At 40.5% G+C, this 57,671-nt stretch carries 48 protein-coding genes (1 of these 48 running past the window's edge); 12 read left to right on the top strand and 36 right to left on the bottom strand.

Annotated features, from left to right (window positions below):
• The 7 genes from flgM to V514_RS0101750 form a co-directional block, all read right to left on the bottom strand.
• Window positions 1–263, bottom strand: partial view of a flagellar biosynthesis anti-sigma factor FlgM gene (flgM, locus tag V514_RS0101780; RefSeq protein WP_029497966.1) — the 5' portion only. 1 nt of this gene lie to the left of the window's left edge; only the first 263 of its 264 coding nucleotides appear in the window; it begins with the start codon at window positions 261–263; its stop codon straddles the left edge of the window (only 2 of its three bases are visible, at window positions 1–2).
• Between the two features lie 168 nt (window positions 264–431).
• Window positions 432–845, bottom strand: coding sequence for a TIGR03826 family flagellar region protein (locus V514_RS0101775; protein ID WP_029497965.1), 414 nt, complete (start codon window positions 843–845; stop codon window positions 432–434).
• Window positions 846–863: 18 nt separating this feature from the next.
• Window positions 864–1,463, bottom strand: coding sequence for an amidophosphoribosyltransferase (locus tag V514_RS0101770; RefSeq protein ID WP_029497964.1), 600 nt, complete (start codon window positions 1,461–1,463; stop codon window positions 864–866).
• On the bottom strand, window positions 1,464–2,807 hold the full coding sequence (locus V514_RS0101765) for a DEAD/DEAH box helicase (RefSeq protein WP_029497963.1): 1,344 nt from the start codon (window positions 2,805–2,807) through the stop codon (window positions 1,464–1,466).
• Between the two features lie 192 nt (window positions 2,808–2,999).
• Window positions 3,000–3,845, bottom strand: a complete 846-nt coding sequence (locus tag V514_RS0101760; RefSeq protein WP_029497961.1) for a DegV family protein — start codon at window positions 3,843–3,845, stop codon at window positions 3,000–3,002.
• A gap of 185 nt (window positions 3,846–4,030) precedes the next feature.
• Window positions 4,031–4,705: a response regulator gene (locus tag V514_RS0101755; protein ID WP_029497960.1), complete on the bottom strand. Its 675-nt coding sequence runs from the start codon at window positions 4,703–4,705 to the stop codon at window positions 4,031–4,033.
• 40 nt (window positions 4,706–4,745) lie between these two features.
• On the bottom strand, window positions 4,746–5,891 hold the full coding sequence (locus tag V514_RS0101750; RefSeq protein WP_029497959.1) for a sensor histidine kinase: 1,146 nt from the start codon (window positions 5,889–5,891) through the stop codon (window positions 4,746–4,748).
• A 179-nt stretch (window positions 5,892–6,070) separates the two neighbouring features.
• On the opposite strand from V514_RS0101750, the gene V514_RS0101745 reads away from it, so the two are divergent.
• Entirely contained in the window at window positions 6,071–6,706 is a 636-nt protein-coding gene (locus V514_RS0101745; RefSeq protein ID WP_029497957.1) for a YigZ family protein, read from the top strand.
• 108 nt (window positions 6,707–6,814) lie between these two features.
• Window positions 6,815–8,014, top strand: a complete 1,200-nt coding sequence (locus V514_RS0101740; RefSeq protein ID WP_029497956.1) for an LCP family protein — start codon at window positions 6,815–6,817, stop codon at window positions 8,012–8,014.
• A 714-nt stretch (window positions 8,015–8,728) separates the two neighbouring features.
• Here V514_RS0101740 and V514_RS0101735 read toward each other — a convergent pair.
• Window positions 8,729–9,766 carry a glycosyltransferase family 4 protein gene (locus tag V514_RS0101735; RefSeq protein WP_029497954.1) on the bottom strand — a complete coding sequence of 346 codons (1,038 nt, stop codon included), beginning with the start codon at window positions 9,764–9,766 and terminating at the stop codon, window positions 8,729–8,731.
• 207 nt (window positions 9,767–9,973) lie between these two features.
• Window positions 9,974–11,713, bottom strand: a complete 1,740-nt coding sequence (locus tag V514_RS0101730) for a methyl-accepting chemotaxis protein (protein WP_029497953.1) — start codon at window positions 11,711–11,713, stop codon at window positions 9,974–9,976.
• Between the two features lie 341 nt (window positions 11,714–12,054).
• Here V514_RS0101730 and brnQ point away from each other — a divergent pair, with 341 nt between their 5' ends.
• Together brnQ and V514_RS0101720 are read left to right on the top strand one after the other, a co-directional pair.
• Window positions 12,055–13,368 carry a branched-chain amino acid transport system II carrier protein gene (gene brnQ / locus V514_RS0101725; RefSeq protein WP_029497952.1) on the top strand — a complete coding sequence of 438 codons (1,314 nt, stop codon included), beginning with the start codon at window positions 12,055–12,057 and terminating at the stop codon, window positions 13,366–13,368.
• Between the two features lie 296 nt (window positions 13,369–13,664).
• The gene (locus V514_RS0101720) at window positions 13,665–15,239 is read left to right on the top strand and encodes an FMN-binding glutamate synthase family protein (RefSeq protein ID WP_029497951.1); all 1,575 of its coding nucleotides are present in this window, start codon (window positions 13,665–13,667) and stop codon (window positions 15,237–15,239) included.
• A gap of 41 nt (window positions 15,240–15,280) precedes the next feature.
• Here the strand turns inward: V514_RS0101720 and V514_RS0101715 are convergent, their stop codons facing one another.
• Window positions 15,281–16,606 carry an NAD-dependent malic enzyme gene (locus V514_RS0101715; protein WP_029497950.1) on the bottom strand — a complete coding sequence of 442 codons (1,326 nt, stop codon included), beginning with the start codon at window positions 16,604–16,606 and terminating at the stop codon, window positions 15,281–15,283.
• A gap of 657 nt (window positions 16,607–17,263) precedes the next feature.
• Here V514_RS0101715 and V514_RS0101710 point away from each other — a divergent pair.
• Together V514_RS0101710 and V514_RS20825 are read left to right on the top strand one after the other, a co-directional pair.
• The gene (locus V514_RS0101710; protein WP_029497949.1) at window positions 17,264–18,331 is read left to right on the top strand and encodes a C40 family peptidase; all 1,068 of its coding nucleotides are present in this window, start codon (window positions 17,264–17,266) and stop codon (window positions 18,329–18,331) included.
• A 301-nt stretch (window positions 18,332–18,632) separates the two neighbouring features.
• Entirely contained in the window at window positions 18,633–19,340 is a 708-nt protein-coding gene (locus tag V514_RS20825) for a C40 family peptidase (RefSeq protein WP_029497948.1), read from the top strand.
• 138 nt (window positions 19,341–19,478) lie between these two features.
• Here V514_RS20825 and V514_RS0101700 read toward each other — a convergent pair whose 3' ends face one another.
• Window positions 19,479–21,125 (bottom strand): S1C family serine protease, encoded by a 1,647-nt coding sequence (locus tag V514_RS0101700; protein ID WP_029497947.1) that lies wholly within the window; start codon window positions 21,123–21,125, stop codon window positions 19,479–19,481.
• A 223-nt stretch (window positions 21,126–21,348) separates the two neighbouring features.
• Between V514_RS0101700 and V514_RS0101695 the strand changes: the two genes are divergently transcribed.
• Window positions 21,349–22,437 (top strand): CapA family protein, encoded by a 1,089-nt coding sequence (locus V514_RS0101695; RefSeq protein ID WP_235073018.1) that lies wholly within the window; start codon window positions 21,349–21,351, stop codon window positions 22,435–22,437.
• Window positions 22,438–22,491: 54 nt separating this feature from the next.
• Window positions 22,492–23,223: a WecB/TagA/CpsF family glycosyltransferase gene (locus V514_RS0101690; RefSeq protein ID WP_029497945.1), complete on the top strand. Its 732-nt coding sequence runs from the start codon at window positions 22,492–22,494 to the stop codon at window positions 23,221–23,223.
• Window positions 23,224–23,319: 96 nt separating this feature from the next.
• Here the strand turns inward: V514_RS0101690 and V514_RS0101685 are convergent, their stop codons facing one another.
• From V514_RS0101685 to V514_RS0101675, 3 genes are all read right to left on the bottom strand, one after another.
• The gene (locus V514_RS0101685; RefSeq protein ID WP_029497944.1) at window positions 23,320–26,352 is read right to left on the bottom strand and encodes a hypothetical protein; all 3,033 of its coding nucleotides are present in this window, start codon (window positions 26,350–26,352) and stop codon (window positions 23,320–23,322) included.
• A 618-nt stretch (window positions 26,353–26,970) separates the two neighbouring features.
• Window positions 26,971–27,276, bottom strand: coding sequence for a DUF2653 family protein (locus tag V514_RS0101680; protein ID WP_029497943.1), 306 nt, complete (start codon window positions 27,274–27,276; stop codon window positions 26,971–26,973).
• A complete protein-coding gene (locus tag V514_RS0101675) occupies window positions 27,264–27,725 on the bottom strand; it encodes a hypothetical protein (protein WP_029497942.1) in 462 nt (153 codons plus the stop codon). The genes V514_RS0101680 and V514_RS0101675 overlap by 13 nt, the downstream gene beginning before the upstream one ends.
• Window positions 27,726–28,070: 345 nt before the next feature.
• On the opposite strand from V514_RS0101675, the gene V514_RS0101665 reads away from it, so the two are divergent.
• Both V514_RS0101665 and V514_RS20305 read left to right on the top strand, forming a co-directional pair.
• A complete protein-coding gene (locus V514_RS0101665) occupies window positions 28,071–29,777 on the top strand; it encodes a methyl-accepting chemotaxis protein (protein WP_029497940.1) in 1,707 nt (568 codons plus the stop codon).
• 176 nt (window positions 29,778–29,953) lie between these two features.
• Window positions 29,954–30,094 (top strand): hypothetical protein, encoded by a 141-nt coding sequence (locus V514_RS20305; RefSeq protein WP_161630160.1) that lies wholly within the window; start codon window positions 29,954–29,956, stop codon window positions 30,092–30,094.
• A gap of 144 nt (window positions 30,095–30,238) precedes the next feature.
• On the opposite strand, the gene V514_RS0101655 is transcribed toward V514_RS20305, so the two are convergent.
• Window positions 30,239–31,603 (bottom strand): S41 family peptidase, encoded by a 1,365-nt coding sequence (locus V514_RS0101655; RefSeq protein ID WP_029497939.1) that lies wholly within the window; start codon window positions 31,601–31,603, stop codon window positions 30,239–30,241.
• A 145-nt stretch (window positions 31,604–31,748) separates the two neighbouring features.
• Here V514_RS0101655 and V514_RS0101650 point away from each other — a divergent pair, with 145 nt between their 5' ends.
• Entirely contained in the window at window positions 31,749–32,573 is an 825-nt protein-coding gene (locus tag V514_RS0101650; RefSeq protein ID WP_029497938.1) for an SH3 domain-containing protein, read from the top strand.
• Window positions 32,574–32,701: 128 nt separating this feature from the next.
• Here V514_RS0101650 and V514_RS0101645 read toward each other — a convergent pair whose 3' ends face one another.
• The 14 genes from V514_RS0101645 to V514_RS0101580 all read right to left on the bottom strand — a co-directional run bounded on the left by V514_RS0101645 (window position 32,702) and on the right by V514_RS0101580 (window position 49,134).
• The gene (locus tag V514_RS0101645; protein ID WP_029497937.1) at window positions 32,702–33,799 is read right to left on the bottom strand and encodes an Ig-like domain-containing protein; all 1,098 of its coding nucleotides are present in this window, start codon (window positions 33,797–33,799) and stop codon (window positions 32,702–32,704) included.
• Between the two features lie 12 nt (window positions 33,800–33,811).
• Entirely contained in the window at window positions 33,812–34,792 is a 981-nt protein-coding gene (locus tag V514_RS0101640; protein ID WP_029497936.1) for a CZB domain-containing protein, read from the bottom strand.
• An 88-nt stretch (window positions 34,793–34,880) separates the two neighbouring features.
• Window positions 34,881–36,119, bottom strand: coding sequence for an ICP22 family protein (locus tag V514_RS0101635; RefSeq protein ID WP_029497935.1), 1,239 nt, complete (start codon window positions 36,117–36,119; stop codon window positions 34,881–34,883).
• A gap of 87 nt (window positions 36,120–36,206) precedes the next feature.
• On the bottom strand, window positions 36,207–36,830 hold the full coding sequence (locus V514_RS0101630) for a hypothetical protein (protein WP_029497934.1): 624 nt from the start codon (window positions 36,828–36,830) through the stop codon (window positions 36,207–36,209).
• Between the two features lie 97 nt (window positions 36,831–36,927).
• On the bottom strand, window positions 36,928–37,359 hold the full coding sequence (locus V514_RS0101625; protein ID WP_029497933.1) for a universal stress protein: 432 nt from the start codon (window positions 37,357–37,359) through the stop codon (window positions 36,928–36,930).
• Between the two features lie 63 nt (window positions 37,360–37,422).
• Entirely contained in the window at window positions 37,423–38,040 is a 618-nt protein-coding gene (locus tag V514_RS0101620; RefSeq protein WP_029497932.1) for a LysE family translocator, read from the bottom strand.
• A gap of 168 nt (window positions 38,041–38,208) precedes the next feature.
• Window positions 38,209–39,723: a glycosyltransferase gene (locus tag V514_RS0101615; protein WP_029497930.1), complete on the bottom strand. Its 1,515-nt coding sequence runs from the start codon at window positions 39,721–39,723 to the stop codon at window positions 38,209–38,211.
• 116 nt (window positions 39,724–39,839) lie between these two features.
• The gene (locus tag V514_RS0101610; protein ID WP_029497928.1) at window positions 39,840–41,786 is read right to left on the bottom strand and encodes a hypothetical protein; all 1,947 of its coding nucleotides are present in this window, start codon (window positions 41,784–41,786) and stop codon (window positions 39,840–39,842) included.
• A gap of 99 nt (window positions 41,787–41,885) precedes the next feature.
• The gene (locus V514_RS0101605; RefSeq protein WP_029497926.1) at window positions 41,886–43,049 is read right to left on the bottom strand and encodes an HlyD family secretion protein; all 1,164 of its coding nucleotides are present in this window, start codon (window positions 43,047–43,049) and stop codon (window positions 41,886–41,888) included.
• Between the two features lie 58 nt (window positions 43,050–43,107).
• Entirely contained in the window at window positions 43,108–43,485 is a 378-nt protein-coding gene (locus tag V514_RS0101600; protein WP_029497925.1) for a hypothetical protein, read from the bottom strand.
• Between the two features lie 176 nt (window positions 43,486–43,661).
• A complete protein-coding gene (locus tag V514_RS19590) occupies window positions 43,662–45,455 on the bottom strand; it encodes a transglutaminase domain-containing protein (RefSeq protein WP_029497924.1) in 1,794 nt (597 codons plus the stop codon).
• A 31-nt stretch (window positions 45,456–45,486) separates the two neighbouring features.
• Window positions 45,487–46,995: a hypothetical protein gene (locus V514_RS0101590; RefSeq protein WP_029497922.1), complete on the bottom strand. Its 1,509-nt coding sequence runs from the start codon at window positions 46,993–46,995 to the stop codon at window positions 45,487–45,489.
• A 93-nt stretch (window positions 46,996–47,088) separates the two neighbouring features.
• Window positions 47,089–47,556 (bottom strand): hypothetical protein, encoded by a 468-nt coding sequence (locus tag V514_RS0101585; protein WP_029497921.1) that lies wholly within the window; start codon window positions 47,554–47,556, stop codon window positions 47,089–47,091.
• A gap of 183 nt (window positions 47,557–47,739) precedes the next feature.
• On the bottom strand, window positions 47,740–49,134 hold the full coding sequence (locus tag V514_RS0101580; protein ID WP_029497920.1) for a S8 family serine peptidase: 1,395 nt from the start codon (window positions 49,132–49,134) through the stop codon (window positions 47,740–47,742).
• 272 nt (window positions 49,135–49,406) lie between these two features.
• Between V514_RS0101580 and V514_RS0101570 the strand changes: the two genes are divergently transcribed.
• The gene (locus tag V514_RS0101570) at window positions 49,407–50,936 is read left to right on the top strand and encodes an Ig-like domain-containing protein (protein ID WP_029497919.1); all 1,530 of its coding nucleotides are present in this window, start codon (window positions 49,407–49,409) and stop codon (window positions 50,934–50,936) included.
• Between the two features lie 31 nt (window positions 50,937–50,967).
• Here the strand turns inward: V514_RS0101570 and V514_RS0101565 are convergent, their stop codons facing one another.
• From V514_RS0101565 to V514_RS18685, 7 genes are all read right to left on the bottom strand, one after another.
• A complete protein-coding gene (locus V514_RS0101565) occupies window positions 50,968–51,645 on the bottom strand; it encodes a hypothetical protein (RefSeq protein ID WP_029497918.1) in 678 nt (225 codons plus the stop codon).
• A complete protein-coding gene (locus V514_RS0101560) occupies window positions 51,645–52,112 on the bottom strand; it encodes a protein-export chaperone SecB (protein WP_081714969.1) in 468 nt (155 codons plus the stop codon). Before V514_RS0101560 ends, V514_RS0101565 begins: the two co-directional genes overlap by 1 nt.
• On the bottom strand, window positions 52,088–52,645 hold the full coding sequence (locus V514_RS20180; RefSeq protein WP_029497916.1) for a hypothetical protein: 558 nt from the start codon (window positions 52,643–52,645) through the stop codon (window positions 52,088–52,090). The genes V514_RS0101560 and V514_RS20180 overlap by 25 nt, the downstream gene beginning before the upstream one ends.
• 146 nt (window positions 52,646–52,791) lie before the next feature.
• Window positions 52,792–53,859, bottom strand: coding sequence for a WG repeat-containing protein (locus tag V514_RS19585; protein ID WP_029497915.1), 1,068 nt, complete (start codon window positions 53,857–53,859; stop codon window positions 52,792–52,794).
• Window positions 53,860–53,962: 103 nt separating this feature from the next.
• Window positions 53,963–55,210, bottom strand: a complete 1,248-nt coding sequence (locus V514_RS0101545) for a flagellin (RefSeq protein WP_081714968.1) — start codon at window positions 55,208–55,210, stop codon at window positions 53,963–53,965.
• Between the two features lie 167 nt (window positions 55,211–55,377).
• Window positions 55,378–57,231, bottom strand: a complete 1,854-nt coding sequence (locus V514_RS0101540; protein WP_029497912.1) for an immunoglobulin-like domain-containing protein — start codon at window positions 57,229–57,231, stop codon at window positions 55,378–55,380.
• A gap of 160 nt (window positions 57,232–57,391) precedes the next feature.
• Window positions 57,392–57,671: RNA-guided endonuclease TnpB family protein (locus tag V514_RS18685; RefSeq protein WP_035944125.1), on the bottom strand; the 280-nt coding region annotated here is incomplete at its 5' end.

Raw genomic sequence — 57,671 nt, 5'->3', positions numbered from 1 at the left:
TATCTACGGAAGTAGTTTAATAGATCTTGCGCAAGTTTCGTTGAGTCAACTTGGTAAGTTCCATTTTGGATTTGTGCTTTTAACTCAGCCACTCGATCCGTGCGCTCTGTTTCATATGACTTCACACCTTGTAAATCTTTCGCCTGAGTCGAAATCTCAAGTTGGTCTTTAAAATTCAGACTATTTTTTTGCACTTCAGTTGTTTTTAATTGTTGATTTTTATATGGATTAATCGCATTAACACCATAACCTTGAATTTTCATACGTGGAACCTCCTTTTATCATAGTTGTTTATCTTTACCCCTTATTTCGGATGTTCGGGAATGATGTTAAGCAATTTTTGATAAAAGTGTCTGTTCTACTATGAAATGCATGATTAACTAGTACTATTTTCTGTTACAAATTTCAAAACTATTAAAATAGTGCTAGGCTTAACGTTTGCGGTCTGATAAATACGTGCCACGTTCATTTTTTGCGACAGCTTCACGGAACTCGCGCCCTGCCTCAAAAACGTCTAAATCGCGCTGTAAGTCATTCGTGCATTTATCACATAACTTGCCTGTTGTCGTTAAATGACCACAGTTATCGCATGGGTAGCCTAAGTTTGGGAAAAGTGCTGGTTGCAAGCGACCGCGACGCACCCAGCCGTACAATAATTCCTCGGTACAGCCTGTTGCTTCGACGATGCGCTCGACCGTTGCAGCACGATTTTCGCGACGGCGTAAAAAGCGATACACTTCCTCATATTTCTTTTCCTCATCCGCGGCGCAGTTTGCACATACTTCGCGGATACCGTTGTAATTATATAATTGTCCACATGTTGGACAGCCTTTAATTTCGCCCATGTTGTATAGGGCCCCCTTTCACAGCCTTGCTGAGATTAATACGACAACTTCTATATTTATAAAACCATCTTGCTCTAACACTTCTCGCGCATGGCGGATCGTCGTACCAGTCGTCACAATGTCATCGACAAGAACAAGTGGCGTGTCTTTCTTCAATTGTATAGCATTTCTTCTGAACAAAGTAGCGCTTTTTTGACGTTGTTGTTGCGACTTCTGACTTTGCGAATCGCTCGTCGTTTTTTCTAATAAATGCGTGTAGCGTACACCCGCCGCTTCAAGTAACACATCGATATGCGCAAACGTGCGCTCACGCTTCTTGTCAACGTGCATCGGAATCGGCACGACAACCGCACGTTTATAGCGTTTGAATGCTCTCTTTAATTCATCGGCAAAAATGTGCGCAACTACACTATCTTTCGCAAATTTGAAACGATGTAACCATTCTTTCATCGCTTCATTATAAATATATAGGGTATTTATTCCCTCATAGCTGTCCGCGCGTGCTCGCTCAAACTTCGCATAGCAGCGCGCACAAGCCACCCACTTTTTTCGCCTGCAAAATAACCCTTCCCACGTCAGCATCGGATGGATGTCACGCTCACAAAGCACACAGCGCATCTACATCACCACCGCATTCAAGCGCTTGATTTCGCGCCTCGCCACGTCCATGTCACGCGTCACACCATGATGAAAAAACACGATATCGCCCGTCGGCTCATGCTGTGCGCGTCCGACACGACCGCTAATTTGAATGAGCGCACTCGCCGTAAAAATTGCCGACTCAGCCCCAATGACCGCCACTTGCACACGCGGAATCGTAATGCCACGCTCTAAAATGGTCGTCGTCAGTAACCCAGCGACCTCGCCACTGCGCAGCGCCAAAACTTTTTCCTTCCGTTCCTTATCTTCCGCATGTACAGCCGGCACTGAAAAAAGTGCTGCAGCGTGCTCCATCAAGTCAATCGTGCTGAAAAAAATTAAATAAGGCTGTCCTCGCTCCTCACAGCCCATAAGCCAGCGCGCCAGTTTTTTTGGCATACGCCCCATGCGCAGTTGTTTGTCGTAAAACCATAACGACTCAAAACGCGGCACCGGCAAATCATAGCCATGAAAGCGCCGTGGAATAAAGGAATATGCCGCTTCTTTTTCGTATTGTAACTTCGTAGCCGTATCTGGCGTTGCCGTCACAAGTATCGTCACGCCGAGCTTTTTCCGCGCCTTTTGCACCGCTTGCTGTAGCGTCGCATCAAACGTATACGGAAAAGCATCTGCTTCATCGACAAACATCACATCAAACGCATCTTCAAAGCGCAGCAACTGATGCGTTGTCGCAACGATAAACGATGAATACGATAGCTTCTGTTCGGCACCACCATAAAGTGCCTGCACATCAATATTCGGAAACACTTGCTGAAAACGTGGCGCGAGCTCAAGCACGACATCGGTACGCGGCGTGGCGACACAAACGCGTAAGTTTTGCGTCAACGCTTCATAAATCGCCGCAAATAAAATTTCGGTCTTGCCCGCACCACATACCGCATGAATAAGCCGCGATTGGCGCTTTTTGACGCTATCGATCAATTCGCGTGACACGCGCGCCTGCGCTTCTGTAAACTGCCCGTCCCATGCAAACCTCGGCTCTACTACAGCGTCAACGGCCGGCCCAATCCAGCGCACAAGCCAATCACATGACGAAAGACGCCCCATGTTTAAGCAGTGGCGACAATAAACGCAGATTTTGTCGCATTTTGCACAATGATAGCGAATATATGCGTCTGATGACGGACAAAAACAACGCTGACATTGCGGTTTATTGTTCAGCCATTCCACTGCCAAAAACAATTCGAGGTAGCCTTGCCGTTGGACTTGCTCGATCATTTTTTGCTCAAATGGTAGCTGCTCTAGCGGCCAAATTCGCCCGCTTAAAAAGTGTTGTAACGCCTTGCTATCGCCTGTTATCATTGGACATTCTCCTTTTACCATTTTTTGTCCATTGTAGCGATTTTTGCATAAAAAAAAAGCATCTCTAGCAAAAACTAGAAACGCCCCTTTGAGATATTGTTTAGTATTATAACCATTTTAGCCGTTTATAATTACAATGTCACTCATTTTTTATTAATTTCGTTAAAAAATTTGTCGAAATTTAAGTTTCGCCTATTTTTTAGCAAACCAACCCATCGCCAATGCGCCTTCGCCAAGATGGGTACCGATGACTGCACCAAAATACGACGGATGGAACTCGACTGTCGGAAATTCTTCGCGCAGATGATTTAACCAAGCATCGCGCTCTTCTTCACAGTTGCCATGAATAACCGTCGCCTCTAATACGCCGTATTTTGCGACATCTTCAGCCAACATTTCTTCAATGCGTTTTAATGCTTTTTTCTTCGTGCGAATTTTTTCAAACGGCACGATGACTTTATTATCAAAATGAAGAATTGGTTTTACTTGCAGTAGGCTGCCGATCAACGCAGAAGCTGCCGATAAACGACCACCACGTTGAAGATGCGATAAATCATCTACTAAAATAAATTCTTTTTCGGTTTCCTTCATATCCTCTAAATGTGCTAAAATTTCTTTCGCAGACGCACCTGTTTTTGCTAAACGTGCCGCATGAATGGCATACATTCCTTGCATATAGCAAGCAACCTCAGTATCAAAACCATAGACGCTAACATCATCGACCATATCCGCTGCCGCTAGTGCCCCCTGGTATGTACCACTAATGCCACTTGAAAGATGGATTGTGACGATTTCATCATACTCTTTTGCAAGGCGCTCAAATAGCTCGACAAATTTACCGATCGGCGGCTGTGTAGATGTTGGTAATTTTTTGCCGCCACGAATTTTATCATAAAAGGCATCCGCCGTTAAGTTTACTTCTTCTTCATATGTATCGCCGTTAATTACAACGCTCAGCGGCACCATATGAATATTATATTTTTCAAGCTCGTCCTTTGGGATATAGGCCGTGCTGTCTGTTACGATTGCAGTTGCCATATTTTTCTTGTCACTCCTCTACATATACTCTACATTTTATTCAATTCTGTATGAAAAGGCAAATAACATATGACATTTAACACTTTTCAAATATGTATTAATTGGCATGTAAAAAGGAACCGCGCACAATGCACGATTCCTTTTTACTAGCAGGATAACGCCTATTACCTACTGATTACATGGTGCTAGCGTACTTCTACCCAACCGTTTTTAATGGCTGTTACAACGGCTTGTGTACGGTCATTTACATTCATTTTTTGTAGAATGCTTGATACGTGGTTTTTAACCGTTTTTTCAGAAATATATAACGTTTCACCGATTGCACGATTTGATTGGCCATCCGTTAACAGTTGTAGTACTTCGCATTCACGTTTTGTTAATAAGTGGAATGGACGACGAATTTCTGTTTGGTGGAATGAACCTTTATTTTCACGTTCGCTTAAGCGACGGTATTCAGCTACTAGATTTTTTGTAATTTTTGGATGTAAATACGAGCCGCCAGCTGCAACAATTTTAATTGCATCGACGATTTCATCCGCATCCATTTCTTTTAGCATATAGCCTAACGCACCAGATTTTAATGCGTGAGACACATATGATTCATCATCATGAATTGAAAGAATGATTACTTTCGCATCAGGATATTTTTCGATTAGCTCTGCAGTTGCTTCCACACCATTTTTTTGTGGCATGTTAATGTCCATTAACACAACATCTGGTTGGAATTCTTCATATAGAGGTAATGTATCGATTCCGTCATCACCTTCTGCTACTACTTCAAATGTATCTTCGAAATCTAAAATACGTTTTACGCCTTCACGGAATAATTGGTGATCGTCAATAATAATAATTTTTGTCATAATAAATTTCCTCCTCAAGTACATCTACAAAAGGTTATGTTCACTTTTTAATGGGGATTTTAAACATAATTCTCGTGCCTTGTCCGATTTCGGACTGTATATCCATAGTACCATCTAATAAATCTACGCGCTCTTTCATGCCGATAATTCCGAATGAATTTTTTTTAGCTAGCGCTGTATCAAAGCCTGTACCATTATCCTTTATAGAAATATTAACATTTTCTTTCAGCCATTCAAAGTTCACGCGGATTTCTTTTGAAGAACCGTGCTTAACTGCGTTATTTACGCACTCTTGTACGAGTCTGAAGATGGCTGTTTCGTAATTCATGGGCATGCGTCGATCTTCACCGCGCGAATTGAATTCAATATAGGTTCCTTCATTGTAATCTTGTACGGAATTCAAATATTTTTTCAATGTTGGCACGATTCCTAAATCGTCTAGTGCCATTGGGCGTAAGTCATAAATAATGCGACGAACCTCATGCAACGTGTCACGAACCATCCCTTTTAAATCGCGCAACTCTTGAATGGCGCGTTCTACGCCTTTTTCATCATAAGAGCGTGTAATCAAATCGGTGCGAAGTAGCACATTGGCTAACATCTGTGCAGGGCCATCATGCACTTCGCGTGAGATGCGTTTACGCTCTTCTTCTTGCGCTTCGATTACGCGAATCGCAAAATCTTCTTTCATTTTGGCATTTTCTAAGGCAGGACCGACATCTTTTAAATCTTCCGTTAAATAGTTCAGCACAACGTTGACTTGGTTGACAAGCTGATTGGCTTTATCAATCGTATCGAGAAGTCCCCTCATACGGCGCTCTAAGTCATCGCGACGTTCGCGCAATAATTTTTCTTCTGATTGAACAACTGAGTGTCGAATTTGGAACGTGTTCGCAGCATTGTACGCTTGATGCACTTGTTCCTCTGAGTAGACGTGAAAGTTTTGCGAAACCTCAGCCAGTCTAACTCTAGCTTGCTTTACTTGAACTTCTAGCATATCATTTTCTTGTATAATGTCTTGCAATTTAATACGTACAATACCTAGCTCTAACTTCATTTCTTCAAAAGATTGACGTGATTGTTCGCTAATTGTGAAAATATCATTTTTTGACGAATCAATCGTTTCGACCATACGATTAAAAATCTTGTCTAAAGCTTGAATGTCAATCTTATTTCCTTTAACCATACTTAATACTCCTCACAATGCATACTCTTTAGAATAGCATGTATTTTGTAGTACTGACATCAAAAATCTAAAATTCTTTACAATAATTATACCATTATTGTGATAAAAGCATATAAAAAACGGATGTTAAATAAATGACAAATGTATCAGTTATATTATTTTTTTACTAGGAGAATCAAATGAGAGCAAATTACCTAACATTAAAATCCCATGGAATTGGTGAAATCATTATTTCAAAGTCTCGTTTTATCGCCAATTGCGCGCGTGTTGAAACCGAGGAACAGGCGCAAGCATTTATTGAAACCATTAAAAAAGAACACCGTAGCGCGACCCATAACTGTTCCGCCTACCTTATTGGTGAGCATGACCAAATTCAAAAAGCGAACGATGACGGTGAGCCAAGTGGCACAGCTGGTGTCCCTATATTAGAAGTGTTAAAGAAACAGCATTTAAAAGACACTGTAGTAGTTGTTACCCGTTACTTTGGGGGTATTAAACTTGGTGCAGGTGGATTAGTCCGTGCCTACGGAAAATCAGCAACCGTCGGCATTGATGCCTCTGGTGTTGTTGAACGCAAACTACACAATAAGCTAAAAGTAAGCGCTGATTATACGTGGCTTGGGAAATTAGAAAATGAACTGCGCAATTCGAGCTATCTTTTAGACCACATCGATTATGCCGACGATGTGCAATTCACCGTACTTGTGCCTACAGAACACGATGCCACTTTCCATTCTTGGATGACGGATCTGTCAAATGGACAAACAGAAATCGTACAACTTGAGCAGCTATTTTTAGAGTTTGACCATGCTTAAAATTCGTTTTACGGATTTCTTATTGCATAGTATAATAATATCCGTTGTATAAATAGGAAGCATTTTTAGAATTTTTAAATATCTTCTCTACAAAAGGAGCTTGACTATATGCCAGAGAACAATAAGGGCACAAGGCAGCAAGCCCCAAGACGCCCCTCATCTTCAGAAGTGAGACCAAAATCTCATGCAAAGTCACGCGCGACAAAAAAACAAGAGCGCGTAGAGAAAAAACCGCAAAAAGAACCTGGTGGCTGTCTATGGAAAATCTTGCTTGTTGTCTTAATTTTGTTATTGGCGTTCGGTGGCTCATACATTTATTACCTCATGCATACAGGTAAAAAAGCAGCCGAAAACGCTTATGTCGCTGATTCTCGTACAAAATCCGAACTTCGCGATGAAAGCGTTCAACCATTAACAGACAATATTTCCATTATGATCGTCGGTATTGACGATAGTGAAAAACGTAACCAAGGCGAAGGCAATTCACGCTCGGATGCCTTGCTTGTCGCAACATTAAACAACAAAGAAAAATCGATTAAGTTGCTAAGTATTCCTCGCGATTCTTACGCTTATATTCCTGAGGTTGGCTACAAAGACAAAATTACACATGCCCATGCATACGGCGGCATTGATGCAACACGCGACACCGTTGAAGGTCTGCTGAATGTCCCAATCGATTACTACTTCCGCGTCAACTTTGATGCCTTTATCGAAATCGTTGATGCGCTAGGTGGCGTTACAGTCGATGTACCTTATGAAATCAATGAGCTTGATGAAAACGATAAACGTACAGTGCACTTAATGCCTGGTACACAAGAAGTAAACGGTCGTGAAGCTTTAGCGCTCGCTCGTACGCGCCATCAAGATAGCGACGTTGAACGTGGCAAACGTCAACAAATGATTTTAGAAGCTATTGCCGCTAAAGCAACGTCGGTGACATCGTTCACAAAATATGACAAAGTTTTAAAAGCTGTCGGCAACAATATGCAAACAGATATGACTTTCGATGAAATGAAATCATTATTTGCTTACTTACAAAACGGGATGCCGGATATCGAGTCCCTATCAATTAAAGGCTTTGATGATATGTCGACCGGTATTTATTATTATAAGTTGCAAGATGAGAACTTGTTAGCAACACGCCAAATCTTACAAAAACATCTCGGCTTATTAGTTGATACACAACTTGAGCTATCTGAAGACGAAAAAGAGTATATGAATGGTTCATCCGACACTACAGATACGAGTGAAGATAACACCGGATTCCAAAGTGATTATAATCGTTCAAGTTCTGGTAGTAGTTATTAGCAAATAGCGAAAGAATCGTGCACCGCGCGATTCTTTTTTTGTGGTTAGATCAGAGCTATTAGAAATCGCTCATCACGTCAAGGAGCGTGTTTTCGATACAACATATTATTGAATATGCGCCAACACTACGTGAATAGCCCTAGAAAAAAGCGAATCATTTGCGCATCATTGTCATTTTCTAAAATAATTACTACAACATTGGCGATAGTTACAACAACTTCACAACAAGCCCCTACAAAAACGGGACAAAAAATGCCCGTTAGAGGCGAAATATTGACCCTTTTTCACATATTAGCGGGCATTTTTACGCTGCCGCTCTACAATCTACTACCGCGCCGTGTCGCATTTTTGATTTTTTTGAATAAATGACAGCAAAGTCGTGCAAGCAATAATTTTTGTGTTGAAACTGCCCGTCAGAGACGCCAAACGGGGTGTTTTTGAACGTTTTTAGCCAAAAACAGTCCCATTTGATTGCTTAAAAATGATAATGATTTATGTTTTAATAGTAAATAAAAATTTACGTTGACAGCTTTTCGCACGATGCTTACTAAAACGGCGATTTTCTATGCGAGAATAGCCCCTATTTAGCACTTATTTTTAAATATGTCGTATCAAAAACACGCTCCTTGACGTGACGAGCCATTTCTGAGAGCTCTGACGTAACAGCATACAAAAAAGAAGGATGACTAACAAAAAATTAGTCATCCTTCTTTTTTACTTTTTTTTTACGAGTTTTAGTAATGGTTTGTAGCGATTACCAGCAAGCCCAATCACTTCAACGAAAATTTCAAGCGCCACCAGCAAGATGACAATTAATAAAATTGCGCCCCACAGCTTTGCCATTGAGAAGATGACTGCAGCTAAGCCAAACATTGCGGCAATGCCATAAATAATGACGACCGTTTGACGATGTGTAAAGCCGATGTTTAGTAAACGGTGATGTAAATGGGATTTATCTGGTTGAAACGGTGGCTGCTTATTCAATAAGCGGCGCACGATGGCGAAAAAAGTATCGGAGATTGGTACGCCAAGCATAACGATTGGAATAACGAGCGATACGAATGTAACGTTTTTAAAGCCAAGTAATGCGAGCACCGAAATCATAAAGCCGAGGAACAATGCCCCGGTATCGCCCATAAAAATTTTTGCAGGATTAAAATTGTAAAATAAAAAGCCGATGCAGCTTACAGCGAGCACTAAAGCCATCACGAGCACAAACGTGTTGCCCATAATGAAGGCCATCGCCGCGAGTGTCACAAGCGCGATTGTCGATACCCCTGCTGCTAAGCCATCTAACCCATCGATTAAATTGATGGCGTTTGTAATACCAACGATCCAAATAAGCGTTAATGGGATGCTTAAGTAGCCAAAGTCTAAGACCCCACCAAACGGCAAGTTAATAAAATCAATTTGAATACCGCCAAAGAAAATGACGATTGCCGCAGCTACTGTTTGGCCTAAAAATTTTGCCTTTGCAGATAGCTCGAGCATATCATCAACAACGCCGGTTATAATGACGATAAAAGCACCAATTAAAATCGGTACCATCGCTTCATTTGTCGGACGTAAAATCAAAACGGCAACAAGGAAGGCTAGGAAGATGGCTAAGCCACCTAAGCGCGGCATGATTTTCGCATGCACTTTACGATAGTTCGGCTTATCAACTGCGCCTACTCGAAAGGCCAGTTTTTTCACAAGAGGTGTGAGAATAATGGATGCGATAAATGCCGCCGCCAATGACAGGTAAAACATACCTTATCGTATCTCCTTTCCTTCTATTTAAATTAAGTTATTTACATTTCTTGAAAGGTTTCATCTATTATATCAATACTATGTGTACAATTTTTTCATAAACCATGTTGTATTATATCACGATTTACGTCTATAGAACACTTCTCAGCCAAACAGAAAAACGCCCTCAACATAGGTGAGAACGTTTCATCGAGCGTTTAGTTGCCACTAACTCGCCACTTTTTCAGTGTTTCGTATCATTTTTGTATCATTTTCGAGGCCGATATCAAAATGCCCAATCGATTGGCGCATCACGAGTGTTTGTTCATATGTTTGATGAACGAGTGCACTAAGCCGCGCTATGGTTGCTTTATGATGCTGCAGGTTATGTAACGTACTCGACAATTCGGCGCTGTTTTGTGTAATCGTATCATTGAGCTGCTCGATATGATGCACCGCCTTTTTCTTGCCTTCATCGACGTGTTGCATCGTGTGGAGCATTGCCGTAAAGTGCGCCGTATTTTCCTCAATATTCGCTTGTGCTGTCTGCAACTCTTCAGCCGTTTTATCAACATACAACACCGTTTCATCAGCCATCGCAACGCCATGCGTAAATGCGTTCGCAAGCGCCGTACTCTGCCCTTTAATTTGCGTCGAAATCAGCTGGATTTGCGTCGCCGCTTCATTCGTTTCATCAGCTAAATTGCGCACTTCGCTTGCGACAACCGCAAAGCCGCGCCCCTGCTCACCCGCACGCGCCGCTTCGATTTCTGCATTTAATGCCAGTAGCTGCGTCTGCTTTGAAATAGCACCGACAAGCGTTGTCACACGCGTAATGTGATCGATGCGCTCCTCTAATAGTGCGCGTTCGGCGTTCGCCGTCGCTAGCAGCTGCTGTAATTCATGCATCGCCGCTACGACTTGCTGCATCGAGCCTTCCCCTTGTAAAATCGCTTCCTCTGAGCGCCGCGCACCGCTTGAAGCATCATTCATCATCTGCATCATTTGTTGTAATTCAGACGAAAACTGCGTAATAAACGCGACGATAGCTTGCGACGCCTGTGCTTGTTCGGCAGAGTTGTCATGCGCCTGATGAACGCGGGCATCCATTTGCTGTGATAGCTCGACCGTTTCTAGCGTGCAGTCGCGTAAATCACGCGTATGATTCGAAATCTCCCGCGACGTCTCATCAATGAGTACAATCATGCCTTGCAACTGTTTTTTCATATTGTTCATCGCATCGCTCAACTCCCCGACTTCATCACTTGAATACGCCTGCAAATCGTTCTGTTCTAGGTTCCCATCTGCAATCGTTCGCGCAGCATCGGCCATATCCGTTAGTTGCGTTTTAATTTGACGATTTGTAAAAAGTAAAATAATAGAAGAAACACTAATGCCGATGAATAGTGCGGCAACGATAATCCACATCGTGCGCTGCTGCATCGCTTGCATTTTAGTAATTAACGTCGTATGCTCGATAGATTTTTTTGCACTTTGCTCATTCAAGATTTGTTCAATTGCTTCATTTGAAGCGTACACTGAATTCAATTGGCGGCGCTTGGCGATATTATCCTTTTTTGCAACAGACGTTTTTAAACGTTTTTCATATAATTCTTCAATTCGTGACAAGTGCTGTTCGATAAATTGGCGCTGTTGCTGCGGCAAAAAGGCTAATTGTTGTTGTCCTTTTTCAAGCGCTGCCTTTGCTTGTTTATAATCCTCATCATGCTGCGGTAGTGGATCTGCTGTATAATGAGAAATTGCTATGTACATCGATGACAGTTGTTTTGAAAACTGTTCTAAGTCCGTTATTTCAGTAGACAATGTAGCTAATTTTTCTGAACGTTGACCATTTGTTTGCAATTGAACGACTAACACGATGGTCATCAACGCAAATAGGATAAACGTTACACCTGTAGCTAATAAATATTTAGACCTAAGCGGCAAAGCTAGCCATTTCTGAGTCATGAGAGCGCCTCCTTCAGACCTAATTTAGCACAAAATGCAATATATAGGCTTGCTATTACAAACTCTTAACGCGATATTTACAAAAAACAGCGTTACTCATTTATACCTAAATATGCTATATAAACTTAAATATTCTAGTGAATAACACCTTTTTTCGATTTAATACACAATTCAACGTTTCATTATAGGTACATTCATGTTAGTATATTGAAGTACTTTTATTTACACTTTAATCTAAATTTTCAGACAAAATAATTTTTTTACGTTTTTCAATCTCACTAATTTTCGAACTTATTTGTCAGAACATTTAGAAGATTGAATTTCAAGAGGAGTTGTACATAATGACAAAACTTTCAACCGGGGAAAAACTCTCCGTAGGTTTCATGCTTTTTGCCCTGTTCCTTGGTGCAGGTAATATTATTTTCCCACCTCAACTTGGACAACAAGCAGGTGAACATTTCTGGGTAGCGATTATTGGCTTCCTTATTACAGGTGTCGGTCTTCCGCTACTAGGTGTTATTACCGTAGCAAAATCTGGCGGTGAACTTGAAGATATGGCTGGTAAAATTAGCCCAGCATTCGGTATCTTCTTTACAGCAGTTGTCTATTTAACAATCGGTCCACTATTCGCCCTTCCTCGTACAGGTACTGTATCGTACGAATTAGGCGTCAAACCGTTTCTTTCTGAATCAGCAGTAGATGCTGCATGGCCACTAGCTATTTTCACAGTCGTGTTCTTCTTAATCACAACGTTCTTCGCGTTGAATCCGACGAAACTAATCGACCGTGTTGGTAAAATTTTAACGCCAATCCTTCTATTAGTAATCGCGGCACTTGCGCTTAAAGCAATCGTGACACCAATGGACGGTCAGGGTACGGCAATCGGCTCTTATGTTGATAACGCATTCGGTGAAGGCTTCAAGCAAGGTTACTTAACAATGGACTTCCTTGCAGCATTAATTTTCGGTATCGTCATTATCCAAGCATTAAAAGGTAAAAATGTTACAGAAAAATCAGCCGTTGTGAAAACAACGGTGTTCGCGGCATTCGTTGCAGCAATCGGTTTAGCTCTTGTTTACTTATCACTTGGCTTCATCGGTTCTTCAAGCTTCCAAACAATTGGCGCATTTGAGCAAGGTTCAGATATTATTACACATTCTGCTTACGCACTATACGGTCAATTCGGTAATATTTTATTAACAGCCGTTATCATCCTAGCATGTTTAACAACATCAATCGGTTTATTAACAGCGGCTTCTGAGTACTTTAACAAAATCATCCCAGGTCTTTCTTATAAAACATGGGTATGGATTTTCGCAATCTTTACAGCATTTATCGCAAACATCGGTTTAGCGCAATTAATTACATTCTCATTGCCTGTACTATTCTTCATCTATCCACCAGCGATCATTTTAATGCTTCTTACATTAGCATCTAAAACGTTTGGCGATAGCAAGTACGTTTACTTATTCGGTATGCTATTCACAGCAGTTTGGTCATTATATGACGGTTTAGCTGCTGCAGGTATTGACTTAGCATGGTACAGATCATTCGTAAATGTAGCACCATTATTCGACATGGGTCTTGGCTGGTTAGTGCCTGGTATTATCGGTGCAATCATCGGATATGTCATTTCATTATTTGCAAAAAAATAACATGATTTATAAGCAAAACCGGAACCGCGTTATGGCGCGATTCCGGTTTTTTGTTATGAACGCTAAAAAAGGAAAAGGAACTATTTTGCCCCAGCCTCTTTTTTTAATAGCAAAAATAGCGCCAGTATAGCAAATCATCGTGCTAACTAGAGTTACTTGCAAACGCTTTCAATGTTCGTTGTTTCCAAACATTCCGTCTATTCTAAAACGCTTGAATTAATCTCATATTGTGATATATTTGATACCGATATGAGATTAATTTGCATTTTAGACACTATTCAAAGGACGTGACATCTATGAGTTGGACATCGATTTTAGCAATCGTACTGCTTGTTATTATCGCATTGGTCATCTTAATTCCGGTCGTCATCGTAGGAATGTTTTTCATTCGCGACCGCAAACAAAACCAACATGCAATCTTGCGTAACTTCCCTGTTTTAGGACGCGTACGCTACTTAACAGAAAAAATTGGCCCTGAGCTTCGTCAATATTTATTTGATGATGATAATAAAGGAAAGCCGTTCTCTCGTGAAGATTTCCTTCACATCGTGCTACCCGGTAAATATTTAGGTAGCGTCATTTCATTCGGTTCAAAACGTGATTTTGAAGATAAGGGCTTCTATATTCGCAATGCGATGTTTACGAAGCAAGTCGATGAAATGCGCGTTGATAACAGCAACGTCATCGAATCACAAAAATATGTCATGGACGAAGATACGCTTTTTGCACGTAAAGAACACGCGGAAACAGTAAAAGTAAAACCGTGGCTCTTACCGGCTGATGATGCGGTCATTTTAGGCCCTAACTGCCGCGAGCCATTCCACGTACGCTCAATGGTCGGCCAATCGGCGATGAGTTACGGTGCACTTGGTAAAAATGCCATCACAGCGCTTTCTAAAGGGATTGGTATGGCAGAAGGCTCATGGATGAATACGGGTGAAGGTGGCGTGTCTCCGCACCATTTAGCTGGTGGTGCTGACTTAATCGCACAAATCGGTTCGGGTTTATTCGGCTACCGTGATGCAGCGGGCGAATTTAGCTTTGAAAAATTAAAAGAAAAAGCAGCGATTCCGCAAGTAAAAGCATTTGAACTAAAACTTGCACAAGGAGCGAAAACACGCGGCGGTCACGTCGAAGGTGATAAAGTAACACCTGAAATCGCCGAAATTCGTGGCGTAGAAGTTGGAAAAACGATCAACTCGCCAAACCGTTTCCATCAATTTAATGACCTTCATACATTATTTGATTTTATCGAAAAAATGCGTAACGAAGCTGGTTTACCGGTCGGCATTAAAATCGTCTTAGGTGCGCCAGAAGACGCCGACGATTTAGCACGTTATATGAAAGAAACCGGCAAAGGCCCTGACTTTATCACCCTTGACGGTGGTGAAGGTGGTACCGGTGCAACATTCCAAGACTTAGCAGATTCAGTTGGTCTACCGCTTCATTCAGCAATCGTGTTATTAAACGATGCGCTTGAAAAACATGGCGTCCGCGACCGCGTGAAAATCATCGCCTCTGGTAAATTAATTACCGCCGACAAAGCAGCTGTCGTCCTTGCATTAGGCGCAGACTTAATTAATATCGCGCGTGGCTTTATGATTTCTGTCGGCTGTATTATGGCACAAAAATGTAGCTCGAATGAATGTCCTGCCGGTGTTGCAACAACGGATCCAAAGCGACAAAATGGCCTTGTTATTGAAGAGAAAAAATTCCGTGTAACAAACTATATTATCAACTTACGTGAAGGTCTATTCCGCGTAGCTGCTGCTGCAGGTATTGACTCACCAACGAAATTTAACGATGACCATATCGTCTTTAAAGATGGTGAAGGTCGCGTCTATTCTGTTGAAAATTTAAAAGCAAAATAAGCATGAAAAAAGAGGCTGGGATCATTCCAGCCTCTTTTTTATTATTCTTGAATCATTTCTTTTAATGCAATACGCTCTACTGCTTTTGCAACGATCTTGTGGACATTATGGTCAAGCGGTGGCGGTACAAGGTCTCCGTTGCGCGTACACTCAACAAGCGCCTCTGCAGCCGCAACGAGCATCGGATATGTAATGTCTGCTGCATTCGCATTTAAGGCGCCGCGGAAAATCCCTGGGAAACCTAAAATATTATTCACTAAACGTCCGTCTGCCGCATAGGCTGCACCTGCTGCAATCGCATCCTCTGGTGAAATTTCTGGGAACGGATTGGATAATGCTAAAATAATTTGGCCCTCACGTACAAACGACGGGTCAATCAAACCTTTCACACCGGTTGTTGCAATGACGATATCACAATGTGCCATGACATCCTCAACAGAACTAAGGACATTGCCGCCATATTGACGTAGGCGCATCACCGCACTTTCTTGCGGGTCCGTACCATATACTTCATCGACACCATACGCCATCAGCATACGGCAAATCGCTAGCCCAGCAGCTCCTAGCCCAATTTGGCCAACAACCGCATCTTTAATATCAACACCTGCATAGCGACAAGCAGATAGTGTGGCAGCTAGTGTGACAACAGCGGTGCCGTGTTGGTCATCATGCATGACCGGAATCGTTAATTCTTCCTTTAAACGCTCCTCAATTTCAAAACAATGCGGTGAGCCGATATCTTCTAATAAAATACCACCGTAGCCTTTCGAAATATGCTTAACCGTCTCGACTACTTCATCCGGATCACTCGTATCTAATAAAATCGGTACGCCACTAATGCCCGCTAGTTGGTCGAATAATACCGCTTTTCCTTCCATTACAGGCATACCTGCTACAGGGCCGATATTACCTAAACCTAAAATCGCCGTACCATCTGTAACGATTGCGACCGTATTCCCAATGCTCGTAAAATACGAAGCTTTTTCAGGTGCACGTTGAATTTCTTCACATACACTCGCTACACCCGGTGTATAGACGCGGCGTAAGTCTTCAATCGAACGCAAATCCATGCGGCTCGTCATATGAATTTTACCGCCCTCATGCGCCTTTAATACGTCGTCTGAAATCGCCCGTACTTCGATACCTTGTCCTAGCGCATTAATACTGTTGACGATTGTCTCAAGCACCGTTGCATCTTCGACTGTACACGTAATATCGCGAATCGTCGTAAGTGTGCCTACCTTTAATGTTTTAATATCTCCAATATCGCCGCCATGCGCCCCAATGACCGTGGTAACTTTTCCAAGATTCCCCGGTTTTGATGGTGTGTGAACGATTAAATTTCGCATAATATTCTGCCCAACCATATGTTGTCCCTCCAAAATTCAGCTTCCATAAGTATTCTTAGCTTTTCATTCTATTACGACTATTCTGAAAAGTAAACGCTTTTTGCAGTATTCCATCATTATTATTCATAATAATCAATATTTTCTGACATATAGTTTTAGTTGGATACGCATGAAAACTACATCAAAAATTTACTATAAAAAAATGGGTAATGTTACAATTATATGTCGTTTTTACTATACACGTAATGTTAATGTAAATATTTGATTATTTTTCATCTGAAAACACCGCCTATTCAACTATTAAAAAATACTATCTTTTTATACTGAAACGTCTAATTTTATATACAAAAATTTCAAAAAAATCATTTTATCATCATATATTATGATTTTTTTGCCTATTATATTATAAAATATAATAATTAAGAACTACTTTTTTTATCATTGTTTCAAAACACTACGAAAATAGTATTTTGTTCTTTTTTACCTATATCGTCATTAGGTAAAAAGACTATGAATTTTGAAGTTACATCTATGTTTAAAGTCTATCACGTACAAAATTCCTCTTTTACAGCTAACCCCTTGTCGCTGAAGGTTTTTTTCAATAGAATAGATTTAACTAAGAAAACAGTTACACTAAAATCCACTTATTACCAACTATCAAGGAGGACAGTCCCTATGAAACGAGGCTTATATTCCGCTTTCGCAATTGGTGCCGCAACGATGATGTTCGGCCAAGTTGCTGAAGCGACAAATACAACTACTTATACAGTAAAGAACGGTGATTCACTTGGACTAATTGCCCAAAAATACGACACATCGGCGAAAAAATTACAAAAGCTGAACCACTTAACGAGCGATCGCATTTACGTGAGTCAAAAATTAAAAGTACCAACATCCAATACTTCATCAAAAAAACCAGCTTCAGCGAAAAAAACAGCTTCATCTACGTCTACCTATACTGTAAAAAGTGGTGACTCACTTGGCTTAATTGCTGTAAAGTACAATATGAGCATTGCAAAGTTGAAAAAACTTAACAATCTGTCCTCTGATTTTATTTATGTAAGCCAAAAATTAAAAGTAACTGGCAAAGATGTGACATCTAAAAATCCGGCACCATCGAAGAAGCCTGCACCTACACCAGCACCACCTAAAAAACCAGCTTCATCTACGTCTACGAAAACATATAGCGTTGCAAGCGGTGATTCACTTGGCTTGATCGCAGCAAAATATAATATGACTGTTGCTTCATTAAAGTCATTAAATAATTTAAAATCCGATATGATTTTTGTTGGTCAAAAACTAAAAGTAAAAGGCTCAACAACGACTATCCCGGCTTCTAAAGGCGATAAAGACAATTCATCAACAGAAAAAGTGTCTTACTCAACACAACGCATTTTAAAAATCGCCGAAAAATATACCGGCGTTCCGTACGTCTTTGGTGGCTCTACACCAAACGGTTTCGATTGCTCTGGTTACATATATTATGTTTATAAAGAAGCTGGTCTTGATTTAGGTGGCCGTAAAACAGCGGCTGGTTATGCGAGCATGGCACGCTCTGTATCATCGCCAAAAATCGGCGATCTCGTATTCTTTGAAGGAACCTATGCAGGAATGGAAGGACGCATTAGTCACGTTGGTATTTACTTAGGAAATAACAAATTTATTTCTGCTTTAAGTAAAGGAATCGGCATTTCCGACTTGAAATATTGGCAAGATTCATTCGTTCGCTACGGTCGTTTTTAAAAAAAATGTCATATAACGGGGATAACTGATAATTTTCATCAGTTATCCTTTTCTTTTTACAGAAAATTAAATGTCATTTTTTTGATAATAATTGTTTGTAATGAAAAATAAATACTATTTTAATGTTATTTTATTAGTAAACAAACCTTTGTTACATAATTGTAATATAACTGTAACTGAAATGCGGTTGCACGCCATTGTCAAAATCTATAAAGTTAGTGTCAGGAAATTTAATTACAGAATTTAAACGAAACATATACATACAAAAAAAACATTGTTAACTATTTGGAGGAATTATCACATGAATTTTAAAGGACTAACGACAGCAGTGACAGCGAGCGCACTTGCTTTATCACTAGCATTCACATCAGTAAACCCAGTAAATGAACCAATTCAAGCACAAGCTTCTGAACAACAAGAAGACTACTCAGCGACAAAATACGTTTATTCTTATGATGGTTCACTAAACATGCGTAAATCTGCGAACGTGAAATCTGCAAAAGTTCAAACATTAAAGAACGGTAAAAAAGTAAATCTTACAGCGAAAAAAGTAGTCGGTAAAACAACTTGGGTATACGGTACTGCAAACGGTAAAAGCGGTTGGGTGAATGCTTCTTACTTAACAACAACGAAAAAAGTATCTGCAGACCTTTCTGAAGTAATCAGCTACGGCGAAAAATTCTTAGGCACTCCATACGTTTGGGGCGGCACAACACCATCAGGATTTGACTGCTCAGGTTATACAAGCTACGTTTACAAAAACGTATTAGGCAAATCACTCCCTCGTACTTCTGGTGCTCAATACGCAGCTTCTAAAAAGATTTCTAAAGACGCGGCTGAAGTTGGCGATTTAGTATTCTTCTCAGGCAATGGCCGTTCAATTACACACGTAGCAATCTACGCTGGTAACAACCGCCTATTACACGCAGCTGGCAAACAAGTAAAATACTCTAACCTATATGATGGTTACTGGAACAAACGTATCGTAGGCTTCGGTACTTTCCGCTAATCCATCTGTAAAATTTCTTAACAATACTTAACAATGTATAGAAAAGCGCTTATCCCTCAACGTATTGAAGGACAAGCGCTTTTCTTTGTTGTGTCGCATAACAAAAGCCGGAATCATACAATCCCGGCTTATTGTTTATTATTCGGTTATGTCAGACGTTTGAGACTCTGTTTCTGCGTCGTCTCCTGCAGGTTGCTCACCTGTTGTATCCTTTTGTTGCTCTGTTGCTGCAGGATCTTCTTCTATGTTATCTGAAGAATCTTCGTCCTCCACTTCACTTGGTGTAATCGGTTCTTCTTCATCCGTTGACGGCTCCTCGCCCGTTGAATCTTCAGGCGTTGTTGGCTCCTCGCCACTTGGCGTAATTGGCTCATCTGCTGTATCTTCTGAGCGATTGATAATAATGTCCGATACATAGTATTGGTCATATTCAAATACCCATTCATACGTGATGTTTTGTACTAATTGTTGTTCCTTGCCATCTTTTGTATAACGTAAAATAGAATTGACAGTCACATAAACTTTGTCGCCTTTTACTGTTGGCTTATCAACCATTTCATAATCTAATGTTTGTTTTGATTTATCATCGGTTGTATATTCACCAAAAATATCAATCGCTTTTTTATCAGCAGCACTATCAAGCTGTAGCGCCGTTAAATACGTGCGTTGATCTGGATAGTCAAATTCTTGTCGTACATATAAGTAAAGTGCGTCTAAATAGCTTTCGAGTACAGAGAAACCATTCGCTTCGTCTTCTGCAATCGAACCTTCCGGTGAAATTTCATCATCTGGATCATGTTGTCCAAAGACAATGTCATCGCTATATTCAGCCCATTTGTTTACTAAATCCATGACATTGGCCATCGGAATCGAAAACCCAATCTCCGGGTGGTCAGTTAAGATGATCGAGTTGATTCCGATAACATTCCCGGTCGCCTTATTAATTAATGGACCACCACTTGAACCGTGATCAAGTCGTGCTGTAATTTCATATAAGTTGCGGTATGAGTAGCCGTCTGTAAAGTTAGCACCCACACTCGTAATTTTACCTTCTGTAATCGTATTGCTATGCATTTCAGGACTACCAATGGCCACGACTTCTGTACCTACGACAGCCTGCGCTGTATCGATGACCATTGGGTTTTTCCCAGCTAACTCTGGTACGCGAATTAACGCAACATCGGTCGTATCATCAATGCCGATGACGCGTCCATTAAATTCTTGTTCCTGTGAGTTTACAACAACGACATCTGCCGTATTGCCCGTGCCTGTCGCCTCTACAACGTGCGCATTTGTCACAATGTCACCCTTTGTATTAATTAAGAAGCCCGAACCTTGCTCACCTGTCGCATAAATCGTATACGTTTTTGTCAACGCATTTGCAACGATTGTGTCTGTGTCTTCTTTTGGCATGACAACGTTTGTTTCATGTTCATTCGTTGTGTCAGGTGACGTTTCGGTTGTCGTCGGTCCTACTTCATCACTATCTGTCGTCACCGTACTACTCGCCCCGTCCTCACGATTCCCTTTATCGGTAATATCTTCAGCCGATACGGTGCCCGCGGACGGTTTGTCACCCTCACTGTCCGTCTCTTTTTCTTGTTCTGCTGCGTTATCCTTATCCGCTTTTTGTACATCATGAATACTTTGATTGTCTTCGTTGGCGGCTTTATCATTTGTCACTAAAGCGTAAATACCAGCGAATACGGCGAAAATCAAAATAAGAGAGATGACAATTCGCTTAATGGATGCTTTTTTCGGTTTATACCGTCGATTATTGGCCACGACACCCACACTCCCTATTTACTGCTAAAATTGATACTAAGTTCTATTGACGTATTGATTAATCTCTAAGTTTCATGAATAATAGTTTTTGAGTAAATGTTCCTAATGTATGCGGAAAACATTTTTATTTTAATGGAAATTTACAAGTACTATCATAGCATATTTTGTTAACAATATTTGATGAAAGGTTGAGATTTTTTTGAAAAAGTTTTTATCGATTCTATTGGCTAGTTCCCTTCTTGCAGCCTGTTCAAACAGCGCAGAAGAAACGCCACAAAAACCGACTACCGAAGAAACAACGACGACTGCAACTCCTGTAGAGAAAGAAACAAAACCAGAAGAACAACCAAAAACAACGATTCGCCTCGCAATGATTGGCGATGTTTTACTCCACACTCAAATTTTATACTACAAAGATTACAGCCCTGCACTACAACCTATGGAAAAAACATTACAAAACTATGACTATTTAATTGCAAACCAAGAATCGCTCGCAATCGGCGACAAATTCGCGCTCTCAGGCTATCCAAAGTTCTCTAGCCCAGAATTTATTTTACGCGATATTAAAGAAGCCGGTACCGATATGGTCAATCTCGCGAACAATCATGTCATGGATTACGGCGAGCCTGGGATGCGCACGCAATTTGACAACATCGAAAAATACGACCTACCATATGTCGGTGCATATCAATCAAAAAAAGATGCCAATGAGCCACGCGTCGTTGATATTGACGGTATCAAAGTCGGCGTTGTCGGCTACACATATGCGACAAATCCGGGCTATAATGTGCCCTCTGACAAACAATACTTAGTCAATTATATCGATGAACAAAAAATAAAACGCGATATTCGCAATATCAAAAAATTATCAGATGTTGTCGTTGTCAATATGCACTGGGGTACTGAATATGTGACACAGGAAAACCCTGAACAGCGCCGTCTTGCGAAGATGATTAATAAAGCTGGCGCAGACATTATTTTCGGTGGACACCCACATGTCATCCAACCTTATGAAGAAATCGTTAGCAAAGACGGGCATAAAACGGGCGTCTTTTATTCAATCGGTAACTTCTACGCCACGATCACTAGCGGCGTAGAAACAATGGTCGGCGGTGCGGCGAGCTTCCGTATTACAAAGCAAGGCGACGATGTAACAGTCGACAAGCCTGTATTCAAAGCTTCTGCAGTCCTACAAGACAACGGCATGTATAAAGTGTTCCCACTCGCAAAAGTCGAAGGCAAAACACCTGCACCGTATACAAATCTTCAGTGGGTACAAGACATTATGGGCGATAAAGTAATCGTAAAATAACTGACACATTTCTCATGTATAATAGAAGAAACATGAGATAAGTGAGGTTTTACAATGAATACAGTACCCATTCTCGGCATCCCTGTCGCACAAACGACGAAAGAAGATTTTGTGCCACATGTGTTGAACGAGCTTCTCCATACGGAACACGCGCTTACAATTGTAACCGCTAATCCAGAAATTATAATGCTAGCAAAAGAAAATCATAACTACGAGCGCCTCCTTTGTGCGTCAAGCTACGTCGTCGCAGATGGTATTGGCGTTGTGATTGGCGCCAAAATGCTCGGCACACCGATTGCGGAGCGCATCCCTGGTTACGAGCTTGTGCATGAGTTTATGAAAACGGCTGCACCTGGCCATAATCGCTTCTTCTTTTATGGTGCGAAACCAGGCGTCGCCGAGGAAGCCGCAAAAAAAGCGAAAGCGCTCTATCCACAAATTGACGTTGTTGGCGTGTGCGATGGCTACGGCAATGATGGAGACGGCGATGAGGTGGCAGCAAAAGCAGCTGTCCTGGAGCCCGACTTTGTTTTTGTCGCAACCGGCGCCCCAAAACAAGAGGAATGGATTGCGCTTCACAAAAAGAAATTTCCGCATACAATCATGATGGGCGTAGGCGGCAGCTTTGACGTGCTATCAGGCAATGTTGACCGCGCCCCAGACATCTTTATTAAGTTCAACTTAGAATGGTTCCACCGCTTGATTACACAGCCTACACGAGCAAAGCGTATGCTGAAAATCCCGCAGTTTTTACTGGCGGTGAAGAAAGTGAAAAAGCATAGATAACGACAAAAGAGAGACTGCAAATGCGGTCTCTCTTTTTTTGTGGCATAAAAAAAGAAACCCGGTTAGGGGTTTCTTTTTGAAATCATCGTGGGATGATTATTTTGCTGCTGGAGCTGTAACGTTTACTGTAGTTGTAGTTGTTTTACCACCAACAGTTACTGTAACGTTTACTACAGCTGTTTTACCAGCTGGAACAGTTGCAGTTGCAGTTGCTAAACCATTGCTAGCGAATGTAACATCACCAGATACTTTAGTGAATGTTACGTTAGTGATTGCATAAATTGTAACATCTGCTTTTTGACTGAATTGGTCAACAGATTCAATATCTGCTACGTTTAATAAAGCGTCTTTATTTACTACAGTTGCTTCATTTGCTGCAGTTGCTGGAACAGTTACTTCAGAAATGGCTTCAGAATTATCTTTTGCTGCAGTTGCATTTTTAACGAATTTTACTGATTGTACTTTAGGAGCTTCTTTAGAGAATGTTACTTCTTTTTTGAATTGCTCACCAGTAGCATTGATTGTGATTGTAGCAGTTAATTTTGCTGTGTCAGCACCTTCAGCAAATTTAAGAGCTTCGATATCGGCTGCTGAAATACCTGAAACGTTATAGTCTTCACTTTCTGTAAGAACTACTTCATTGTTTGAAGCATCTTTAGCAGTTACAGTGAATTGTGCATCTTTATCACGCACTACTTTGTAGGTACCTTCAGCACCTGTAACTTGTACAGTTGCAAGGTCTGATACTGTGTAACCAGTGAAGTCAGCATCTTTTACTACTGAGAAAGTTTGAGCGAATGCGCTATCTGCTTTGCCAGTTAAAGTGAATGTTACTTTACCAGTTTTAGCTGTTTTATCAGTATTAGAAGCAATAATTGTAGCTTCAGTAACCTCACCATCAGTAACCTCACCAGTAGTTGCAGTTAATGTATCTTTATCTGCTTCTGCTACTACAGCTGTGAATTTTACATCAGCAAGTTGTTCTTTTGTTAATTGTTGGTTGTATTGGTCTAATACAATTAAGTCAGTGTTTTTCACAGTAACACCTTTAGCATTACCTGCACGGATAGCTTTCGCTACGTCAGCAGACACACCAGTAATTACTTTAGCTTCTGAAGCTTTTTGTGGAGTTACTACTTTAGTTGAGTTTTTACCGTTAACGATAATGTAAGTTGTGAACGGAACGCCTTCAGCGCCAACTTTAGCTTCTAAGTAAAGAGCGCCATCTTTTTCGATAACTTTTGTGCCTTCAGTCATTACTACTGCTGCAGTTTTAGCTTTTAAAGCCTCGAATTCTTTAACTGTTTTAACAGCTTCGCCATTTGTGTTTGTTACAGCTAATGGGAATAATACTGTAGAATTTGCAGTTACGATACCTGCTGGATCAGATAATGTTGCAGAACCTAGTTTTAATCCTTCTTTAACTGTTACTGTAGCTGTTGCGTTAGCACCGTTTACGTTAGCGATTACTAATGCTACTGCTGAACCTGCAGAATGAACATCCGTTACAGGTAATACTAATTGGTCTTTACCATCAGCAGTTTTGATTGTTTTTGGCTTACCGAAAGTTACTACACTAGGATTAGTGTTTGTTACTGTTAATTCTTTTGCTGCTTCTTCTGCGTCTGTTACAGCATTACCGTATTGATCTTTAACAGTTAACGGTAAGTAGAACTCGTCTTTTGTTACATTTACATCTTCAGTTAATGTTTTGCCGTCTTTGTTAGTAAGAGCACCAATTTCAACTGTTGAAGCGATTGCTTCTGAAGAAATTGTTACAGTTTTTGTTACAGTTTTAGCTGTTGTTGGATCAACTAATGTAATTTGAACTGTGTCGCCTTCTTGAGGAGCTTTATTGAAAGCTAAGTTTACTTTGCCATCAGCTACTGTTGCTGAATCAATAGCTAAACCAGCTTCTTTAGAAGTTTTTACTGTTGCTGTAGCTTTAACGTCTTTAGCTAAAGTAGAAGCAGTAATATCTTCGCCGTATTGGTTTGTTACTTGGTAAGCAACGTTTGCTTTTTTAGCATCTTTATCATCTACTGCAACTTTGTCAGTTAAGATAGATAAAGCTTCTACAGCTTCGTCAGCTACTGCAACTTTAGCAGTAAGAGCTTTTTCTGCATCTGCAGGTTTAACTGATACTTCGTAGTCACCTTTAGCTAATTTAGAAGTTAATTCGATTTGTGCTGATTTTTTATCAGTAGCGATTGTAACTTTAGCGATGTTTAATTTAACACCATCTTTTGTTACAGTATAATCTGCTGCTGCAGCTTCTACAGGGCTAGTATATTTTACTTCGATTGTTTTAGTGTTAACAGCTTTAGCTGATTCGATTTCGCCAGTTTGAACAACACCGTCTTTGATTGTTACTTTGTTACCGTCAAGTTCGAATTCACCGTTAGCTAATTTACCTTTGTTATCGTAGTATTTTTCTTCAAATTTAGTTAATTCTGCAGTTGGTACTTTACCGTCTACGTATAAAGTATCTTCAAATAATTTAGTACCTTCAGCTTTTTTACCGCCAACGTATAATACGTCTTCAAATACTTGATCTTTTTCATCAACAGTACCGTCAGTGAATAAAGTATCGCTGAATGCTTTAGTACCTTCAGCTAATTTACCGTTTTCGAAGTAGTTTAAAACACCTTCACGAAGAGCTGTTTTTGGGTCTTTGTATAATTTACCTGATTTGAAGATGTATTTAGTTTCGTCTGCTGCTACTACATCCCAACCAGTTGCTAATTTACCGTCTTCGTAGTAACGAGTGCGGTCGCCAGTTAATTTTGTACCTTTAACTAATTTACCATCTTTGAATAGTAAAGTTTTGCTGTTAGCAGTTTTGTAACCTTTTTTAAGATTTGAACCATAGTAAAGTTTCATTGAAGAACCAGTACCCATGATTTTGTATTTTTTAGCTGGAGCTAATTTACCGTTTTTGTAAAGTTTGCCGCCAAATTCTACCCAACCTTTTACTAATGAACCAGTTGATTTTAATACTAAGTGGCCTTTTGAGTTAACTTTGTATTTTGATGCTGCTGAAGCTGCGCCTGGAGCTACTGCTGTTGTTACAACTGATGCACCTAGTGCTACAGCTGCTGCTGTTTTAACGAATTTTGCGTTTGCCATGTGAAATTCAATCTCCTTTTAGTTACAAATTATATTTTTAATGAATCACCGAGGAACGGAAATATCATCATACTAAACAATATCTCGCCTTGTTACCCTCTCTGTAATCCTTATCGACTATATTAACACAAAATGAATCGTTTTTTTAATAAAAGTAAGATTTTTTTAACAAAACGTATGACAATAATATATTGAACCTAACATTTTTCTATTATTTGGAATAAATGTTGGATACCTGATAGTCATATTGTATTAAAAAAAACTTTTTATTTCCAATAATCAAGGATTTTCTGATATTTTTTTATTTTACGAGAGTTATTTAAGTCTTTCTATCCCCGACTCACACCCCAAATAATATACCATATATAAACTTAATAAGTATAATAATACCAATTATCGATTATTGTAGAACCACTTTGAAAAAGGACTTTTTTTGTGTTTCAAACGTTAAAATAAATGGTTTTTTGATGTTAAACAGATAATAAATCATAAAAATATCATTATTTCTATAAAATTTTGCAAAAAAATCGTAATTAAGTTGTAATATAATTGGAAATTTTATTCGTATTTCCGAACAAAAAAGGACCACATATGTACATGCGGTCCTCGTTATTATAGCTATTCTACTGTTGCGTAAATTCCTTGTTCCTCATTGAACTGAAGTTTTACGATTGCTGCATATGGATCGATATTGTATTCAAAGTTTACCCAATTACGGATTGCTTGAATCATATCGCCTTTTTGATACGTGACAACTTGATTATCCGCTTCTGCCTCAGCACCAAATTCCTCTGGTTCATTCCCGTCGTGATCGTCATACATCAGCTCGATTGTCACGTCTTCTGGAATTAAGTTTTTTTGGCGCGCATGATACGTACAAAGCGCATTGATCACTTCTTGTTCATCTAACATTAGTTGTTCCATTGTTTATCATCCTTGTGGTCATGTTTATCACGTTTTTTGTTGCGGATCATTTTGAATAGGCTCACAACTAACATAATAACGACTAAAATACCGATGACGTTAATCAATAGGCCAAGTACTTGTCCCATCATGCCCATGTTTCCTAGCATACCACCAAGTAGTAAACCAGCTAAACCACCAAGCATTAAGCCTTTCATTAAGCCGCCTTTATTTGATTTTTGCGCAGCTGATGAATTCGTTGCTTTTGAGTTGTTTGTTTGGTTTTGATTTTGTGTGTTGTTGTTTGTTGTTTTGTTTTGATTGCTATTGTTCGATTGAGAGTTGCTATAGCCACTCTTACCTGATTTGTACGACTTTGCCGATGCTGTCGTTGGATTATCGATGATTGCTGGACTAACCGCCGCAAACGATAATGTTGCAGCAAATGCTGCAGCTACTAATTTTTTCAATTAAAAAATCCTCCTAAAAATATGTGCTTATATTTATTCTAACACCTCTAAATGTTTGAGGAAAATAATATACATGTGGAAAAATTACTGATTACGTTAAATGTTGCAAAATTGTTGCAACAAAACATGAGTTTCTTCCATTATATATGTGTATTTTTATTGACAGCAATTAGCGTGATTTGTGCATTTTTTGTTACATGTTCGAAATACAAGCTTCCATTTAAAGTAAAATTACAGTTTGCAATTCTTTTTCTACATTATGAGTAGTATTTTAGTTTTATAACATATACAATTATAACTATGTTTAAAGGTCCAAAAAACATCGTTATGCAGGAGGTTTAACCTATGAAAATTCGTATGAAGTTGCTAGCCGTCATCGTCGTAATGGATTTAGTGGCAATTTTAATTGGCGTTACTAGCTTATTTCAACTCCATACAATCAATCAACATTACAAATTATTAGTGAACAATAATGTAGCACAAATTGTTAAAATTGGTGATATCAGACGAGGTATTGCCATTCAAAATACATATATTCGCGATTATATTTTAGAAAGCTCAACGTCTAATCAACAACAGCTTGAAGCACAAGGGCGTTATTTAACGCAAAATTTAGAAGAATTAACATCGATGATGGACAAGTCGGCAACATCTAATGCTGAGCATAAGCTTGTTGCTGAAGCGCAACGAGCATCTGAGCAACAATCACAAGTTACCGAAGCTTTAACAGACGTTCTTACGTTAAGTAATGACGGAAAAAGTGATGCAGCTTATGCAAAAACGAAGAAAGATGTCGATGAGCTAAGCTATTCGCTACTCGACACGATGGATCAACTGCGTACAAATATGCAAACACATATTGATACGATCGAGGCGAATGCCGATAAGCGCGCGACAATTGCAACGTGGATCGTCATTGCATTAATTGTATTGTCTACAATCGCAACGATCATATTAAGTCGCTTTTTAGCCAAAACCATCGCCTACCCAATGCGCGCGATTTCAAAAGAAATGCAGCGCGTAGCAGACGGCGATTTATCAGGCGAACCGCTTCAAGTGAAATCTCGCGATGAAATAGCACTCATGTCAACTGCATTTAATACGATGCGTACATCGCTCCGCAGCTTGATTACAAATTCGCAAGACAATGCGTCAACACTATCAGCTTCTTCTGAAGAGCTGCTAAGTAGCACCGAAGAAGTATCGCATTATTCAGTGGACATCGCCGATAATCTAGGCCATGCAACAGCTACGATGCAACAACAAAAAGCATCCGCTACAGAAATCGCCACTGCAACAAATGTGACAGCTTCAAACATTAATGAAATGGCGAGCGAGACGCATGAACTTGCACAGCAAGCACATGGCACCCAATCATTGGCGAATAACGGGAATGAAACGATTCAAGAAGCCACTGCCCAAATGAAAATCATTCATACATCGACAACAGAAGTGAATGACTTAATGCAAAAATTAGCGGCCAATTCGCAAACAATTAGTCAATTTAGCGCGACGATTACAGCAATTACAGAGCAAACAAATTTATTGGCACTCAATGCTTCCATTGAAGCTGCGCGTGCTGGTGAACATGGTAAAGGCTTCGCTGTCGTTGCCGATGAAGTACGCAAATTATCCGAGGAATCAAAAGGTTCGGCCGAACAAATCGCCAAATTAACGCGTGAAATTGAAACGGATACAGCCGCGATGAAATTAGCCGTACAACATGGTTTAACAAATGTCGTTGACGGCGTCAATACAATCGAACAAGCTGGAGTAGCATTCGAAAAAATTCAGCAAGCTGTGACGTTCATTTCTGAAAAGGTCGGCAATATTTCGTCTGTCACCGAAGGCATTTCTGCATCATCAGAGGAAGTCGCCTCACTCGCAGCACAGGCAGCCGAGGCCACTGATTTGACCGTTACAAAAATGGAAGAAGTCAATGACGCCGTACAAGAGCAAGTCGCGACATTTGCGACTGTGAATGAAGTTGCGCGCTCACTGACAGGGCAAGCAGAATATTTACAGCAAAGTATTCAAAATTTTAAACTTTAAAAAAAGAGCGCATGGAACAGGAACTGACCCACAAAAATGGGACAGTGAAAAAGACACTTCTTTTTAGCTGAATTTGACGGACGCTTTCCTGGGGCATGGCTGAAGCCTCCTCGCTCGCAAGCTCTCTGCGGGTTCTTCTGCGAAAAAATGATAAAATTTCGACAACTACCAACTCGATGAACTACTTTGTCAACGATGGTGAAGTGAATATTATTTTAGGCACCGACTCTGGATTTGCTGAACCAACGTATACGCTCGAATTAGTCGATGGTGATGAAATTGAACAACATAGCTCTGTCACGTACACAAGGTTGTAAAATTAAAAAGAGACTGGGACATACGTGTAAAAATACCATCTCAGATGAGCATAAGAAAAACCGGAATTGCGCTGTGGCGCGGTTCCGGTTTTTTGTGGCGAACGCTAAAAAAGAAAATGAACTGTTTTGTCCCGGTCTCATTTCCTATTTCACCGTCACATAACGATACGTACCATCTGTGGCATTTTTCGCATTTTTTACACGTAAATAATAATTCGTACCTGCTTTTAGCTTCGTCTTTGATGTCACCACAAGCGATTTCCCACTTTGTTTTACAGTAACAGCTTTCGTTTTCCCACCAATTTGCATCAGCGCGACTTTCGCTGTTTTTAACGTATTCCAGTCCATATCTTTCGATGGCTTTAACGTTATTTTTTGATTGGTCGTTGTCCGTTTAATCGTTGCTGTTTTATCAAATTTTTTCAATTGCTTCTTCAACAAAGCTTCGTGGCTCGTATACAACTCTTTATTTTTCGCAGTTACGACATTGGGTGTCACGCCTTTTTTCTGAATCACCGCATTTTTTGGTCCTCTAAACTCGGCAATGGTCAGCTTCAAATAACCTTGATTTTTCACTTGTAAAATTTGTTGCATAACGCCTTTGCCATACGTTTTTTGCCCATATAACGTAGCCGCTTGTTGATCTTTGTACGCTGCGGCAGTCATTTCCGAGGCGCTCGCCGAGTTACCATTCACTAAAATCGACACCGGTTTATCCCAATGCGTCGTCATTTTAGGTGGGGTGATTTTATAATTTCCAGCGCGCATTTTTAATAAATAGGCGGTCTTATTTTTTGTTGATAAACCTATAATCTCTTCAGCCGCTGCCACATCACCACCGCCATTATCACGCAAGTCAAAAATGTAACCTTGCGTGTCACCTGGCATATGGCGAATCGCTTTTGCTACTTCAGCACCGCTATGTTCTGAAAACGAATTTAAGCGAATATAACCAATGCGCCCCGACAGTACCGCCGTTTCGACATTCGGTAAGCTGACAAGCACACGCGTCATTTTTTTCGTATACGATTTTCCTGTTGAACTACGATAAAATTTCACGGTAACCGCTGTACCCTCTTCCCCTTTTAAACGCTTGCTGCTCTCTTCGATACTTAAACCGGCGATTGATTTACCATTGATTGCTGTAATGACATCATTTGTTTTGAGCCCTGCTTTTTTTGCGGGTGTGCCATCAAACACTTGTAAAATTTTAATGCCCTTTTTATGCTCGGCAATGCCCACACCGATGCCGACAAGTTGATTTTCCACCGCATTGTAAAATTCATTAAACTGCGCCGGCGTCATATACGCAGAATATTCGTCTAGCTTGCCCATCAATTGCTTAATCGATGTACTTTTGTTCACTTCCGTTTTCGAAATACCTGGATAGTAATAGTCATTAACATATTGTTTTACATCCGCCAGTGGCTCAGCAGCTGACGCTTGCACTGTCCCTGTCACAAACATCATTCCTGCTAGTAGTGTTGCCGCAATTGATTGTCGTTTCATTGTCACCCTCGATTCTGCCTTGTATTTTTTAATTATTATACCTTTAATTTACAAAGCCTGCTATGTGACGTTCAATGAAATTTTATTATTCCGCTACAAAAAACTCATTTTTTTACGATATGACAAAGGAGAGGGGGATTTTTTTATGTATAAATTACTTTTAGCGGGCCTTGTTGCACTCGCATTATTTTTTACAGCTACCAACAAATCAACTGCTGCCGAAGATTTAAATTATTCTGCAACAGCGAAAGTGAATACCACGCTCTATAAAAAACATCCGGGTTCCGGCCGGATTACATCGATTCCAAAAGGTGCTTCGATGACATTCCACTATACAGCGAGCGATAGTTGGGGACGCGTGACGTACAATGGCAAAAAAGGCTATGTGCTGACAGCTTATTTAGAAATCGACGATAATGGTGCTTCTGCAAAATTATATGATGTCGATAAGACGAAACTGTATAAATACAAAGTGATGGGGCACTCGATGTTTGAACGCATACGCATTCCGACAAATTCACGTCCAACAGGTGGCACGCGCTATCCGTATACAAGCTACTCTTGGTATGAGGAAGGTCAAAATGCATGGCAACTCGATCCCATTAAATATCATGAACAGCCAGTAAATCAATACAAGCTTGTGCAAAATAAATATGAGCTACTTTTATATCCGGAGTTCAATGGCCGCTTCTTGCGTAGCTATCAATTACTAGCATTCGCGGCAGTCCCAAATGTGCGCTTTTGGGATATTCCAAAATCAAACTCAGAGCATCGCGCGATTACCGCAAAAATGCAATTGCTCTCAAAGAAAAAAGTACAAGCGGGCACATTTAAAAACGTCATGAAAGTAACCTATTCAAACCGTAATATTATTTATGTGGCACCCGGCGTAGGTGTCATCCAAGAATATCGCGACAAAATTAAAGTACGTGAATTAATGTCTGTCACAAACAATACGCAGTTACATTAAAAAAGTAGAGGCTAGGACAAAATAGTTCATTTGCCTTTTTTAGCGTTCGCCACAAAAAACCGGAACCGCGTCACAGCGCGATTCCGGTTTTTCTTATGCTCAAGGGTGTCGTTACACGTATACCCCATTTATTTTCTACGGCGCAACAGTACATAAGCTACCCCAACAAGCCCAACGCCTAACCATGCTGGATTCCCAACACCCGTTTGCGGCAATTCCGTCAACGTGTTTCCACTATCAGATTGCTTTGTAATCACATCTGACGAAGACGTCGCATTCGATGTCAGCGCGCCTGCTGCTAATGGTTTTTCGCCTGTTGATTCAGTCACCGGCTTATTAACTTTATCAATCGTTTCGTTCGGTTCCTCGTTAACTACTACTGCATCTGTGCCATCAACAGTCGCCGTCGTTACAAAGTCATCGTTATTTAACGAATGAATCATGAGTTCATTCGTATACTTTTTTTCCGTACTTTGCACCGTTGTATCATACGCAATCGTCACGACTTGATGTTGAATTGTTCCTAGGTTCAGCTTTAACGTGCGATCTGCAAGTAAGCGGGACGTGAACTTTTTATCAGTTGTTGTGCCATCTGCCTGTTCATACGTCACCGTCACAGGACCTTTTAAATCATAAGACTCTTCAAAGGCGCTTTCAAGTTGTGCATTGGTGAGCGTAGCCCCAGATGCATCAATCGTCACCACCCAAGAAATCGTTGACGCCATAAGCTGCCCTTTTGCTTCTACTGTTGCAGGTACTTCCTCCGCTACTACCGTATAAGCAAGCTCTTTTGTGCCGTTATTTATGGCGAATTCAGCTGTATAATCGCCGGCCTTTGTTTCATTGAAAATAACGGGAATTTCCGCCAGCAAATCACTATATGTCGTCGCCTCCGCTACGTCATTCAGCGTCAGAAGCACTTGATTTTTCGCCGCATTAAATGTCGCCTTTGCCGCTACACGACCCTCGGTATTTTTCACATCAAGCGCCGCTGTTTTTACGAGTTTCACACTCTCCGGCAATTGAATCGTGACCGTATCGAGCGCCTTTGCATCATTCGTTAACGCAATCGTATAGCGAATTACTTCGACTTCTTTAGCGCTCACCTTGTCGCTCTGCTCAATTTGCACATCTGTTAATGATACAGCACCTAGCTCTTTCGCCTCTACTGTCGTAAAAGGTATGAAAAACGTCAAGGCACATGCTACACTTGCTAATCGCCACACATTGTTGTCCCCCTAACTTTTCTCACGCGTTTTTATTTCAATAATTAATTCAATACATGCTGTTAATAATGCACTCGATTGTCGAAGCATCAAACACGAATTTTCTAATGAATCTTTTTTCAACAATTGCTCAACCGCCGCGTGGAATGCTTCATGTTGTTCGAAAAATTTTCGAAATGCCTCAATATGTAGGTACTGTTCTTTGTTGCTAACAATCCAGCGCCCCATAATGCACTCCGTTGACCCTGGCGCATTGTAATCTGTTCCAATATAATCGAGTAACATCGCTAAATAATCGGCATGATTAATAATGCGCGCACTCAACATACTAATCGGTGTTTTTTCCGAAGGCATCGGAATCGTTGGAATAATTTCCTCGGTCATATCCACCGTTTTTTGATTCATTTCGCTATAAATATCGATGGCTAATAACGCCTGAATGTCGTTAATTAATCGAGCGATCGTCGGTTGATTGCCCGTTTTTGGATGTTCCAATTCCGCGAGAAAAACCTTTTCAAGTTCCTGCAGGTGCTTCGTCGTCACCAACAAATGCGCACGAATCACCTCTTGCTCTTGGTATAGCATATTCATCAACTTCACTGAATCTTCATTTAGATTTTTTTCAGCAAACAGTTCTACGCTAAGTTCAGGAAAATGGGAGTCGCTATTACGCAACAATTCTTCCACCTCAATTTGAATTTCACCACCATGAAAACGATACATACTGCGGTAAAAAATAATGACCGCTTCATAGGACAACAGCATCAATTGCTCAAATGCTGTACAAAATTCAATCAACTTGGAAATGGCATCCGCATACGACAAAGCTGTGTACTCAAATGTTGCCAAACCTTGCGATAATGTTTGCACACCGTCCACTAAACGCTGCCCGACAAACTCCGTATGCGTCAACGTATAGTAATGCAATGTATTTTGAAAATCTTTATAGTCCTCATACGATAAATTTTTAATAAACCAATCTTGCTGTGACATCGGTAATACCCCCTCATTCCTTACTTCTCAATACCCCTTTATTGGAGAAATATGTTTGAAATTGGGCTATTCTGACATCCTTTTTTCATTATATCCAATCATCGTCCCCCCAGCTCGGCGGTTCCATGCCATCATCCCATGGATTACTACCTGACGTTGGCGGCTCCATGTCACTACCGCCATTTCCTGAAGGCGGCTCCATGCCATCATCCCATGGATTACTACCTGACGTTGGTGGCTCCATTTCACTACCGCCATTTCCTGAAGGCGGCTCCATGCCATCATCCCCTGCATTACTACCTGACGTTGGTGGCTCCATGTCACTACCGCCATTTCCTGAAGGCGGCTCCATGTCACTCCCGCCATTTCCTGAAGGCGGTTCCATGTCACTACCACCATTTCCTGAAGGCGGTTCCATGCCATCATCCCCTGGATTACTGCCTGACGTTGGCGGCTCCATGTCACTACCGCCATTTCCTGAAGGCGGCTCCATGTCACTCCCGCCATTTCCTGAAGGCGGTTCCATGCCATCATCCCCTGGATTACTGCCTGACGTTGGCGGCTCCATGTCACTACCACCATTTCCTGAAGGCGGTTCCATGCCATCATCTCCTGGATTACTACCTGACGTTGGCGGCTCCATGTCACTACCACCATTTCCGGGGTTTTCAAGTCCACCACCAGCATCTACATCTGGCGGCGGCACCGCACCTTTAATTTGGAAGCCAAAATCATCAATCTTAATCCAACCAAGCTGCTTTGTACGAATCCACCCCGGCTGAATCGTAGCGCCTGTGTACCACGCGCCGTCGACCTGCACGACGGTCGTATTTGTACGACCATCCTTATAAAGCACGTCATTATAAACATAATACCCTTTATATAATGCCTCATCTAAGTACAGTTTCTTTTTAAATAACGCGATGCCTTTATTTGGCTTCGCACCATTATATAATTGTCCGTCATATTCATAATACTCTTTATTGACGATACCTGAGCGATACAACTTGCCTTCATATACCCCCGATGACAATTGCCCGCTGCGGTAAAATTTCTTTTTATAAATCCCTGTGCCCAGCTTTCCTTTTTTGAAATACACGCTGTTCACCGTACCCGTCAAGCGCGTCCCGTCTTTATACATATACCCTTTGTACTGCGCATATTTTTTAAGCGGTCGCTTCGTCATACGGTCATATAATTTACTCCCCTTGACATACACTTGATGCGAATCGGGTTTTTTAATCGTTGCGGCCTGTGCTTCTATTGTTTGAACACTCGAAGATCCTAATGTTGTGATGAGTGCAAGCGCCAGTAGTTGTTTTTTCATGTCGATCACCTCTACCGTTATATCGGATTTTTGCATTGTTATTTAACGAAAAAAGGAATGACATACTTAAATGCCATTCCTTGCTCGTTATTTTTCATAAATAAGTACGCTCGTCGAATTATCTGTTTTTGAATATGTAACTGTCATTAAATGCCCTTCATCGGTGAAAAATATTTTTTGCGTTAGTTTTTGCGCCGTATTATTTTTGCCATACCAGGCAGTGACATCATATTCATCATACTGTTCCGTTGAATTCGTTAACTTAGCGCCATTATCTTGCAGTTGCTTTAAGCCATCATAGTTCATTAATAACGAACCATCGCTATTTTTATATGCTTTAATCGCATAATGATTATCTTTCGTGCTGTTTGTAACGACAACCTTTTTCCCATCATTTTTGTAGCGATCGCGCTGAATGATTTCTTGATACAAGCTGTCCGTCGTTTGGTCATCATAAAACTGAATCGTATTGACATAATCGCCATTTTTCTTCAGCTGAATTTTTTCAGCGTACGCTAAATCTTCACTGAGCGGAACCGTATGATAATCGTTTAATTGATTACCCGTCGCTTGCCCCATACTCTTAAGCGTGTATGTCCCAACATACTTCGCATCAATCTCTTTAGCGACGCTATCTTTTTTCTCCTCGCTACAGGCGCCAAGCACTAGTACGAAAAAAGCCATTCCTAGTAACATCCATATTTTCTTCATTCAAAAAACTCCTTACTTCTTATACGCTATTTCCTGACGAAGAAATGCCTAAATAGTTCCACTAAAAAAGAGCCGCACAGTCGCAGCTCTTCCTTTTCTATCGAACGACAAGCGTATCACAAGGTGCTGTGCGCACGATGGCTTCTGATACACTGCCTAATAAAATACGTTCTGCTGCCGTTACACCTGTTGCACCGCAGATGATTAAGTCCGCACCAATACGAGGCGCTACTTCTTGCGTAATCACTGTACGAGGTGAACCAGCTTCTGTCATGATTTCGATATGCTCGATGCCTGCTTTTTCTGCATCATCGTAGCTCGCTAATAAACTTGTCGCAAATTGTTGTGCATCTTCTTCAAGTTTTTCGCGATTGCGCGCTTCAAGACTCGCCCATACACGCGTATCAATAACATTGACAATGTTAAGTGTCGCTTGATTGCGTTTTGCGACTTGAATCGCACGTTGTAATGCTGCTTTTGATGATTCTGAACCATCAACTGCAACGATAATATTTTTGTAGTCTTCCATCTTAAACTTCATCCTCTCTTTTGTCTTATTATATCAACTAACAGACAAACGACAAATGAATAACTATGGCTGACTTTCGAACGCTAAACGAATCCCAAACGTCACGAGTACCGCACCCGTTGTCCCTTGTAATGCCTTTTGCACGACCGGTTTTTTCAACCAGCGAGAGAAGGCTTCAATGAGCACCACATACAATGTAAAGACGATAATTGTCATGACGCCATACGCAAGTCCCATTAATGAAAATTGCAGCATATGATTCATCGTATCGTTCACAAATTGCGGTAAAAAGGTCAGGAAAAACACCGCTACTTTTGGATTTGCAGCACATGTGATAAACCCTTGTAAGTAAAATGATTTTTGTTTTTTCGCCTTTGTCATCGCAGCAGGCTCTTCCTTACGAAGCACCGTGCGTAACGACGATATCCCAATATAAATTAAATACGCTGCGCCGACCCACTTTAAAATCGTAAAGAGCCAAGCGGATTTGACGATGAGTGCCGATAAGCCAAGCACTGCCGCAGCCGTATGAATGAATAAACCTGATACAGAACCGAGCACCGTTTTCATGCCCGCTTTTTTGCCATGCACAATCGAATTTTGGATGACAAGTCCAGAATCCGGTCCCGGTACTAAAATTAATAGTAGAGACATAATTAAAAATACGCCGATATTTTCCATGACGCGCCGTCCTTCCGTTTTAAATGTTGACGTCATCATATCATACCTATTTTCAGTTGTGTGCTATTTCAAAAAAACAGTTAGCGTAGTAGTTTGCTAAAGCGATAGAGCGTTAAAACGTTGATACAACAACAAAAAGAGCCTCTTCATCTAGAGAGACTCTTATCATTAATACTTTTTCCAAATATCTTCTCGCAAACGTTGAATGAGCTGAATCCAATGAATTTTCGTATGATTAGCATTAAAACGCAGCGCCTCACCGTATGCATGATTGCTCATCGCTTCTGTTTCCTTTTGATTCGATAAGCGTTCGACAATAAGCTCAGCCAATTGCTCTTCATTATTACGACTTGCCAATAGACCGCTAATTTTATGTAAAATTAAATCGCCCGGTCCATATAAATAATTGTAGCTCGCCGTTGGAACGCCGTATGCTAAATTGTATAAAATCGTCAATGGCACTTCACTATCAATGCTCGTTGAAATGCCCATTTGCACGTGATTATAAACATTCGCATCAAGCTGTGGTATTAAGCCAATATAATCATCCAAGTCGAGCTCCTGAATCAACGCCTCAACCGCTTCTTTCTCAGTCCCTTCGCCGCACATATACATCATCGCTTCCGGTAGCTGCTGACGGACACGATCAAAGACGCGCACCGCCGCTTGTGGATTGTAGCGCATCTCAAATGGCGCGACAAATAACAGCGTATACGGCTGGCGTTCTTTGAAATCCGCGCGCTGTGGTACTTCAACTAAGCCTGTCGGAATCGCAAATTGATTTTTCGGGTTCCCAAAACGCTCTTGTACATGGTCGTATTGTTCGTTTGAGTCATAAACGACCGCTGCCGATTTTTCAAATTGCTGAAAGACGTGGCGGTACGTTTCATTTAATGTACCTTCAAGCGGACTGTTCGGAAAATCGACATGCGGTTCGTGAATCATCGTAACGATTGTTGCCTTCTTTCCAAGCCCTTCTAAAATTGCCGCAAATGGTTGCTGTGAATCCACAAAACAAAAGTTTGTTTCGGTTTCTTCAAGCACCATCTTCAGCCAAAAGCTCGCCAGATCCGCTTCCGTTTCACATTGATATAAAATCGAGCCATCGTCATCAACAAGCTGAATTAAAACGAGCTCATCTAATTCAAAGAAATGATACATGCAAACGCGCCCATCCGTACGGTAAAAAATTTCACACGTCACTTCATCGCGCTGAATCACTTGTACTTTGCTCAAAAAACCATTGGCATCGTAAATATCGCTACGAATAATACGACCGCGCATATCATAATGCACGACCATTTCTAAACGGCCATCGTCGCTATAATTGCGATATTGTACCGGCTTGCCATCGCTATCAAGTACGCCAACATCGTTTGAATCCGGTACCTTTTCATACGACCATAATGGATTAAGCGGCCATTCTTTCGGCTGCTCAATGTCCATATTCGTTTCTTGTAAATCGGCATACATATTCAAAAATGACGTTTCCGCCTCTAACATCCCGCGCTCGATCAATGTACGGCGCGATTTTGCCAATTGTGGCTCGTATGCTACGGTCACAATCGTCGGTGAAACGTGCAATTTACGCTCAAACAATTGCGAGCGCAATAAAATCACCTGTTCTAAAGTTGTGCGGCCATCAGCTAAGTGTTCTGTAAAAAAATAAAATCGTTCCTTCACTCGTTAGCCCCCTATATTTCCTCGAAATTTCCATATGTCTATTATACGGATATGTATTAAAAAAAGCCCGTCCCTCTCTAAAATTGTGAGGAACGGACTGTATATGAATAAACAGATTATAGTTGTTCTATACCATCCACGTAATTTTTCCCATCATGCTCACCTTGCGCAAGACGCCCATCAACAAAATAGCGCTCCTGATACATCCCTGTGTATTTCTGACCGTTGTCAAAGCAATACGTGTCATTTTGAATCGTATGGATGCCATGTGCTGGCTTCGTGCGCGCATACCAAACGCCCTCATACTCGACGATGCTATTGTGAGGTCGGCCATTGTAATACAATTCGCCACCTCGTAATACATACCCTTGTTCGAGTTTACCATTCACATAATACGCAAATTGATAATAACCTGTAATACCAAGCCCTTTTTCCACCGCATATTCTTCACCTGCAGTCGTAAAAATAACGCCACTCGCCGGGTACTGATTGTAATACCATAGCCCGTCAAAGCGCTTAACACCTATGTTTGGCACCCCGTCATTGTAAAGCTTGCCGCCAATAATCGCAAAGCCGCGCATCCGCTGACCGTCCTTATAATAAATACCATGCACAAGCCCGTTAGCAAGCACCCCATTTACTAAATAACGAATGCCAAGCTCCGGCACATCATAGCGTCCATTTGCGAGCGCTCCATTGACGTAATACAAGCCGTTATCGATGAAAATGCCTTCCACTTGCAGCCCATCGATGAAAAATTGCCCGCCGTACCATTTGCGCCCGGTTTCACGCACGCCATTTGTATAGAGGATTTTATGTGCGACACCAGTAAAACGGAGGCCATCCTGATAATAAATATTGTCGACAAGCCCCGACACTTTGACACCTTGCTGCAGCATCGTTTCGGCGCCATTAATCAGCGTTAAGCCATGCGCAAGCCCCGGCCCATTAAACCATTTGCCTTTATAGAGTACGACGCCGACATTTGGCTGCCCTTTATAATACAGCGCACCATTTGCGTAATAATAATCGCTCACCGGCTGCCCCTGCTCATATTCCACATAATCTTTTATGCCGCTAAATGGCTCGCCCTGTACGACATAAAGCTGCTTATTGCCGGCACGAATAAGCCCATTTGCGAGCACACCCCCATCATAATAACGATTATTATACGACGTAATGCCTGTCGCACGCGTGCCATTCTGGTAGAGCACATCATGATGCAGCTGTGTCCCTGGCGCTAGAGTTCCATTGTAATACAGCTTACCTGAAATCAGCTCATAGCCACGCGGTTCTTCAGGTGGCGATGACGGCGCATCATCTGGCACTTCCTCGTCGTCATCCGAAACTTCAACGCCATCTTTCACATATAACTGCTCCCCGTCAGCGGTCACAATCGAGCCAGTCGCAATCTTACCGCCCACATACCACCTCTCATTAAAATGCACAGCCTCCGTTTCGATATCGCCATTATTGTACAAAATCGCCTCATACAATTTGTAGCCCGCTGGTTTTTTTCCTTCTATATAGAGTGACTGATCCACCACACCTGAAAATAATTTGCCGTCATAATAGTAAAGACCTTGTTGCTCGCCAGTAAGTGGCTGTCCTTCATCGTAATAAACGCCATCATTCAGGCCGCTAAATTTTTCACCGTCTAGATAAAGCACATCATCCTGCACCCCTGTATGCAAAGCACCATTCACATACACTTTGCCATCGTAAGTACCGCTCGCCTTCGCACCTTTTTTGTAGTACACATCACGAATGACCCCTGTATATGCTTTCCCTTTACGATATACTTTTGATTTATACGTACCACTCGCTGCACTACCTTTTTTATAATACGTGCTGTCCTTGACGCCGGTATACGGCTTGCCATTGTAATACACTTTCGACTTATAGCGCACATGCCCTTTGAGTGCCTTGCCGGTCTTTTTTGATACAAGCTTACCGGACTTAATTTTTGCGCTAGCGCCCACCTTTTTAATGGCCGCCTCCGCTTCAATCGCCATCGATACAAACAAGGCCGTCGCGGTCATTCCTGCTACAAACTTTTTCATCGCCATCCTCCATCCACTATCTTTTCATCTTATATCGGCATAGGCCCTTCGAATTAAAATTAAAAACCCCAGCCATGGGAAGTGGCTGGGGCATTTCCTTCATCGATAAAACACAATATTCGTCACAGCCATACCTTTTGGCACATTTTCAAACTCAAAAAAAATCGCACTATCATCCGCAACAACCGCTTCTTTTTCAATTGGCTCATTTAATGGTTCAATAGTCGTCGACTCACGCAACCGCTTATCTCCGCGAAGTGTCATCGTCACAGGCGCCTCTAACAAACTATCATTCATCGCCTGGCTACGCGACAACGTATAGCTTACTTTTTTAAATTGGACTTTTTGATTGAACACATTATCATCCGGCAAATGTAAGCTCACCATAACCGCTGCGCGCCTTGCATCTTGCTTCAATACAAAGCCCGTCGTTTGTTTTTTCCCATTGGAATCCATGTACGGCGAGCTAGACGTAATCGGCTCAAACTGAAAATCGCTCATCCAATGCACATGGCCCTCTGCTAATAGGTCATTAAATGTTGAAGAAGTAAAACGTTGTTTAATCACTGCCGCACGCTTATCGATTTTTTGCTGGAATTTTTTTGGCAGCGCCGGATAGTTCATTTTTTTACGCAACGCCTTGCCAGCTTTTAGCTCCGCCTGCGCCCTCTTATATGTAGCCTCTGCTTCGTCATACTCTAAAGCACGCACTTGCGCCTCCGCTGTTTCAAGCATCTGCCACGCCGTCAGCTCATGCTGCACGCGCTTCATTGCACGCTTTCCCGGATTGACATATGCTGTCGTCAGCCGCTTCGTTGCAGCCTTCCCCGGATTGACCGCCTTAATTTGCGCTTCAAATTGAGCAAGCGCAAGGCGATACTTCAAATCTTCTTGACCAATCAAGCGCGTAATATCCCCTTTTTCGACTACACGATTGTAGACAGCCGTTTGTTTTTTCAACGCCGCACCTTGCTTCGCTAACTTTTGTTCTTTTTCCTTATTCGTCTGTGGGAATTTTAAATCTTTCGTCGCCACATAGCCAAATTTATTGCGATATTCAATTTTCGTCCATACTTTACCGCGCTTTCGAATCAGTACAATTTCCCCTGCCTCGATTGTGCGCAGTTCCACTTTTCCTGCATGCTTGTACATGATCGTCGCCTTTTTCGTCGTCGAACGAACAATTTCACGTGCCTCTACTTGCGCTGGCAATGACGCCATCAATATCGTAGCCGCTAAACTACTAGTGATTAGTCGCTTCATCTAGTCGTCCCCCTTTCCTCGTATATCGGTCAATTAAAAAAAGGCTGCAGCCGCAACCTTAAATCGATACTTTCATCTCATCATATACAAGCTGTGCTTTCGCCTGACGTAGTGCATTTTTCACCTTCAGTAGCTCGACTAATTTCGTCTTGCGCCCACTTTGCACCTTTTTCGCCTGCGCCAATGCCCCCATATAATGCTGCCACGATGTTTCCGTATAAAAATTAGCCGTACGTTCCGCTTCGTCGATGAATGAGGCAAGCGCATACGCCACTTCATGCTGTACGTGACATGCTGTTGACTCCAGCCCATCTACCGCAGTAGCAAGCATTTTCGTCATTTTCGTATAATCCTCTACTGCATCGTGCATACTTTCAGCTACCTGCTTCGTATGCGTTAATACATCAACATATGAATCGAGTGTGTGCTTTTCCATCGTCCTCATCCTCTCATGCATTTTTCTTATTATACACCTTATTACCTATAGTTTAAACCTTTCAAACTATTTTATTTGTAAAAAGTAATTAAATAACCATTTACATTAAATCAATATATCTATATTACACAATCCAAAAATCCCATGCCATTCATATAGGACACGGGATTTTTCTATTATTTTTCAAATGTAAATTTCATATAGATGTCTTTTTTCAACGACTTGCCATCGATACTCTTCAAAGCTTTGTTAATCACTAATGTGTATGGCACATCCGGTTTGTACTCTCCTAGTGGCATAATAGTTAGTTGTTTACCATGAATATCCGTTTCCACATCAAGCTCCTGCCCAAACATATCCTGCACACGAATATTTGCCTTATTAGCATTTGTATTTTCAAGCTCTTTTGATAATGTTACAGTCCATGGCTTACGCGGATTACTCGTTGTCGCTGGCCCTTTCTCCCATGATTCTTTCGCTTGTAAGGATGTATTAAAGGTTTGTAGCTGTTGAAGTTTTCCCTCCACATCGATAATTGCTGTTTTCACACTAGAAGGTAATGTAGCTTTTTGCGCCTCACTTAATGCTGAAAAATCAGCTAATAAAGCCGTTGTTTGTTGCTCAAAATTTGGTACGAAAAGATTATTCAGCAGCATGGTTACTTGCGTCATGACATCATTTGAAGCAGCCGTCAATAATTCCTCATAGACGCGATGTTTACCATCGTACGCTACGAGCTTATCTCCTTCAATACGAATGCGCGATGCAAGCTCTGTCGTTTTTTGCACTATTTTCCCTATTGTTAAATCGTACGCATACAACTGAAGCTCATTATTTAAAAAGAAAATTTGGTTGTTTGCATAAACGGTTGAAAAGGCGCGTTCATCTGGCGTAATAACCGTTGCCGCACCATCATGCCATTTCGTTAAAGCATAGTCCTCATTTGTATAGTACCAACTGCCATTGTGATACGTAGGTACATTGATTAATGCATACGTTTGGTCTTTCATCGTATAGTTGACAACTGTGCTATTAATTGTTGCTAGCCCCGGCACATAGTCATCCGACGCTGCTGTTGGGTACCCCTCATCTATGCGATGATCCATGCGAATCGTTTTATCCGACACTAAAAAGTAGCTATAATTCAAATAGTCCTCATAGACCGCCTTCCCCACAGCAAACACAGGGTCTGCCCATGTCGTATCGTAATGATACAAAGCACCATCGACATTTACTAAGTTCCACGCATGAGGAATCGATTCTGTTCCTTGCAGTCCATCACCCGTAACAAAATAATTTTCAAAGCCTGCTTCGGCTAATAATCGATAAGCTACAAGCGCATATGCTTGGCAAACACCGCCATGCTCAGTCAAAAGTGTATACGGAGAATGCGGACTATTCATCGTATTTTCTGTATACGTGCTTTGCAGCGCCACATAGTCGTAAATAGCCTTCAATTTATCCGTATCAGACATCGACGGGCGAATAATCGACGCCGTAATATCCTTGATTTTTTGCGTCACAATCTCCTCTTGTGCTAATGTGTGACGATAAGAAACGGCCAATTTCACCGTAGCTTTTCCGTTGTCGTTCATTAAACTATAATTTACGCGATCAATCGTCCCATGCACATAACCATCACGCTTATACGCTTTTTCAACGAGCTCGGTCAATTCCGTCATCGACAAATGTTCATTGACTGTCAGCGTAAAATTGTCGTTAAAAGCACGGAAATTATCCGTTAGTAGCACCTCTAATTCATCCACATTTCCAACAGTTGTCGTGCTTTTCGCTGCTACAGCCTTCGATGACGCAAGCTGCCCTTTAACAACAGGTTCCATAAAGCCATCAAGTAACACATTCGATGGTGAATCAATGGTTGGTTGCATTGCAGCTACATCACCTGTATAGCTAGCGGATGCAAATAATGCGATAGCTGTAGCAACCATCAAACTTTTGTATTTCTTCATACGTTCGCCTCCTATGATTTTTAGTTTTAAATTATCGACTATATTGGACGTAGCGTGCTGGTCCAAATAATTCGAGCGTCGTACTTCCTTTATTTTCAACGATTGTTCGCCCTTTTTTATAAATCAACACTTTATCAAGCGGCATTTCCATTACCGTCGTACGCTCAGCTACAACTGTCTCGCCTTCAAACTGCGTCGTTTTATATTGGCCCTCTGCTGTCGCATCATAGATTGTAAAATCACGCATAATCGAACTTTCACGCGACTTTACTGTAATTTGGTCGAGTGGTAATAATGTAAAGTAAACAAGCGCCTTTTCAGTTGTCGCCTGAATCGTCGTATACTTCGCTGCACCTGATAACGTTAGCGTACGATTGCCGACATTTTGAATAATCGTTTCGCCAGCTTCGTAGAGTTTTTCGGTATTTTTCGATGATACAGTTTGCTGTTGTTTGTAGTCACCTAGCGTAGCGGCATCACTTGTATATGAAGCTTTATGATAAACACCACTTCCTATCACTTCAAAGGTACTATCTTTGAACGCACCCGCTACAGGTTCCGTTGTTGTAACGACCGCATTCGTATTCGGCGCTAACTCATACGACACAAGTGCTGGTTTTGCAGATTTCATCATTTGTGTCTCTACTGCAGGCACGTATACGGTAAATGGCGTATCTTTTTCATTAGACACGATGACTTGCCCTTTTCCATATAGCAATGTCACATCATTCAATCCAGCTTGCTGTACTTTCGTATGCGTCGCCTCTCTAACAAGCTCACCGTAGTAGCTCGCATACGAGACCTCTGCCTTTTGCGTACTATCCTCGGCATACACCGTACGATAAAAATCACTTGCACTGTCAATTTGCACTGAGCCACCTTTTGACAGCTTCGCGACAGTAAAGGCCTGTTCCGTCGTCACTTTGACCGTTGCACCTGTTGCTATTGGTGCTGTATTTGGTGCCATTTTGTACGAGACAATCGCATACTGCCCAGCATCAATAACCTGTGTGCTCGTTGGCATCGTTGTTTTAGCGGTAATGACTTTCCCCTTCGCATCGTAAACCGTCACATGCGCAGTAGTCCCAACCGTCGCCGTCACAGCCGCTTTTGATGTATTGTCGATACGATAATTTTTCGCATACGTTTCAAATGCTACGTTAGCTGTTGTTGTAAAACGTTTATGAATCGTCGTTTTGATAGCTTTTCCGTACTGCGCTGGTAAGCCTTGTTTGACAATCAATGTATACGCTTGATTAGTTGCATAGCCTTTGACAGGTGCTTTGACCATCACCTTTTTACTATCATCGCTGCGTGATAGCACGACATCCATTTTGTTATTGTTGCTATCTAACACATAAATATAATCCGGTAATGAAATACCACTTTTGACAGCCTTATTAAATGAAATCGTCCATGTCTTATCGACCGATACACCGTCTGCAGTTGGCCATTCTTCGATTGCCGATGCTTTCATTGTTGGTAAGAAAATACTCACTGCTAAAATCATCGTTAGTAAATATATAACTATTTTTCTCATTATTTCCCTCCTATTCACCAATAGAACCATTATACTATTTAAATAGGTTAAAAGACATAAAAAAGAGACTGACAAATGCCAGCCTCCAATCGATTATTTGATTGTTTTTTGTGCTAATACATCTTGGTTTAATAGTACGCGCACATCAACAATTTTCTTCGCATGTTGTTTCTTCAAGTCTTTCGCATATGTAGCCGCTAATTTTTTAGCTTTTGCTTTCGAATCATACGATACTGTAATGTCGACCATGACATACTCTTTGCCATTCGCCTCTGTTACAAGTACATTGGCCGAGTCAACGCCCTTTTCCTTTTCAATCGCTTTTTTCACGTCGTCATCTGTTTTGAAATTTGCTTCCTTCTCAACAGCACCTTCGTTTTTCTTCGCGATTTTTTCTTCTACTTTGGTATTCGTTTCTTTCGTTACAGTTTCAGTGTCAGTGTCTTTATCTTTTGCTTTATCAGCAGCTTCTGTTTTTGGTTCCTCTGATGCATCCTCACTCGAACAAGCGCCTAGTAATAATGCCGCAGCTAATGCAGAGCTATAAAATACTTTTTTCATGTAATCCACCTTCCAAATTCCGGTATGATGCTAGTATAACAAAACCTCCTGTAAGTATAAATGGATTATACATATTGCATAAAAAGTAAATAAATATTTATTATTTTTATCAAATAAACATTAAAAATAAACCAAAAGAGCATCCTTTCCCTTAAAAAGAATGCCCTGCTTATAATAAGTTTTTTAGTTAATCTTAAAGGAATTAATCGTTGATTGCTTCAATGCTTTTCCGTTTACAGCCCGGAAGCCATCCTTCACCTGAATGTAGTAGTGACTCCCTTTTTCATAGCCATTTTTCGGTGCTATGACCTCGATTTTTTTCGCCGTATTCCCTACTTGAATCGTCACAGCTTGCGCTACACCCGCTTCATTGACGACAGAAACCTTTGCTAAATTGGCCGCGGTTGTATCAATTGCTGCCGACATCGTAATCGTCCACGTTTTAAATGCATCGGTCGATTGTTTCGGCGTCATGTAGCGCACCGCTGCATTTGTTGCATACGCACCTGCCATAAGCTTATCCATATTGATTTTACCGTAGCCTGTTTCGAGCATACTCGTACCAGCAAAAGACTCAGTTGAGGACAGCGCGAGTTTTTCTAGCTGTGAAGATGTTAATTTAGGATTGGCTGACTTTGCAAGCGCTAAAGCCTTTGACACAAACGGCGTCGCCATACTCGTACCAGTCATCGTCGTATAGCCTCCACCTAGTTTTGCACTTTGCACGCGGTAGCCAGGTGCCATGAAATCAAGCCCTACTCCCGTATGCGAAAAAGTAGCGCGCTTTTCAGATGAATTATACGCGCCCACCCCTTGAACATACGGTGAAGATGCCGGGTATTCGATATAATCCTCGTAATCATTTCCCGCAGCAGCCGTCATCATAATCCCCGCATCTGCTGCATCTGTAATGGCCTCACCGAGCAACTCATCTGGTTCTTCACCAATGCCAAGGCTCATATTAATGACATCGACATCCTGTTCAATCGCATAGTAAATCCCTTCGACTAAATTGTAAATATCTCCGTCACCGTATTTATCAAGCACGCGAATTGGCACAATGCGCACATTCGGCGTACCCTCCGCCACAATACCTGCTACATGAGTGCCATGACCATGTTCATCTTCTACGGACGTAAAACCCTCGGTCGCATAACTATCGACAAGCTGATTTTTAATAAGTGGATGGTCCGTATCAACACCACTATCAATAATCGCCACTTCAACCGGCGCTAAAAAAGGATTGGCTGCCGGAAAATGCATCGAGGTAAGCCCCCAATTCCCCGATAGTGATTTCGCACTCACGCCAACTTCTGTTGTTGGAATCGTTACCGGACGATTTTTCGACAGCTCCGTAATACGCGCATCACGCTGCAACTTTTTCAGCTCGCTCGATGCCAAGCGGATTTTGTAAATTGGCTGTCCGCTCACCTTATCTAATTTTTTAAAGCTATAGCTTTTTTGCAGCGCCGCCATATGCTTTGTTTCTACAATATAATCCACATTTTGTGCATTCGCCTGCTGTACTGGTAGCAGCAATCCACATGCAAGTGTTGCGGTCAAAATCCATTTTTTCATCTCGCTCATCCCTCAAATACAAATGGCATATACAAATCATTTTTTAATTGCTTCCCTGCAACGCTTTTCAATGCCTTTTTCATGTATAACGTGTACTGAACACCTTTGTAATTCATGTAACCCCCTCTTTCTATAAGGTATATCGGATGAAATCGCCGAGGAATTGCTAGTTTTCTGAAAATAAATCTGCCGATATCAGCTTTCTATCTAATAGCGCAAAAGCTTAATATACAGGAATTTGCTTTGTATGGAAAATGAAAAGGAGGAATTACATGAAAAAAATTTATTTAACGGCCTTATTATGCCTATCATTCATTATGATGCTTAGCCTGGCACCAAATGCAAAGGCGCAAGCTATCAAAGAAATTGAAGTCGATCATACGTTTAAGGTGACATTTTCAAAGGAAGTTGAGTTGAACGAGGCAGACACCTACATTACATTAACAAATTCAAACACAGCAGATGCAAAAACCCCTTTCACTGTAGACTATGGGGACACTAAAAAAATAGTAACCATTAAACCCAAAACTGTCTTATCTGCTAATGATCATTACATACTGACGGTGAAGTCTGGCATGCCAAGTATAAGTGGTAAAAAATTAAAAACAACTACGATGCAAAAATTTTACGTAAAAGAAACACCTAAAACATTAGCTCCTATTAAAGAATCCCTTAAAGAACACTTGCAAACGTACAAAAAAACAGAAACGAACAACATTCTTATTTACGGTGGAGACAATGTCACACAAGAAACGGTTAATGGCCTAGCAAACGCTTTTGACACTGCAATTCAAAGTTATTTAACCCGCTTCTTCCCAGAAATTGCTTCATCCAACAAAAAGGCAACCGTTGTCGTACTTGGCAATGATGCCGACCAACAAACATACGCAGCTGCTGGGGGATATATCAACCAAAGCGCATTGGGTTGGATTTCTCATAAGGACAATGTTATCGTCATGACAAAAGATTCTGTGAACACTAACTTATTAGCTCATGAATATGTGCACTGGATGTTTAGTAATGTTTATCATACCTCTGTCCCATCATGGATCAATGAAGCATCTGCATTCTTATACGCATGGGGTTATTCAGAGCAAAAGGATCAAGCACTAGATATTTCAACCGCTAAAACGTATGTGCAAAATGCCTATACTTACCCAATTGTTGATAGTAACTTAAAGACGTCTTATAGCCGAGAATCTCTTGCCGCAATGACGATGTTACTTGATGAATACGGCTTAGCTTCACTCCATCATGTATTGCTTGATGCTCAAAAAATGCCATTTGAGCAAGCATGGCAACAACATTATGGCGTTTCTTATGACGAAACCATTACGTACACTTACAAAGCACGCACCTACTATGAAAATTATTTAAAAGAACATGGCTATGATATCGAAGGTTTAAAAGCTTATAACGAAGCCCATGCAAACGAAAAACCCATCTCAGACCTTGCCTTTAATACACAGCTACAACTATTCGGCAAATATCAGCTGATTGAAACACCACTCTATCGTATTTATGCATCACCAGCCGTTTCTGCTGCAACATTGGAGGCAGTAAAAAGCTACACAGCAACCATTACACCTCTATACGATACCAACATGACAACACGACCATTGCTTATCCTACTATCACCAGCAGAAGCAATACAGCTAGCACAAGATAATGACAAAGAATCGATTACCGGCTACGGCTATTTAAAAAATTCATTGGCACTCACAATCACAGCACCATCCCATTTAACTACTTCAAAGAAAAGCTTTATCGAAAAATGCCTAACAAAATACTATGTAAAATAACAAAAGGGAATCGCCGGTGCGATTCCCTTTTTTATGCAATGTATTCTTGTGCAGAAAGGATTTTATAAGTTGTTTCATCCAATTCTATACCTTGATTTTTTAAGATACTTAAAATGGCAACTACATCATCAAATGACAACAACTGAATTTCAAAATTAACCTGTGCCGTTGTTAACGATTGATTTAGTAATGCTAAATAGTCTAATGTTATCTCATCAAAGGCTTCTGGTTTAAATTTTATTTCCATAAACACACCATAAAATTCATCAGAATCCCACGAAATAGCATCTACTGTTTGGCGCCTTCTGCCTTCTTTAGAAACTAATTTAATTTTTTCTTTATTAACTAAAGTTGCAGCTCCAAAATAAATACACGTTCCTTGATGTATTTCTAAAAACTTTGTTTCTACTATTTTTTCAGCTACTGTACCGCGAAATTTTTTCCAATCTTCCATATCTAATTTCAAGGCTTCACGTATACATGAGTCTAATTCTGTCGCCTTCCCTAACAAACTTTTTTTAGCTCTATCACAAAATTTCGACCCTATTTCTTTATATTTTGGACTATTTCCTGTCATCCGTAAAAAAGGAATTAAGTAATTTTTCAAATACATTTTTTGCTCTAAAATTAATATGGCTATCTTAGTTGAAATACTATCGACTTTTTGATTTTCCCAATCCATTTCTTTAAAAGTGAGTGAAGCTTTCATTAATCATCACTCTTTTCACGATCTCTCTGATTTTGGATGATTGATTCAATGACATCCATTGTCGGAAGTTCTAAAGGTTTACCTCCTAATTGAGCACTCACCATAGCGATAATACTGCGACAATAAGGTAGTAATTGTGGAATAACTTGCTCCTTAGTAAAAGCTTCAAGTTCTTCTTCCTTCATCGAAGTATCATTACTCACAAATAATCCTTCATATGCCACCTGTGCTTCGATTAAATTTTCATTATTTTGCGGATTTGTAACTTCAATATCGACTAACATCAATCCTTTTACACCTTTATCAGATTTCCCTGTTCTATAGAAAAATTGGAAATTAGTATTCGTCTCTTTAATATCTTCTTCTACTAATTTTTCAATGTGTAATTTCACCAATTTAGCATCTACCATCTGTACTGAAAGCCTTGCTAAGCGATATTCTTTCATATAGTTTTCATACTGTCCCATAAGTCATTTCTCCTTTTAATTGCAAAAAAAAGAGGCTCCGCAGAATACCTCTTTGATTGCTTATTTTCTTGTGTCTCTCTACCATCACTATCTCGCCAATACCAATTATCCGTATGCGTTTCAAAACTGCTAAATGACATCGTCAGTGGCTTGTTCGTTACTGCTACCTTTTCTAAACCGTATTCTTGTGCAAAGTCTAATGCTGAATTAATCAATTCAGTGAAAGAAATGAACAAAGTCTCCACATTTTCAGCTTCAACATCCATTTCTAGTATCATTTCGCGCAGATCAATATAACCTTGATACTCTTCATTATTTTCATAATCATATTGGTAAAGTTGTTTAAGAGTTTCAAGCCCTTTATCATCTAGCCATTCTGAAACATACAAAATAGGTTTTGTATTATAAAGTTTCAATAAATCATCTAGCTCTTTGACATCCGGTTGTTCACCTTGCGTAAGTTCATAAAAAGCGGTTAAGCTTTTTTCGATGAGTGTACGCACTTTTGTGTCCTCAAATGCTATCAGTCTCATAAACATCCCACCTTTACGTATTGTAATCCATTGTATAACTCATAATAGCATTTACAGTAAAATAAAACCATTATTTCATGTCAAAAACATAAGACTTTAGCAGAAATCATCACAAATACTATATTAAATTAGGTAGTTCAATCAAATTAATTCTTCTTCAACACTTTAAACTTTTTCATACTATAATCAACCGCACCCAACGCATAGCCGTTGTTGAAATACATGACTTGCGTATATTTATTTTTCAGTTTAATTTTCTTCCCAGCAGTTGTGTAAACATATTGTATCACACCTGTTCCCATCGCTGAATAGAATGCTAAACCATCCGTGAATGGCATTAAATCACTATTCGTTGGTGTCATCGAAAATGCTTCCTTACCTGTCTTAATGTTTAAGTAGCCTGAATCGATTCCATTTTTCGTATCCTTCGTATATCCCACAATGCCATTTCCTTGTACGGTCATACTATCGTATTTAAATGGTACAACCACTTTACCCGCTTTGTTTACAACACCGTACAATCCTTTTGCATCTTGCATCACAGCATAACCATTTTCGTAATTGTAGAAATCTTTGTATTTCACTGGAATAATCGTTTTGCCAGCTTTGTTGATTGTTCCAACATTTCCTTTAAAATCAAGAACACCCGCAAGTCCTTCTGTGAATTGAATTGCATATTGATACTGTGGCTTAATGACCATTTGATTTTTCAAATTCACATAGCCATATTTATTGCCCTGCTTCACATTCACAAGCCCGTCGCCATATTCGCCTACCTCTTGATAATTAAAAGGTACGACTGCTTTACCTGTTTTACTAATCAGACCCCACTTGCTGCCTTTCTTAGCCGCAACATAGCCATTTTCAAATTGCTTTGCAGTAGTTGTAAATTGCGGTTTGATGACTTCTTTCCCATTCTTATTGATGAAGCCCCACTTACCATTTTTCTTTACAGCTGCTAGGCCATTTGAGAAGTTGTATGTACGGTCATATGTAGCTTTGATTGCCATTTTACCACTGACATTCATGAAACCCCATTTGCCATCTTTTTTCACGGCGATTAATTTTTCGCCAAATGGCGCTGTTTCATAGTCGTATGCCTGCACTTTATAAGTCGGACTTTCTGAAATACTTACCGCACTAGCCGAAACAGATTGTCCTGCAATTGTCGTCGCAACTGCTAATGATGCTAAAACTTTTACAAATTTTTTCATAATATCCCCTCCAAATTCATAGTACTAAAGTTAGATGCATTAATATACCATATTTTTGATTTTTATGTACTAAAAACAAAAAAAGCCAAGTGCTAGACTTGACCTACTTCAACAACTCCAATATCCCCTGACTCATTTGATTGGCCTGACTCGTCACTGACTGAGCTGCCTGCAAAATGAGCTGATTTCTACTCAATGTAATCGACATTTTCGCAATATCCGCATCTCGCACACGCGATTCTGCGGCTGTTAAAGATTCCTTATATGCCCCTGTATTGTTTTGAACATGCTCTAAAACATTCATATACGCACCAAATTTTGAGCGCTCGGTCGATACTTTCCCACTCGCCGCATCAAGTAAAGCAATCGCCTTTTCCGCACCCTCACGACTAGACAAATCAAGCCCATCAATCCCTAATGCCTCTGTTCGAGCATCCGTTAATTCCAGTTCCATCCGATGCCCCGCATTAGGACCTTTTTGGATAATCAGTGATTCTGGTAGTTGTACAGTCGGTGGCGTAATACCTGGTAAATTAAGCGAATAATTTGAGTTGAGCGACACATCCGCCGTAGGACCAGATACCGGATAATCTATGACAATTGACCATTTTCCCGGCTTAGGATCATGAAAAATAAACGACTCAATTTTACTGCCGTGGCCGCTATATGTACCCGAACTCGCTGATGGTAAATTTTGAATGGTTTGCGAACCTGCATTTTTAAAATACGGTCCTAAATAGCCATAAATTTCACCATTTGGACCAACAATATTCAAGTCCGGATAATCGGCATTACCCATCGCACTAAAATCACAAAATATTTCTAGTGGCGACGTACCACCGGGCTTTACCTCGATGTACCCAACCGTCTTTTTTTCTTTTGACGAAACCGTTATATCTAAAATGGTAGTCGGCGGTGGCGTTACCGCGCCGATATTTAACAACTTAATCGTATTAAATTCGGTGTTATTCGCAATGTCATTAATCCCTTGCTTTAATTGCTGCACTTCTTGCACAATGAGCGCACGGTCCGCGTCTGTTAGCGTGTCATTCGCCGCCTGCACAGCCAATTCACGCATGCGAATCAAATTAGGGTTATTAATTTGCGCAAGCCCAGAATCCGCAACTTGTACGAGCGAGAGGCCATTTTGAATGTTTTTTTCAGCCATCGCTAAGCCATTAATTTGCCCGCGCATCTTCTCAGAAATTGAAATGCCAGCCGCATCATCCGCTGCTCCGTTAATTTTATAACCGCTCGATAATTTCTCATACGTTTTTTGCATCTTATTTGCCGTTTTCATGATGTTATTATGACTATTCAATACCGCAGCATTATGTTGAATCCTCATCATATCCCCCCGAATCAATACAGTTAATATTCACTATATCGATAGAAGGTTAAAAATAAGTTAAATTTTTAGAAAGTTAAAATTAGTCTTTTCACTCGCTCGAAAATGTTTAACAAAATATTTATATAACAATAGAAAAAAAGGGAATCGCCGATGCGATTCCCTTTTTGTTATTGCGCTTTTTTATAATCATACATCAAGACACCATCTAATAACCCTTGAGCTTGTTTAGATGTTAATGTTTTATTAATTGTTTTCTTTTTAGTTATTACAGATACAGTAGCTTTTTTATTCGCATGAATATTATTTTTTATCCATTTACGATCTGCCGCCGTTAACTTTTTAATGACATATTCATTTTTAGAACCGCTATAGTAAGCTGAGCCTGTAAGAGATTTTGTTAATGTTTTACCATTCGATTTGATTACTAATTTTTTGAACGTAAGCTTTTGTGTTGTCTTTACTTCTACACCTAACTCAGAAGATAGCTCTCCATAAGAAGTCCGCACAAGACTTGCGATAGTTGGTGTACTTCGAATTGTTCCATCTTTATTGAATAAATATTTAGAGCTATAGTTACCATTACTGAATAAGTACATATTTTTAGATGGATTATATTTCACCGTAATTGTACGCTTTGCAGTCGCTGTGTTTCCTGAACGATCTTTTACAGTGTACGTTAATTTATAGACACCAGGCACATTCGCATTAAATTTTCCTGACACCTTAATAACTTTCGTTAAATCCCCTTCACCAATATCTATAGCTTTCATCCCTTGTAAAGCCTTTGCGCCAGTATTTGCATACACAGAAATATTTTTAACTCCTCTTAATAGAGGTTTTTCCGTATCCACTACTTTAAAATCTCTTTTCACTTCAAAACCTAAATACTTTGCGATTACCGTAACATTCCCCAACTGATTAGCTACTAAATAATTATTCTCTGGATTGACATAAGCAACGTCTATATTATTTGGATGAAAACTGACACCTTTCGTTACATCTTCAACTTTTCCATTTGCTCGTTGCACTCGTACCCAAGGCTCATAGTAATAGCCAAGTTCTAATGTTTTCCACTCGTTAGGCAACATAATATTTTCTACATACGTTTCGATATTTTCCCCGCTATATACCGTTTTATTGATTAAAAGATATTGCGCTTTATTAGATAACGCTAGTTGATTTTTCGCGACTTTTTTATTATCTTTTTCAGTATAAATACGGTCGCCTGTCTTAAAATTATACAATCTGAACTGTAAATCTTTATTACGCAAAGCAATATAGCTGTTCGAGCGATCTACAACTAAATTTGAAGCATTTTCTGTACCGATAAATTGGACATCTTTCTTTTGATAATTAGACGTATCCCATACAGTCACGCCTTCTTCTGTAGAAACAATAAGCATCGCATTATCTGGTGTGAAAACAGCATTTTTGATAGTGCTATCAAATTCTAATAGCGTTTTAAATTCGCCTTGCGCGTTCAAGATTGTAATTGAGTTACCACGTACAATAGCGATGTCTTGACCTACAAGTATTTGATTCGATTTACCAATTGAATTTTTAAAAATAATTTGGTTGCTTTCTAAATCATAAGCCGACATTTCATCATTATATCTAGACTTCGTAATAAAAGTATTTGAATTTTGAATGAATCCTACCGGCAAATTATGCCTGTCGATTGCATCAATATTTCCAAAAGTATCCTCATGAAAAGTTTGAGAATCATATTTATCCGTATAAACATATGCATTTCCAAAGTCATTGACTATAATAGATGAACCTATTTCTTCAAATTTTTTAAGTACTCTCCCCGTTTCCATATTTAATAGGAGTCCTTCATTGTTATAACCTTTTAGCAAAACGTTGACACCATCTGGATTCGACTTTAACGTACCTTTTACCTCTTCATAAGAATGTCCGCCATTGACAACCGACATTTTAATTCCTTCTGTAGCTTTAACTGAATGAACAGATAAAAACATAGCACACAATAAAACACCAAATATCATCAATTTTTTCATATAATTCCCTCTCTTTCTAAATCATCATACCTTTGAACTACCCCCACTTAGCCGTTCTTCGAACGTGCTTGAAGTGGGCGATTCCTACGAACAGTGCTTGCTTGTTTCTATTTACTCGAAACAGCGGCTTCACTTTTTTAGTAGGCTATCCCCGTAGTTCCTACGGTTGTTGCTTTAAAAGTCTTAACCCTTCGATTAAGATATTCTTACTTGCATTAATATCTCGGTCTAGTGTCGTACCACAAGATGAACAAGTCCATACACGAATATCTAATGGTTTCTTGCCATCTCGATGACTGCAAGTATGACAAATTTGGCTAGATGGATAGAATCTGTCGATTTCGACAATTTTTCTATCGAGCCATTTCGCCTTATATTTTAGCTTGGTCACAAATTCAGACCATGACACATCCGCTATCGCTTTTTCGACTTTTTGATTT

Origin of the sequence: Kurthia huakuii LAM0618 (assembly GCF_000505545.1) — a bacterium.
Classification (GTDB): Bacteria; Bacillota; Bacilli; order Bacillales_A; family Planococcaceae; genus Kurthia; species Kurthia huakuii.
Note: the sequence above shows the minus strand (reverse complement) of the source record. Positions and strands in the feature narration are given on the sequence as shown.

What these genes read in the sequence shown, in the direction of transcription:
- V514_RS0101745 (WP_029497957.1), top strand. Translation starts at nt 6,071, where the DNA reads ATGAGAGCAAATTACCTAACATTAAAATCCCATGGAATTGGTGAAATC.
- V514_RS0101690 (WP_029497945.1), top strand. Translation starts at nt 22,492, where the DNA reads ATGAATACAGTACCCATTCTCGGCATCCCTGTCGCACAAACGACGAAA.
- V514_RS0101740 (WP_029497956.1), top strand. Translation starts at nt 6,815, where the DNA reads ATGCCAGAGAACAATAAGGGCACAAGGCAGCAAGCCCCAAGACGCCCC.
- V514_RS0101630 (WP_029497934.1), bottom strand. Translation starts at nt 36,830, where the DNA reads ATGAAGAAAATATGGATGTTACTAGGAATGGCTTTTTTCGTACTAGTG.
- V514_RS0101765 (WP_029497963.1), bottom strand. Translation starts at nt 2,807, where the DNA reads ATGATAACAGGCGATAGCAAGGCGTTACAACACTTTTTAAGCGGGCGA.
- V514_RS0101755 (WP_029497960.1), bottom strand. Translation starts at nt 4,705, where the DNA reads ATGACAAAAATTATTATTATTGACGATCACCAATTATTCCGTGAAGGC.
- V514_RS0101655 (WP_029497939.1), bottom strand. Translation starts at nt 31,603, where the DNA reads ATGAAACGACAATCAATTGCGGCAACACTACTAGCAGGAATGATGTTT.
- V514_RS20180 (WP_029497916.1), bottom strand. Translation starts at nt 52,645, where the DNA reads ATGAGACTGATAGCATTTGAGGACACAAAAGTGCGTACACTCATCGAA.
- V514_RS0101590 (WP_029497922.1), bottom strand. Translation starts at nt 46,995, where the DNA reads ATGAGAAAAATAGTTATATATTTACTAACGATGATTTTAGCAGTGAGT.
- V514_RS0101650 (WP_029497938.1), top strand. Translation starts at nt 31,749, where the DNA reads ATGTATAAATTACTTTTAGCGGGCCTTGTTGCACTCGCATTATTTTTT.
- V514_RS19585 (WP_029497915.1), bottom strand. Translation starts at nt 53,859, where the DNA reads ATGAAAAAATTTGTAAAAGTTTTAGCATCATTAGCAGTTGCGACGACA.
- V514_RS0101710 (WP_029497949.1), top strand. Translation starts at nt 17,264, where the DNA reads ATGAAACGAGGCTTATATTCCGCTTTCGCAATTGGTGCCGCAACGATG.
- V514_RS0101735 (WP_029497954.1), bottom strand. Translation starts at nt 9,766, where the DNA reads ATGTTTTACCTGTCATTGGCGGCGGCATTTATCGCATCCATTATTCTC.
- V514_RS0101585 (WP_029497921.1), bottom strand. Translation starts at nt 47,556, where the DNA reads ATGAAAAAAGTATTTTATAGCTCTGCATTAGCTGCGGCATTATTACTA.
- V514_RS0101625 (WP_029497933.1), bottom strand. Translation starts at nt 37,359, where the DNA reads ATGGAAGACTACAAAAATATTATCGTTGCAGTTGATGGTTCAGAATCA.
- V514_RS19590 (WP_029497924.1), bottom strand. Translation starts at nt 45,455, where the DNA reads ATGAAGAAATACAAAAGTTTGATGGTTGCTACAGCTATCGCATTATTT.
- V514_RS0101570 (WP_029497919.1), top strand. Translation starts at nt 49,407, where the DNA reads ATGAAAAAAATTTATTTAACGGCCTTATTATGCCTATCATTCATTATG.
- V514_RS0101545 (WP_081714968.1), bottom strand. Translation starts at nt 55,210, where the DNA reads ATGATGAGGATTCAACATAATGCTGCGGTATTGAATAGTCATAATAAC.
- V514_RS0101600 (WP_029497925.1), bottom strand. Translation starts at nt 43,485, where the DNA reads ATGGAAAAGCACACACTCGATTCATATGTTGATGTATTAACGCATACG.
- V514_RS0101560 (WP_081714969.1), bottom strand. Translation starts at nt 52,112, where the DNA reads ATGGGACAGTATGAAAACTATATGAAAGAATATCGCTTAGCAAGGCTT.
- V514_RS0101770 (WP_029497964.1), bottom strand. Translation starts at nt 1,463, where the DNA reads ATGCGCTGTGTGCTTTGTGAGCGTGACATCCATCCGATGCTGACGTGG.
- V514_RS0101620 (WP_029497932.1), bottom strand. Translation starts at nt 38,040, where the DNA reads ATGGAAAATATCGGCGTATTTTTAATTATGTCTCTACTATTAATTTTA.
- V514_RS0101730 (WP_029497953.1), bottom strand. Translation starts at nt 11,713, where the DNA reads ATGACTCAGAAATGGCTAGCTTTGCCGCTTAGGTCTAAATATTTATTA.
- brnQ (WP_029497952.1), top strand. Translation starts at nt 12,055, where the DNA reads ATGACAAAACTTTCAACCGGGGAAAAACTCTCCGTAGGTTTCATGCTT.
- V514_RS0101775 (WP_029497965.1), bottom strand. Translation starts at nt 845, where the DNA reads ATGGGCGAAATTAAAGGCTGTCCAACATGTGGACAATTATATAATTAC.
- V514_RS20825 (WP_029497948.1), top strand. Translation starts at nt 18,633, where the DNA reads ATGAATTTTAAAGGACTAACGACAGCAGTGACAGCGAGCGCACTTGCT.
- V514_RS0101750 (WP_029497959.1), bottom strand. Translation starts at nt 5,891, where the DNA reads ATGGTTAAAGGAAATAAGATTGACATTCAAGCTTTAGACAAGATTTTT.
- V514_RS0101680 (WP_029497943.1), bottom strand. Translation starts at nt 27,276, where the DNA reads ATGGAACAACTAATGTTAGATGAACAAGAAGTGATCAATGCGCTTTGT.
- V514_RS0101605 (WP_029497926.1), bottom strand. Translation starts at nt 43,049, where the DNA reads ATGAAGCGACTAATCACTAGTAGTTTAGCGGCTACGATATTGATGGCG.
- V514_RS0101610 (WP_029497928.1), bottom strand. Translation starts at nt 41,786, where the DNA reads ATGAAAAAGTTTGTAGCAGGAATGACCGCGACGGCCTTGTTTGTATCG.
- V514_RS0101580 (WP_029497920.1), bottom strand. Translation starts at nt 49,134, where the DNA reads ATGAAAAAATGGATTTTGACCGCAACACTTGCATGTGGATTGCTGCTA.
- V514_RS0101540 (WP_029497912.1), bottom strand. Translation starts at nt 57,231, where the DNA reads ATGAAAAAATTGATGATATTTGGTGTTTTATTGTGTGCTATGTTTTTA.
- V514_RS0101665 (WP_029497940.1), top strand. Translation starts at nt 28,071, where the DNA reads ATGAAAATTCGTATGAAGTTGCTAGCCGTCATCGTCGTAATGGATTTA.
- V514_RS0101640 (WP_029497936.1), bottom strand. Translation starts at nt 34,792, where the DNA reads ATGTCACAGCAAGATTGGTTTATTAAAAATTTATCGTATGAGGACTAT.
- V514_RS0101760 (WP_029497961.1), bottom strand. Translation starts at nt 3,845, where the DNA reads ATGGCAACTGCAATCGTAACAGACAGCACGGCCTATATCCCAAAGGAC.
- V514_RS0101685 (WP_029497944.1), bottom strand. Translation starts at nt 26,352, where the DNA reads ATGGCAAACGCAAAATTCGTTAAAACAGCAGCAGCTGTAGCACTAGGT.
- V514_RS0101565 (WP_029497918.1), bottom strand. Translation starts at nt 51,645, where the DNA reads ATGAAAGCTTCACTCACTTTTAAAGAAATGGATTGGGAAAATCAAAAA.
- V514_RS0101715 (WP_029497950.1), bottom strand. Translation starts at nt 16,606, where the DNA reads ATGGTTGGGCAGAATATTATGCGAAATTTAATCGTTCACACACCATCA.
- V514_RS0101635 (WP_029497935.1), bottom strand. Translation starts at nt 36,119, where the DNA reads ATGAAAAAACAACTACTGGCGCTTGCACTCATCACAACATTAGGATCT.
- V514_RS0101720 (WP_029497951.1), top strand. Translation starts at nt 13,665, where the DNA reads ATGAGTTGGACATCGATTTTAGCAATCGTACTGCTTGTTATTATCGCA.
- V514_RS20305 (WP_161630160.1), top strand. Translation starts at nt 29,954, where the DNA reads ATGAACTACTTTGTCAACGATGGTGAAGTGAATATTATTTTAGGCACC.